The sequence below is a fragment of the Methylorubrum thiocyanatum genome, assembly GCA_014138645.1.
Classification (GTDB): domain Bacteria; phylum Pseudomonadota; class Alphaproteobacteria; order Rhizobiales; family Beijerinckiaceae; genus Methylobacterium; species Methylobacterium thiocyanatum.
The window spans coordinates 1-54644 of record JACJIB010000003.1 but is presented as its reverse complement, the minus strand read 5'-3'; the positions used below and the strand labels follow the sequence as shown (position 1 = coordinate 54644).

56 protein-coding genes, 1 other RNA gene and 1 riboswitch (1 of these 58 running past the window's edge) are annotated in these 54644 nt (G+C 69.0%); of the genes, 18 read left to right on the top strand and 39 right to left on the bottom strand.

Annotated features, from left to right (window positions below; all coding sequences use genetic code 11):
• The 9 genes from HNR51_RS07780 to HNR51_RS07740 all read right to left on the bottom strand — a co-directional run.
• Window positions 1-431, bottom strand: the 5' portion of a protein-coding gene (locus tag HNR51_RS07780; RefSeq protein WP_182554572.1) for a uracil-DNA glycosylase. Its footprint begins 196 nt before the window's first position; 431 of the gene's 627 nt are visible here — the first part of the coding sequence; it begins with the start codon at window positions 429-431; its stop codon lies beyond the left edge, outside the window.
• Window positions 415-1176: a PIG-L deacetylase family protein gene (locus tag HNR51_RS07775; RefSeq protein WP_182554571.1), complete on the bottom strand. Its 762-nt coding sequence runs from the start codon at window positions 1174-1176 to the stop codon at window positions 415-417. Before HNR51_RS07775 ends, HNR51_RS07780 begins: the two co-directional genes overlap by 17 nt.
• Window positions 1173-2411: a glycosyltransferase family 4 protein gene (locus tag HNR51_RS07770; protein ID WP_182554570.1), complete on the bottom strand. Its 1239-nt coding sequence runs from the start codon at window positions 2409-2411 to the stop codon at window positions 1173-1175. The genes HNR51_RS07775 and HNR51_RS07770 overlap by 4 nt, the downstream gene beginning before the upstream one ends.
• A gap of 25 nt (window positions 2412-2436) precedes the next feature.
• Complete coding sequence (locus HNR51_RS07765; RefSeq protein ID WP_182554569.1) at window positions 2437-3330, bottom strand: sugar phosphate isomerase/epimerase family protein; 894 nt, start codon at window positions 3328-3330, stop codon at window positions 2437-2439.
• Entirely contained in the window at window positions 3327-4946 is a 1620-nt protein-coding gene (locus HNR51_RS07760) for a YcaO-like family protein (protein ID WP_182554568.1), read from the bottom strand. Before HNR51_RS07760 ends, HNR51_RS07765 begins: the two co-directional genes overlap by 4 nt.
• 187 nt (window positions 4947-5133) lie before the next feature.
• Window positions 5134-6162, bottom strand: coding sequence for a Gfo/Idh/MocA family protein (locus tag HNR51_RS07755; RefSeq protein ID WP_182554567.1), 1029 nt, complete (start codon window positions 6160-6162; stop codon window positions 5134-5136).
• Window positions 6162-7343, bottom strand: coding sequence for a class I SAM-dependent methyltransferase (locus HNR51_RS07750; RefSeq protein WP_182554566.1), 1182 nt, complete (start codon window positions 7341-7343; stop codon window positions 6162-6164). The genes HNR51_RS07755 and HNR51_RS07750 overlap by 1 nt, the downstream gene beginning before the upstream one ends.
• A 31-nt stretch (window positions 7344-7374) precedes the next feature.
• Window positions 7375-8295 carry an HD domain-containing protein gene (locus tag HNR51_RS07745; protein ID WP_182554565.1) on the bottom strand — a complete coding sequence of 307 codons (921 nt, stop codon included), beginning with the start codon at window positions 8293-8295 and terminating at the stop codon, window positions 7375-7377.
• A gap of 12 nt (window positions 8296-8307) precedes the next feature.
• The gene (locus tag HNR51_RS07740; protein WP_012454678.1) at window positions 8308-9501 is read right to left on the bottom strand and encodes an inositol-3-phosphate synthase; all 1194 of its coding nucleotides are present in this window, start codon (window positions 9499-9501) and stop codon (window positions 8308-8310) included.
• A 315-nt stretch (window positions 9502-9816) separates the two neighbouring features.
• Between HNR51_RS07740 and HNR51_RS07735 the strand changes: the two genes are divergently transcribed.
• Window positions 9817-10932 carry a transglycosylase SLT domain-containing protein gene (locus tag HNR51_RS07735; protein ID WP_182554564.1) on the top strand — a complete coding sequence of 372 codons (1116 nt, stop codon included), beginning with the start codon at window positions 9817-9819 and terminating at the stop codon, window positions 10930-10932.
• 13 nt (window positions 10933-10945) lie between these two features.
• On the opposite strand, the gene dgcA is transcribed toward HNR51_RS07735, so the two are convergent.
• The 4 genes from dgcA to HNR51_RS07715 all read right to left on the bottom strand — a co-directional run bounded on the left by dgcA (window position 10946) and on the right by HNR51_RS07715 (window position 16820).
• Entirely contained in the window at window positions 10946-11926 is a 981-nt protein-coding gene (gene dgcA / locus HNR51_RS07730; protein WP_182554563.1) for an N-acetyl-D-Glu racemase DgcA, read from the bottom strand.
• A 13-nt stretch (window positions 11927-11939) separates the two neighbouring features.
• Entirely contained in the window at window positions 11940-12950 is a 1011-nt protein-coding gene (gene dgcN, locus HNR51_RS07725) for an N-acetyltransferase DgcN (RefSeq protein WP_182554562.1), read from the bottom strand.
• 287 nt (window positions 12951-13237) lie between these two features.
• Window positions 13238-15073 carry a dihydroxy-acid dehydratase gene (gene ilvD / locus HNR51_RS07720; protein WP_182554561.1) on the bottom strand — a complete coding sequence of 612 codons (1836 nt, stop codon included), beginning with the start codon at window positions 15071-15073 and terminating at the stop codon, window positions 13238-13240.
• 184 nt (window positions 15074-15257) lie between these two features.
• The gene (locus HNR51_RS07715; RefSeq protein WP_012454673.1) at window positions 15258-16820 is read right to left on the bottom strand and encodes a 2-isopropylmalate synthase; all 1563 of its coding nucleotides are present in this window, start codon (window positions 16818-16820) and stop codon (window positions 15258-15260) included.
• Window positions 16821-17233: 413 nt separating this feature from the next.
• Between HNR51_RS07715 and HNR51_RS07710 the strand changes: the two genes are divergently transcribed.
• Window positions 17234-17566 (top strand): hypothetical protein, encoded by a 333-nt coding sequence (locus HNR51_RS07710; protein WP_152277229.1) that lies wholly within the window; start codon window positions 17234-17236, stop codon window positions 17564-17566.
• Window positions 17567-17576: 10 nt separating this feature from the next.
• Here HNR51_RS07710 and HNR51_RS07705 read toward each other — a convergent pair whose 3' ends face one another.
• Genes HNR51_RS07705 through pdxY form a run of 3 tightly spaced genes read right to left on the bottom strand, consistent with a single transcriptional unit; the run spans window position 17577 to window position 20097 of the window.
• Complete coding sequence (locus HNR51_RS07705) at window positions 17577-18308, bottom strand: NUDIX hydrolase (protein WP_141951632.1); 732 nt, start codon at window positions 18306-18308, stop codon at window positions 17577-17579.
• Entirely contained in the window at window positions 18298-19227 is a 930-nt protein-coding gene (locus HNR51_RS07700; RefSeq protein WP_182554560.1) for a PhzF family phenazine biosynthesis protein, read from the bottom strand. Before HNR51_RS07700 ends, HNR51_RS07705 begins: the two co-directional genes overlap by 11 nt.
• A gap of 18 nt (window positions 19228-19245) precedes the next feature.
• Complete coding sequence (gene pdxY / locus HNR51_RS07695) at window positions 19246-20097, bottom strand: pyridoxal kinase PdxY (protein WP_141951630.1); 852 nt, start codon at window positions 20095-20097, stop codon at window positions 19246-19248.
• Window positions 20098-20212: 115 nt separating this feature from the next.
• On the opposite strand from pdxY, the gene HNR51_RS07690 reads away from it, so the two are divergent.
• From HNR51_RS07690 to HNR51_RS07680, 3 genes are all read left to right on the top strand, one after another.
• Window positions 20213-20734 (top strand): DedA family protein, encoded by a 522-nt coding sequence (locus HNR51_RS07690; protein ID WP_012454668.1) that lies wholly within the window; start codon window positions 20213-20215, stop codon window positions 20732-20734.
• 6 nt (window positions 20735-20740) lie between these two features.
• A complete protein-coding gene (locus HNR51_RS07685) occupies window positions 20741-21520 on the top strand; it encodes a cobalamin-binding protein (RefSeq protein WP_182554559.1) in 780 nt (259 codons plus the stop codon).
• A 112-nt stretch (window positions 21521-21632) separates the two neighbouring features.
• A complete protein-coding gene (locus HNR51_RS07680) occupies window positions 21633-22118 on the top strand; it encodes an MmcB family DNA repair protein (protein WP_141951628.1) in 486 nt (161 codons plus the stop codon).
• Here the strand turns inward: HNR51_RS07680 and HNR51_RS07675 are convergent.
• Genes HNR51_RS07675 through fumC form a run of 3 tightly spaced genes read right to left on the bottom strand, consistent with a single transcriptional unit; the run spans window position 22041 to window position 24016 of the window.
• Window positions 22041-22352 (bottom strand): ribbon-helix-helix domain-containing protein, encoded by a 312-nt coding sequence (locus tag HNR51_RS07675; protein ID WP_182554558.1) that lies wholly within the window; start codon window positions 22350-22352, stop codon window positions 22041-22043. The genes HNR51_RS07680 and HNR51_RS07675 overlap by 78 nt on opposite strands.
• Window positions 22349-22537, bottom strand: a complete 189-nt coding sequence (locus HNR51_RS07670; protein ID WP_012454664.1) for a DUF4169 family protein — start codon at window positions 22535-22537, stop codon at window positions 22349-22351. The genes HNR51_RS07675 and HNR51_RS07670 overlap by 4 nt, the downstream gene beginning before the upstream one ends.
• A gap of 60 nt (window positions 22538-22597) precedes the next feature.
• Window positions 22598-24016 (bottom strand): class II fumarate hydratase, encoded by a 1419-nt coding sequence (fumC, locus tag HNR51_RS07665; protein WP_182554557.1) that lies wholly within the window; start codon window positions 24014-24016, stop codon window positions 22598-22600.
• Between the two features lie 124 nt (window positions 24017-24140).
• Between fumC and HNR51_RS07660 the strand changes: the two genes are divergently transcribed.
• The gene (locus tag HNR51_RS07660; RefSeq protein ID WP_012454662.1) at window positions 24141-25544 is read left to right on the top strand and encodes a cytochrome P450; all 1404 of its coding nucleotides are present in this window, start codon (window positions 24141-24143) and stop codon (window positions 25542-25544) included.
• A gap of 46 nt (window positions 25545-25590) precedes the next feature.
• Here the strand turns inward: HNR51_RS07660 and HNR51_RS07655 are convergent, their stop codons facing one another.
• Both HNR51_RS07655 and ssrA read right to left on the bottom strand, forming a co-directional pair.
• A complete protein-coding gene (locus HNR51_RS07655; RefSeq protein ID WP_182554556.1) occupies window positions 25591-26253 on the bottom strand; it encodes an SspB family protein in 663 nt (220 codons plus the stop codon).
• 57 nt (window positions 26254-26310) lie between these two features.
• Window positions 26311-26687: a transfer-messenger RNA gene (gene ssrA / locus HNR51_RS07650) on the bottom strand.
• A gap of 42 nt (window positions 26688-26729) precedes the next feature.
• Between ssrA and HNR51_RS07645 the strand changes: the two genes are divergently transcribed.
• The 6 genes from HNR51_RS07645 to HNR51_RS07620 all read left to right on the top strand — a co-directional run bounded on the left by HNR51_RS07645 (window position 26730) and on the right by HNR51_RS07620 (window position 32969).
• Window positions 26730-27557: a CPBP family intramembrane glutamic endopeptidase gene (locus HNR51_RS07645; RefSeq protein ID WP_182554555.1), complete on the top strand. Its 828-nt coding sequence runs from the start codon at window positions 26730-26732 to the stop codon at window positions 27555-27557.
• 95 nt (window positions 27558-27652) lie between these two features.
• Entirely contained in the window at window positions 27653-28447 is a 795-nt protein-coding gene (locus HNR51_RS07640; protein WP_182554554.1) for a thymidylate synthase, read from the top strand.
• The gene (locus tag HNR51_RS07635) at window positions 28447-28947 is read left to right on the top strand and encodes a dihydrofolate reductase (RefSeq protein WP_182554553.1); all 501 of its coding nucleotides are present in this window, start codon (window positions 28447-28449) and stop codon (window positions 28945-28947) included. Before HNR51_RS07640 ends, HNR51_RS07635 begins: the two co-directional genes overlap by 1 nt.
• A gap of 278 nt (window positions 28948-29225) precedes the next feature.
• On the top strand, window positions 29226-30365 hold the full coding sequence (gene hflK, locus HNR51_RS07630; protein WP_012454657.1) for an FtsH protease activity modulator HflK: 1140 nt from the start codon (window positions 29226-29228) through the stop codon (window positions 30363-30365).
• Window positions 30362-31324 (top strand): protease modulator HflC, encoded by a 963-nt coding sequence (gene hflC / locus HNR51_RS07625; protein WP_012454656.1) that lies wholly within the window; start codon window positions 30362-30364, stop codon window positions 31322-31324. The genes hflK and hflC overlap by 4 nt, the downstream gene beginning before the upstream one ends.
• A gap of 109 nt (window positions 31325-31433) precedes the next feature.
• Window positions 31434-32969: a DegQ family serine endoprotease gene (locus tag HNR51_RS07620; RefSeq protein ID WP_182554552.1), complete on the top strand. Its 1536-nt coding sequence runs from the start codon at window positions 31434-31436 to the stop codon at window positions 32967-32969.
• A gap of 109 nt (window positions 32970-33078) precedes the next feature.
• On the opposite strand, the gene serB is transcribed toward HNR51_RS07620, so the two are convergent.
• Window positions 33079-33975: a phosphoserine phosphatase SerB gene (gene serB, locus HNR51_RS07615; RefSeq protein WP_182554551.1), complete on the bottom strand. Its 897-nt coding sequence runs from the start codon at window positions 33973-33975 to the stop codon at window positions 33079-33081.
• Between the two features lie 11 nt (window positions 33976-33986).
• Here serB and miaA point away from each other — a divergent pair, with 11 nt between their 5' ends.
• Window positions 33987-34940, top strand: a complete 954-nt coding sequence (miaA, locus tag HNR51_RS07610; protein ID WP_182554550.1) for a tRNA (adenosine(37)-N6)-dimethylallyltransferase MiaA — start codon at window positions 33987-33989, stop codon at window positions 34938-34940.
• Here the strand turns inward: miaA and HNR51_RS07605 are convergent.
• Window positions 34918-35784: an NAD(P)-dependent oxidoreductase gene (locus tag HNR51_RS07605; protein WP_012454652.1), complete on the bottom strand. Its 867-nt coding sequence runs from the start codon at window positions 35782-35784 to the stop codon at window positions 34918-34920. The genes miaA and HNR51_RS07605 overlap by 23 nt on opposite strands.
• 101 nt (window positions 35785-35885) lie before the next feature.
• Complete coding sequence (moaA, locus tag HNR51_RS07600) at window positions 35886-36920, bottom strand: GTP 3',8-cyclase MoaA (RefSeq protein WP_182554549.1); 1035 nt, start codon at window positions 36918-36920, stop codon at window positions 35886-35888.
• A 143-nt stretch (window positions 36921-37063) separates the two neighbouring features.
• Here moaA and HNR51_RS07595 point away from each other — a divergent pair, with 143 nt between their 5' ends.
• The gene (locus tag HNR51_RS07595; RefSeq protein WP_141951615.1) at window positions 37064-37492 is read left to right on the top strand and encodes a gamma-butyrobetaine hydroxylase family protein; all 429 of its coding nucleotides are present in this window, start codon (window positions 37064-37066) and stop codon (window positions 37490-37492) included.
• 55 nt (window positions 37493-37547) lie between these two features.
• On the opposite strand, the gene HNR51_RS07590 is transcribed toward HNR51_RS07595, so the two are convergent.
• Entirely contained in the window at window positions 37548-37706 is a 159-nt protein-coding gene (locus HNR51_RS07590; protein WP_182554548.1) for a hypothetical protein, read from the bottom strand.
• A gap of 66 nt (window positions 37707-37772) precedes the next feature.
• Entirely contained in the window at window positions 37773-38015 is a 243-nt protein-coding gene (locus tag HNR51_RS07585) for a DUF2171 domain-containing protein (RefSeq protein WP_012454649.1), read from the bottom strand.
• 164 nt (window positions 38016-38179) lie between these two features.
• Here HNR51_RS07585 and HNR51_RS07580 point away from each other — a divergent pair, with 164 nt between their 5' ends.
• Complete coding sequence (locus tag HNR51_RS07580; RefSeq protein ID WP_182554547.1) at window positions 38180-38317, top strand: hypothetical protein; 138 nt, start codon at window positions 38180-38182, stop codon at window positions 38315-38317.
• Window positions 38318-38400: 83 nt separating this feature from the next.
• Here HNR51_RS07580 and HNR51_RS07575 read toward each other — a convergent pair whose 3' ends face one another.
• The 4 genes from HNR51_RS07575 to nadA form a co-directional block, all read right to left on the bottom strand.
• On the bottom strand, window positions 38401-39075 hold the full coding sequence (locus HNR51_RS07575) for a L,D-transpeptidase (protein WP_141951614.1): 675 nt from the start codon (window positions 39073-39075) through the stop codon (window positions 38401-38403).
• Between the two features lie 274 nt (window positions 39076-39349).
• Complete coding sequence (nadC, locus tag HNR51_RS07570; RefSeq protein ID WP_182554546.1) at window positions 39350-40210, bottom strand: carboxylating nicotinate-nucleotide diphosphorylase; 861 nt, start codon at window positions 40208-40210, stop codon at window positions 39350-39352.
• Entirely contained in the window at window positions 40203-41732 is a 1530-nt protein-coding gene (locus tag HNR51_RS07565) for an L-aspartate oxidase (RefSeq protein WP_182554545.1), read from the bottom strand. Before HNR51_RS07565 ends, nadC begins: the two co-directional genes overlap by 8 nt.
• Window positions 41732-42775 (bottom strand): quinolinate synthase NadA, encoded by a 1044-nt coding sequence (gene nadA, locus HNR51_RS07560; protein WP_182554544.1) that lies wholly within the window; start codon window positions 42773-42775, stop codon window positions 41732-41734. The genes HNR51_RS07565 and nadA overlap by 1 nt, the downstream gene beginning before the upstream one ends.
• A gap of 408 nt (window positions 42776-43183) precedes the next feature.
• Here nadA and HNR51_RS07555 point away from each other — a divergent pair, with 408 nt between their 5' ends.
• Window positions 43184-44557: a methyl-accepting chemotaxis protein gene (locus HNR51_RS07555; RefSeq protein ID WP_182554543.1), complete on the top strand. Its 1374-nt coding sequence runs from the start codon at window positions 43184-43186 to the stop codon at window positions 44555-44557.
• 70 nt (window positions 44558-44627) lie between these two features.
• Here the strand turns inward: HNR51_RS07555 and HNR51_RS07550 are convergent, their stop codons facing one another.
• The 6 genes from HNR51_RS07550 to acnA form a co-directional block, all read right to left on the bottom strand.
• Window positions 44628-44936, bottom strand: coding sequence for a hypothetical protein (locus HNR51_RS07550; protein WP_182554542.1), 309 nt, complete (start codon window positions 44934-44936; stop codon window positions 44628-44630).
• Window positions 44936-45262 (bottom strand): EthD family reductase, encoded by a 327-nt coding sequence (locus HNR51_RS07545; RefSeq protein WP_012454641.1) that lies wholly within the window; start codon window positions 45260-45262, stop codon window positions 44936-44938. The genes HNR51_RS07550 and HNR51_RS07545 overlap by 1 nt, the downstream gene beginning before the upstream one ends.
• A gap of 84 nt (window positions 45263-45346) precedes the next feature.
• Window positions 45347-46678 (bottom strand): NAD(P)/FAD-dependent oxidoreductase, encoded by a 1332-nt coding sequence (locus HNR51_RS07540; RefSeq protein WP_012454640.1) that lies wholly within the window; start codon window positions 46676-46678, stop codon window positions 45347-45349.
• Window positions 46679-46837: 159 nt separating this feature from the next.
• Window positions 46838-47485: a maleylacetoacetate isomerase gene (gene maiA, locus HNR51_RS07535; protein WP_182554541.1), complete on the bottom strand. Its 648-nt coding sequence runs from the start codon at window positions 47483-47485 to the stop codon at window positions 46838-46840.
• A gap of 40 nt (window positions 47486-47525) precedes the next feature.
• Window positions 47526-47825, bottom strand: a complete 300-nt coding sequence (locus HNR51_RS07530) for an antibiotic biosynthesis monooxygenase family protein (RefSeq protein ID WP_012454638.1) — start codon at window positions 47823-47825, stop codon at window positions 47526-47528.
• A 194-nt stretch (window positions 47826-48019) separates the two neighbouring features.
• The gene (gene acnA, locus HNR51_RS07525) at window positions 48020-50719 is read right to left on the bottom strand and encodes an aconitate hydratase AcnA (protein WP_182554540.1); all 2700 of its coding nucleotides are present in this window, start codon (window positions 50717-50719) and stop codon (window positions 48020-48022) included.
• A gap of 742 nt (window positions 50720-51461) precedes the next feature.
• On the opposite strand from acnA, the gene ccmA reads away from it, so the two are divergent.
• Window positions 51462-52112, top strand: coding sequence for a heme ABC exporter ATP-binding protein CcmA (ccmA, locus tag HNR51_RS07520; RefSeq protein ID WP_152277207.1), 651 nt, complete (start codon window positions 51462-51464; stop codon window positions 52110-52112).
• Window positions 52109-52777, top strand: a complete 669-nt coding sequence (gene ccmB, locus HNR51_RS07515; RefSeq protein WP_012454635.1) for a heme exporter protein CcmB — start codon at window positions 52109-52111, stop codon at window positions 52775-52777. The genes ccmA and ccmB overlap by 4 nt, the downstream gene beginning before the upstream one ends.
• Window positions 52778-52817: 40 nt before the next feature.
• Here the strand turns inward: ccmB and HNR51_RS07510 are convergent, their stop codons facing one another.
• The 3 genes from HNR51_RS07510 to HNR51_RS26665 form a co-directional block, all read right to left on the bottom strand.
• Complete coding sequence (locus HNR51_RS07510) at window positions 52818-53078, bottom strand: hypothetical protein (RefSeq protein ID WP_012454634.1); 261 nt, start codon at window positions 53076-53078, stop codon at window positions 52818-52820.
• A 125-nt stretch (window positions 53079-53203) separates the two neighbouring features.
• Window positions 53204-53623, bottom strand: coding sequence for a hypothetical protein (locus tag HNR51_RS07505; RefSeq protein ID WP_141951606.1), 420 nt, complete (start codon window positions 53621-53623; stop codon window positions 53204-53206).
• 96 nt (window positions 53624-53719) lie between these two features.
• Window positions 53720-53860, bottom strand: a complete 141-nt coding sequence (locus tag HNR51_RS26665) for a hypothetical protein (RefSeq protein WP_182554999.1) — start codon at window positions 53858-53860, stop codon at window positions 53720-53722.
• Window positions 53861-54198: 338 nt separating this feature from the next.
• A riboswitch (cobalamin riboswitch) is annotated at window positions 54199-54398 on the top strand.
• The last annotated feature ends 246 nt before the right edge of the window (window positions 54399-54644 follow it).

Below are 54644 nucleotides of genomic sequence, written 5' to 3'. Positions count from 1 at the left end.
GGCAGGAGGGCGAGCAGAGGCGCGAAATAGGGTGCGGCGGCCGTGGCCTCCGAGCGGCGCGGCGCGCGATTGCGGGCGCCGGGCGCGTGGATCACCCAGGGCACCGCGTTCCAGATCAGGGTGTCCCGCCGCGCGATGCCGGCCTCGGCCAGGAATCGGAACAGGTTGGCGGCGGTGCCGGTGGCGTTGTCGCGGGAGACGAATCCGGTCCGGCCGATCGAGGGCCCCGGCGTCTCCAGGAGCAGAAGCAGGCGCGCCCCGACGCCGCCATCGAGGGGATCGGGATCGGGCACGTCGGCGCCACGCTCTCCGGCGATTCTCTGCGCGAGGGCGCGCAACGGTTTGACGTGGTCTGCGTCCGCCATCGCCCGACGCGCTTCGAGCAGGGCGGGATCGCGCAGGCTCTTCGGCGCGTCAGGCGAAACCGGCATCGCGCAGGTCGTGCGGGAGCCGGCCCTGGAGGCGGAAGCGCTCGACCCCGTCCTCGGCCGCAAGCCGGGCGTGCAGTCCCTCCCGTCCGCCGAACTGAAAACCGATCTGCGAGGCATAGGCCCCGCAGGCCTCGGCCTTGCGACGCTCCGCCTCCGCATCGAGGCGCACGACCTGTTCGGGGAGGGGCGCGAAGATCGCCCGCAGCGGCTCCTTCGGCTCGGCTGTGCGGACCGTATAGGGGAAGTCGCGCCACCACAGCACCGGCAGGGGCGCCTGCGCGCCGCGGAGGGCGCGGACCACCTGAATGTGATCGACGTGGCCGCCGACGGCCTGCGGCGCGAGGATCAGGTCGGGGCCGGTATCTGCCACCAGCCGCTCGAAGGCGTCGGCGAGGTTCGCGCCGATCCGGTCGTCGGCACGAAGCTCGGCGAACAGTTCGGGAGCGGACGCGTAGCCGCGATGCGGCGCCTCGCGGAACGGCAGGTGGACCGGCTCGTCGATGCCGAGCGCGACCGCCGCCGCCCGATCCTCCTCGCGGCGCAGGGCCATGTAGTCGATCTCGGGCGCCAAGCCCTTGTCGAGCTGGCATGCCAGGGCAAAGCCCCGCGGATCGGACACCGAGGCGGTGAAGATCGTCGCCATCACGACGCGCCAGCCCCGCGCGGCAAGCCGTGCCAGCGTGCCGCCGGCGGAGAAGGCCGCATCGTCGAGATGCGGCGAAACGGCGAGCGCGGTACGCGTCACAGCAGGTGCGGCTCCTTGCGGAAGCGACAATCCGGATCGAGAGGCAGCGTGTCCGGAATGTCCGTATGGGGGTGCTCGCGGGCGACCTGGGCGTATACGTCCATGATCTGCCGGCCGACTGCGGTCCAGGAATAGACCCGGCGGCACTCCTCGAGTCCCGCCTCCGCAAGACGCTGGCGCAGATCGCCATCCTCGATCACGCGCCGCAGGGCGTCGGCGAGGCCCCGCACATCGCCTGGATCGACAAGCAAGCCGTTCTCGCCGTCGCGCAGACAATCGGAGACGCCGACCGAATGGGTCGAGACCACCGCGTGTCCGGCCGCCATCGCTTCGAGGATCGTGTTCGAGAATCCTTCCGCGTAGGTCGGCGAGACGAACACGTCCGCCTCGCGATAGAGGTCGGGCACGGTGTCGTAATCGGCGTAACCGGTGAAGCGGACCTGCGCCGAGGTGAAGCCGATCTCGTCGGCCCGCGCGCGGGCGGCCTCGACATCCGGTCCGATGCCGGAGATCGCCGCATCGAACGGTACCCCGGCCTCCCAGAGGCGCTCCAGGGCGTCGAGGAAGTCGAGCACGCCTTTCCGGCGATCCACCCGGCCGTGATAGAGCAGCCGCACCGGCTCCTCGTCCTCCAGCTCGGCCCCGAAGCGTGGTCCGGGCGTGAAGCGCGCGGTATCGACCGCGCCCGGCACGATGGTGAAACGGGCAGGATCGGAGCCGAGCCGGTCGCAGACCTCCTTCACGAAGGATTGGCCGCCGATCAGCAGGGCATTGGCATGGGCCAGCACCTCGACCATCGCCCGCCGATGGGTCTCGCAGCAGGAACCGACCCAGTGGCCATCGCCGCCCTGGATCGAGACGACGGTCGGCACGCCGAGCCGCTTGCCGGCGAGCAGCACCGCCCAGCCCGTGGGGTAGCCGTACTGCGCGTGCAGCACGTCGAACGGCTTCCTGGCGTGCTCGGCGCCGATCGTCTCGACGATCTCGTCGATGTCGCGCTCGAAGTCGCCGTTCTCCTGCTCGCCACGCTGTTCGAGACCGATGACGTGGACGCCCGGCACCGGCGGCGGCGGGCCGCCGCCATAGACGCGCGTGCCGAACGCGTCGCCCCGGTACTGCGAGATCATCGTCACATCGTGGCCGGCGGCCGCGACCTCGCGCAGGAGGTTCTGCGCGTAGACGCTCATGCCGGAGATCGCCGGGAAGTAGCGGCGGCTGACGAAGCAGATTCTCATGGCAGGTCGCTGTGTCCGTCGCTTGTCATGGGTTCGGCATTCCCGGAACGGCGGTCTCGCGCGGCGCGGTGTCCGGCGCCGGCAGGCCGGGGCCCGGACGGCGGCAGGTGCGCAGGAATTCGAGGGCTTGGCCAACCATGACGTCGGCGCGGTGCGAATCCCGCGACAGCTCCACGCAGACGAGCTTTTGGAAGCCGACGGCGTCGAGTGCATCGAGCACGGTCGGCACATCCATGTCGCCCTCGCCAAAGGGAAGATGGATGTGCTCGCCGCGTTTCATATCCTCGATCGCCACGGTGCCGAGGCGCGGGGCGAATTCGTGGACGGCCTCGGCCGGGTCGCGCTCCCCCGTGACGAGGCAGTGCCCGGTATCGAGGGCGAGCGACAGGCCGGGGATGTCCAGACCGGCGAAGTCGTCCAGCGTCTCGATGAGCATGCCGGGCTCGGGTTCGAGCGCGGCCACGACGCCCTTTTCGGCGGCGAAGTCAGCCACTTCGCGCAGGCCCTCGATCAGCCAGCCGCGGGCCTCGCCATGGTCGACGCCCGCCTTCGGCACGCCGGCCCAGAACGACACCGCTTCCGAATTCAGGATGCGGCCGATCTCGATCGCCCGCTTCAGGAAGCCGACGCGCCGTGCGCGGCCCGCCGCGTCGGCCGTCACCAGGGTCGGCTCGTGCTTGGCAGTCGGATCGAGCAGGAAACGGGCGCCGGTCTCGATCACCGAGCCGAGTTCGAGCCGGTTCAGGATGCTGGCAATGCGATCGGCCTCGACAACCCAGTTCTCGGCGAAGGGATCGAGGTGGTGGATGTCGAGGGTCAGCGCGACGCCGTCATAGCCCGCATCCTTGATGAGGCGGATCGCGTCCTCGATGCGGTGGTTGGCGGTGCCGTTGGTGTTATAGGCGAAACGCAGGCTCATGCCGTCCTCCGCTCGGCCCGGCGGCCCTGGCGCTCGTAGCGGAACGGCGCGTGATGCGATTCCGGCTCACGGTAGAGCGGGTAATGCGAGCCGACGATTTCTTCCGCGAGCGCCACGTCGAAGAGGGGCTGGCCGCCGAAGCGCTCGATCGCCTCCGGCGTCAGGCGGACGGGCAGAAGAGTCTCGCTCGCCGTGCCGAAGCGGATCAGCGGATGCTCGCGCTCGATCAGCTTGCGCGTGTTGCGCTCGCCGATGCGGTAATAGCTCATGGTCTCCACCTCGAGCCCCGGCACGATCGCCTTGACCACGCCGATGCCACCGTCGGGCGGCGAGCAATCGACGTAGAGCACGTCGAAACCGGCCTCTTCCAACCGCTCGCGCGCGATACGGCCGCGGGCATGTCCGTCCGGTGCGGAGGTCGTCGGCAATTCCGAGAACGCCTTCGTGCTGCGCTCGGAATAGACCGTCTTGCTCAGAACCTCGCGCAGTTCGGCCGAGGACAGGTCGATCCAGGCCAGCATCGCCTGGAGCGCGCGGCTCTCTTCCAGATCGAGGCTCGGCAGCGCCTTCTGGATGAAGGATTCGACGTAGCCGGGCGGCGCCACGGTGTCCGCCAGCGCCAGCGGCCCGTGCCCGAAGGTTTTTCGCACCCGCGCGGCCTGGAATTCCAGCAGGGCCTTCCGAAGTGCCCGCTCGCGGTCGGGGTCGCAGGCCTCGCCGCAGGCCGAGAGGGCGATCGGCGCGGGCGTGCGCGCCGGATCCTCGTCGTAGCCGACGACGTAGAGGTTGGTGAGGCCGAACTGGTCGGTGGCGAATTTCGGCAGAGCCCGGATGCCGAGGCTTTCCAGCCGGTCGAGCATGCCGCAGGTCTCGGGACCGATCCCGTCGAGGTCGAGCATCACGCCCTGGTCGAGCGCGCGAAACAGCAGACCGTTGCCGTCGCGCTGGAGCAGTTCGAGCAAGCCGTGGCCGAGGGCGAAGGCGACGTCCGGGCCGGCGCCGAGGCCGTTGGTGATGAGGTTGGTGAACGGCTGGTAGCCCTGGCGCAGCTCAAAATAGTCGGTCGCGGCGATGTCTAGCGGCATCCAGACGGATTCGCCGGTGCGGGCGCGGATCGCCTTGGTCCAGTCGAGCGGCGTGTCGCGGCCCACGGGGGAGCCGGCCGGCAGACAGAGGGTGAGCGGATCGGCGACGGAGCCTGCGCCGTAGACCCGCACGAGATCGGCATAGGAGACGGAGGCCTGATTGTCGCCCTTGCGCGGCAGCAGGGCGACGGAGGGCATCAGGTTCTCGGCGATCTCGGCCACCGCGCCGATCAGCGCCTCGTCGTCGGTGGCGCCGTAGCCGATGCCGGAGGGCATGGCGCCGACATAGAACGGATCGTCGAGGAAGAGCGCGACGAACCAGACCGGGATACCGGTGCGGTCGAGCCCGGCGAGGTTGAAGCCGACGACGCGCCCTTCGGGCAGCACGTCGAGATAGGCCCGCACGGCCTCGGGCAGCCGCTCGGGCAGGCCCTCGATCCGCCGCGAGGCGCCGCGGCGGTACGGGCGCGGGGCTGCGAGGCTCGGGTGGTGGGCGCGGTCGTCCCGGTCGAGGGCGTCGGTCGCTGTCATCGTTACCCTGTTTGCGGCTCGCCGATATTCATCCAACTCGCGTCCTCATCCTGAGGTGCGAAGCGAAGCGGAGCCTCGAAGGATCTTCCAGTAACCGCGCGAGATCTGGAGGATCCTTCGAGGCCGCTCATGCGGCACCTCAGGATGAGGACTTTGATTGGATGAGCCGGTCTCCTCCCAAATTGCGTCAGGCCGCGTCGCGGCCGGCCGGTTTGCCCGCCGCCGCGTAGGCGCGGGCGATCAGGCGCATGGTGTGAAGGTCGCGCTCGGCGTCCCAGGCAACGCGGGCGGCGGGATCGCGCAGGGCACGGCCGAAGGCGCGCACCTGTTCGAGGAAGGGCGAGGCGGCCTTGTCGAATTCGATGTCTTCGCTTCGGCCGTTCGAACCGTCCGTAAAGGTGACGGTGCCGCCCGCGGTCTGGCCCATCGTGTCGGTCGCCGTCAGCATGCCCCTGGTGCCGACGACTTCGAGCCGGCGTCGCGGCAGCGCGTCGGGGCAGTTGTAGGCGACGTTGAGCTGAGCAAGCGCGCCCGAATTGGTGCGGCCGATCAGCAGCGCGCCGTCATCGACCGAGTAATCCTGCGCCCGCGCCTGGGTCAGGGCCGCGATCTCGGCGATGGGCTCGCCGAGCAGGAAATCGACGAGGTCGATGCCGTGAGGCGCGAGATCGATCAAGGCGCCGCCACCGGCCTGGGCCGGGTCGATGCGCCAGTTGTCCTGGCCCTGGAACGAGGTCCAGGCCCGGTCGAGCCAGCAGGCATAGACGATGCGCACCGCCGTCACCGTGCCGAGACGCCCGTCGCGGATGAGGTCGCGCATGGCGCGGTGGCCGGGATGGTGGCGCTGGTCGAAGGCGGTGCCGTAGAAGGCGCCGGTCTTGCGCACCGCCGCCGCCATCGCCTCGGCGTCGGACAGCGCGGCGGCCATCGGCTTCTCGCAGAGCACCGCCTTGCCGGCGGCACAGAGCGCCTCGACGGCGCCGCGATGCAGGTGGTTGGGAGTTGCGACATAGACCGCCTCGACCGCCGGCTCGGCGATCAGCCCCGCGAGGTCGGCATGCGCGCACGCGCCCTCGGCCTCGGCCGCAGCGCGCGAATCCGCCCCGGGATCGGCCACCGCGACGAGGCGGTGCCCCGCGGCGCGGATGCCGGGCGCCATGTAGTCGCGGGCGACCCAGCCATACCCGACGATGCCCCAGCCGACGCTTTCCGCCATCACCAACGCTCCGGCAGATCGACATATTCGCGGCGGCGCACCCGCGCCGCGTCGGGCGCATCGGGCTTGCCGGTCCAGTCGATGGCCTCCGGGCCCTCCGAGTGCAGCGGGTAGGTCGCCTGCGCGGCGTACTCGGCCTCGTAGCGCTCGGAGGGCCAGCGGATCGCGAAACCCCCGTCCTCGGGCGCGTAGAGCGGATTGAGATGAAGCCTCGCATCGGCCGGCGGCAGGGTGATGCCGTCGATGAGTGCACGCGGGGCCGGCCGCATGCCGGGCCCGGCCACCACGGAAAAGGCTTCGCAGCTCCGGAGGTCACGCGGCTCGCGCGGCTGCGGGGCGCGCGCTTCGACGAGGGCTCGGGTCAGCTCGGCGTCGTCGTAGACGAGCCCATCCGGGAACAGCTCCTCGATCTCGGCGGACGAGATCGCCTTTCCGGCCGAGAAGCCCGGCTGGCCGCTGTTGTGGATGTGGCTGAGGGCGAGCCAGCCCTCCTCCCCGGCCGTCTGACGCAGGCAGGCGAGGAGGCCGGGCTTGTCGTCGAGGAAGTAGAAGGCGTCGTTGCAGATCACGAGATCGACGGGCGCTTCCGGGATCGGCCAATGGGCCGAGGCGGCATCGAAGCAGACGAGCTGCGCCTTCCCGCCGACGACCCAGTGCCGGGCGACCCAGAGCTTGGCGAAGACCACATCCGCGCCCGCGACCTTCACACCACGCCGCTTCAGCTCGCGCAGGTAGTGGCCGATGCCGCAGGCGAGTTCAAACGCGCAGACAGGACTGTTCCAGTGCGCTTCCAGAAGGCTCAGGCCGGCGAGGAAGGTCGGGTCGGTCCAGCGATTGACGAAGTAGTCGCCGACGCGGCCCCAGCCGAGCCACTCCACCGCCTGCCGCAGGGTGGCGGTCTCGCGCTCCCGCACCAGACGGCGCAAGGCTTCGGGATCGGCCGGCGGGCCGTTCCACCAATCGTCCTGATCGGCCAGCAGGAGGACGAGAGCGTCCTCCACACGGCCGGCGTCGAGATGGTCGAGGGCGGCGGCGACGAGGCTGTCGCGGCCGGTGCGAAGGTAGGGAATGCCATCGACGACCGGCCAGCGCGCCCCGGTCTCGACGTCGCGCAGGGCATGCGCGCCGTCGGCCTTCAGCGGATGGCCGGTCTCCGGCGAGAGGAGATCGAAGGGGATCATGATCCTGAGGTCTGCCGGGCAGCGCGGGACGTCACGGGATGCGCATATCGGTCAGAACGCGATCCTGGAAAGCCTTGACCGGCCCGGCATGGACCAGTTCCATCTCGCCGAGCACGGTGTCCATCGTCAGCGTGGCCGCGCGGAGATGCTGGGCGATCTGAAGCACCCGGTCGATGGAATCGGCGGCGTGGAAGGCCCGGCCCTCGGCCGTCGCATCGTCCGGCAGGACGAGTCGGGCGGCGCGGACGGTCTCGCGCAACGGCGGCTCCAGCTCGTCCAGCGCCCATTCCGAGCATCGGCCGACGATCGGCCAGAGGTGATCGCCCAGAAGCATCTCGCCGGTGAAGCCGGCATCGGGCATCGCCGCATTGTGGAAGTGATGCGCCATCGCCGCCAGGAAGACCGTGGTCGGGTCCGCGCGGTAGAACGGGCTCAGCAGCACGCCGTAGACCGCCACGACGAGGCAGTGCTCGGCATGGTTCTCCGGCGGCTCCAGCAGGATGCGCGGCTTGCCGGGACAGGTCACGCCCGCCCGCGGCTGCTGTGCAAGGGCGCCGACGAAGGCCGGCACCGGCCCGGACGAGAGAGCGACGGGCTCGCGCAGACAGGCCCGCAGACGATCACGCAGACCGGCCTCGACCGGCCCGGAGACGGCATCGAGCCCGGCGACCAGAATGTCGGCGGCCTGAGCCTCATCGAGCCCGGCAGCAGCGAGAAACGCCGCGTCGAGATCGCAGAGCCGCGCGGCGGCAAGCGCCTTCGCCGTGATGTCGAAGGCGACCGTTTCCGGTGCGGCCCCACCGGTCAGTGTCGCCCACCCCTGCGCGAATAGGCGCTCGGCGATCGAGCCCGCGCGGCCGGCCGAGCGGACGCGCTTGAGATCGCCGAGTTCGACCAGCAGTTCCCGCAACGCGACGGGGGCTGCCGGTCCGGTTTCCGAAAAACCCGCCACGGGCGCGGGCCCTTACTGCTGCGCGCCCAGCCAGTCGAACAGCATCCGCTGCTGCTTGCCGAAATCGTGCTCCGGCCCGTGCCCGTTCTTCACCATCGGCGCCTTGAAGAAGGTGGAGAGCTGCTCCTGCACGCCGCCGTCGCCGCGGGACTTGGCAAGATCCAGCACGCGGGCGATCTCGATGACGAGTGGCGCGGCGAGGATCGAGTCCTTGCAGAGGAAGTTCACCTTGATCTGCATCCGCTGGCCCATGAAGCCGGTGACGTCGATGTTGTCCCAGGCTTCCTTGTCGTCGCCGCGCGGGCGGTAATAGTGGATGTGGACCAAGTGATCCTCGACCGGGTAGCCGAGGATCGAATCGAGCACCGTGCCCTTTGTGTTGAGCTTCGACTGCAGCGAGTTCGGGTCGTTCAGGGCGAGGCCGTCACGGTTGCCGAGGATGTTGGTCGAGAACCAGCCGTCCACGTGGAGCTGGCGCGCCTTCAGCGCGGGGGCCAGCACCGTCTTCATCATGGTCTGCCCGGTTTTGCCGTCCTTGCCGGCCACCGGCACGTTGAGTTCGCGGGCCAATTCCATCAGGGCCGGCACGTCGGCGGCGATCGAGGGCGTGAAGTTGGCGTAGGGCACGCCGCTCTTGATGGCCGCGTAGGCGTAGAGCATCGCGGGCGAGATCGACTCGTCGCTCGAATCCAGCCCCTTCTCGAAGGCTTCGGCCGAGTTCAGCACCGGTTCGGCGAGGTCGGGCCAGCGCTCGGTCGAGGCGAGGTTGATCACCACCACGTCGTCGAGATTGCTCTCCTTGCGGAAGCGGTTGAGGTCGTTGGCGATGACCGAGACAGTCTCGCGATGATCCTTGGCGACGATGCGGTTGGCGCCGTCGATGTTCTTGCAGAACTTGGCCGAGCCGACCGCCGGCCAGGGCGTGATGCCCTTGAGCGCCTGGGCGCCGTTCTCGATGTCCTCGCGGGTCAGAACGCCGTGCCCGGTGGCGGCGGAGGCGAGGTCGTCGCCGTTCAGATCCCAGCCGCCGAAAACGAGATCCTTGTAGTCAGCCAGTCCGGCGACCGAAACGCCGGCGAGGGGCAGGCCATCCAGACGGTTCGAACCGGATTTGATGGTTTCGATGCCGGCGATGGCCGTCGTCGCGACGGCGCCGCCCATGCCAACGAACGCCACTCCGACGCGTCGACCGGTCTGAATGCCCATGGGAACTCGACTTTCTGTTGTGGTGGCGCTGACGCCTTAGGATGAGCCCTAACTGACCGCCGCGCGGCCCATGACAACTGTGACTGATCTAGAGCGTTCCAGGCCCTCGCCTGCCATCTTTGCCGCAGGCAGTTCGGCGCCGGCCCAGCACCGAACGGTTAATATATCGTAAATTCAATGGCTTAATGCCCCATTAACGGGAACACGTTTGGATCACGAGGTGGTCCCATTGTGGTCACACCCGGCGGCGAAACCTCCGCCGGTCAAAACGAAGCCCGGCACAAAAGAACGCCGAGGCATCAACAAGGAAGACCGATGGGGGTTTACCCGGAGCCGGCGCACCGCGCCGACGACGTGAGCCGACTCGTGCCGTGCGGGTCGAATGCCAGCACCGAAGCCGCATCGCGGCAGAAGCGTGCGCGTTCGCCGTTCGTGCGCGGTGTCGCAGCCGTCACCGCCAGCGTGACCCTGCTGCTGGCCGCGCCGTTTCCCGTGTCCGCCTATGAGAACACGCAAGCCGGGCTATCGATCCCGGCCATGGTGCGTGCCGATCTCCGTCCCGCCGGGGCCGAGGCGGAATGGGGCGGCATCGCGCTGCTCGGCCAGGATGGCGGACTGACCGCCTCGATCGACCGCATGCAGACCGCATTCGCGCTTCCGCGCCAGGACGAGGACGAAACCCTGCGCTTCGGCGAGATGAGCGTGCCGCGCGCGCTAGTGGAAACGATCCTGAAGGCCTCCGAGGTGACCGGCGTCGATCCCGTCTACATGATGGCGCTCGCCGACAAGGAATCGAGTTTCGACACCGGGGTGAAGTCGTCCGCCTCCTCGGCGCAGGGGCTATTCCAGTTCGTTACCGGCACCTGGCTCGAGATGATCCGGCAGTACGGTGCCAAGCACGGGCTCGCGGCTGAGGCCGCCGCCGTGAAGGGCCACGGCTCGAGCATCACCATCGCCGATGCGGCCGTGCGCAAGCGCGTGCTCGACCTGCGCAACGATGCCTACGTCTCAGGCCTGATGGCGGGCGAGCTGATCAAGCGCGACCGCAGCCGGATCGAGGCCCGGATCGGCCGCGAACTGAAGACCACCGAACTCTACCTCGCGCATTTCCTCGGCACGGCGAGCGCCGGCAAGTTCCTCACGCTCAGCGCCGAGGATCCGGACAAGGTGGCCAAGGCCGCCTTCGGGCGCGCCGCCCGGGCCAACCGCGCCATCTTCACCGCGAAGGACGGGGGCAAACGCCGCAGCCTCACGGTGGCGGAAGTCCACGAGAAGCTCGATGGCATGATCGACCGGCGCCTAAGCCAGTATCAGGCCATCGCCGACCTCGCCGCGCAGCAGGCCGAGGAGCCCGCCGAGCCGATCCTCGACGCCCGTCTGCGCCTCAACGAATCCGTCGCCCCGTCGCTGGCGCTGCACACGGTGCAGTAAGCCTTAGCCGGGATCAGCCCCACAGGTCGGGCAGCGGCGGATAGACCGTACTGCCCTCGTAGCGCAGCCCCGGCTCCCGGTCCCGGGCGAGCAGCAGCGGCCCGTCGAGATCGACGTAAGCCGCGTGATGCGCGAGCAGCATCGCGGGCGCCATGGCGAGCGACGAGCCGACCATGCAGCCGACCATGATCTCGAAGCCGCGTGCCCGCGCCTCATGGGCGAGCTTCAGCGCCTCGGTCAGGCCGCCGGCCTTGTCGAGCTTGATGTTGATCGCGTCGTAGCGCTTGGCCAGGGCGTCGAGTCCGGCGCGGTCGTGCAGGCTCTCGTCGGCGCAGATCGGGATGGTGCGGTCGATCTCGGCCAGGAGGCCGTCGTCGCCCGCCGGCAGCGGCTGCTCGATCAGGCCGACGTTCGCCGCCGCGCAGGCCGCCAGATTCTGCTCGATCGTTTCCGCCCGCCACGCCTCGTTGGCATCGACGATGAGGCGAGAGTCCGGCGCGCCGCGGCGCACAGCCGCGATCCGTTCGGGATCGCCCTCGCCGCCGAGCTTCACCTTCAAGAGCGGCCGATGCGCTGCGTTGCGGGCCGCCTCCTCCATCGCCTCGGGATCGCCGAGGCTCAGGGTATAGGCGGTGGTGACCGGCCCCGGCGCCGAAAGGCCGGCCAGCTCGTGAGCCGGCCTGCCGGTGCGCTTCGCCTCGAAATCCCATAGGGCGCAATCGAGGGCGTTGCGGGCAGCACCCGGCTTCATCCGGTCGGCGAGGTCGAAGCGGCTTCCGCCCCCGGCGATCCATCCCGTCTGCTCCTCTAGGGCGGCGGCGACGCTCTCCACACTTTCTCCGTAGCGGGCATAGGGCACGCACTCCCCCCTGCCCCGCACACCACCCTCCTCAAGGGTGGCGACGACGACGACCGCCTCGGTGCGGCTTCCCCGGGAGATCGTGAAGGCCCCGGCGATGGGGAAACGCTCGACGGCAACGGTCAGACGCGGCATCGGCTCTCCTCCCTCAGGCCGGGAACTCGGCGGCGATGCGGTCGACGATGGCCTCGACCCCGAATCGCACGGGATCGGTGGCGGGCAGACCATAGGCGGTCTCGGCCTCGCGCAGGACCGTGCGGGCCTCCGCCTCGCTCAGCGCCTGCGTGTTCACGGCGATGCCGACCGGGCGGATCTTCGGATTCGTGAGCGCGCCGCAGCGAACCGTCAGGTCGATGACCTCCTGGATCGAGGGCAGACCGGCTTCCACTCCGCGCATGCGGCTGCGGGTCGGCTCGTGGCAGACGACGAAGGCGTCGGCCTGTGCCCCGTGCAGCAGACCGAGGCTGACGCCAGCGAAGGAGGGGTGGAACAGCGAGCCTTGACCCTCGATCAGATCCCAGTGATTCGGTTCGGCGGCCGGCGCGACCCATTCGACGGCGCCGGAAATGAAATCGGCCACCACCGCATCGATGGCGACACCCCGGCCGGAGATGAACACGCCGGTTTGGCCGGTGGCGCGGAAATCCGCGTCGAAGCCGCGCTCGCGCATGCCGCGCTCCAGGGCCAGCGCGGTGTACTTCTTGCCGACCGAGCAATCGGTGCCGACGGTGAGCAGGCGGCGTCCGGGGCGCTTCGTCCCCTTGCCGGTGGGGAAGGTCTCGGTGGTGTGGCGAACGTCATGGAGGGCGCGGCCGTTGCGCTCGGCGGCCTCGGCGATGGCGCGGATCGAGCCGAGGCGCACGTGCAATCCGCTCGCCACGTCGAGCCCGGCATTCAGGGCCGCGACGATCTCCTTGACCCAGTGCTCGGGCAGCACGCCGCCGGCATTGACGACGCCGACGACCATCGTCTTGCAGCCCTTGGCGACGGCCTCTTCCAGGGTCAGATCGGGAATGCCGAGATCGGCCGCGCAACCCTCCATCCGGAGCTGGCCGACGCACCATTCCGGCCGCCAGTCATTGATGCCGTAGGCGGTCTTGGCGGCGAGCCGGTCTGGCACGTCGCCGAGGAACATCAGGTAGGGGGTGGCGATCTGCATGGGTCCGACGTCTCTCCCATCCGGAGCGAAGCTCCGCCTGAGAACGCGTCTATGCGTGATCCGTGCCCGATGCGCGAGGGGCCGCATATCCCATCGCTGACGGGGCAACCGGGCTCCTCAGGCTGAGGCGCCGAGCGTCCGCTCGGCCGCGAAGGACGCTGCGCCGGTCCCGCCATCGCGTCGAGCGACGCGGCGGAGCCTGGATCAGCCGCGCGCCGTGCTTCGGGACCCGCTGTGCGGGCACCTCCGCATGAGGATCGCTGCCTGGTCCAGGGCCTGTTCCCTTCCTACTCTTCGATCCGCCGCACGGCGCCCTTGGCGGCGCTGGTGGCGAGCATGGCGTAGGCGCGCAGCGCCGTGCTGACCTTGCGCTTTCGGGGCTCGGCCGGGCGCCAACCCTCGGCGTCGCGGGCGGCTCGGCGCTGAGCCAGCACCGCCTCGTCCACGGCGAGGTGGATGCGCCGGTTCGGGATGTCGATCTCGATGGGATCGCCCTGCTCCACGAGGCCGATCAGGCCGCCCTCGGCGGCTTCAGGGGAGACGTGGCCGATGGAGAGGCCCGAGGAGCCGCCTGAGAAGCGGCCGTCGGTGACCAGCGCGCAGGCTTTGCCGAGGCCCTTCGATTTCAGGTAGCTCGTCGGATAGAGCATCTCCTGCATGCCGGGGCCGCCGCGCGGGCCCTCGTAGCGGATCAGCACGACCTCGCCCGCCTTGACCCGGCCGTTGAGGATGCCGTCCACCGCCGCGTCCTGGCTCTCGAACACGTGGGCGGTGCCGGTGAAGGTCAGGATCGAGGAATCGACGCCCGCGGTCTTCACGATGCAGCCGTCCTCGGCGAGGTTGCCGTAGAGGACGGCCAGGCCGCCGTCCTTCGAGTAGGCATGCTCGGCATCGCGGATGACGCCCGCCTCGCGGTCGAGATCGAGCTCGTCCCAGCGCGAGGCCTGGCTGAAGGCGATTTGGGTCGGCACGCCGCCCGGCGCGGCGCGGAAGAACTCCTGCACCGACGGGCTCTGGGTCCGCTTCACGTCCCAGCGATCGAGCGCCGCGCCGAGCGTGCCCGAGCCGACATTGCCGACGGAGCGATCGATGAGACCGGCGCGGTCGAGCTCCCCCAGGATGCCCATGATGCCGCCGGCCCGGTGCACGTCCTCCATGTGGATGTTCGCGACCGCCGGAGCGACCTTGCACAGCACCGGGACGCGACGCGAGAGCCGGTCGATATCGGCCATGGTGAAGGGCACCTCGCCCTCATGCGCGGCGGCAAGCAGATGCAGTACCGTGTTGGTCGAGCCGCCCATGGCGATGTCGAGGGTCATCGCGTTCTCGAAGGCGGCCATGGAGGCGATCGCGCGGGGCAGGACGCTGGCATCGTCCTGCTCGTAGTGGCGACGGGCCAGATCGACGATGAGGTGACCGGCCTCGACGAACAGGCGCTTGCGGTCGGCATGCGTCGCCAGCGTCGAGCCGTTGCCGGGCAGCGACAGGCCGAGCGCCTCGGTGAGGCAGTTCATGGAATTGGCGGTGAACATGCCCGAGCACGAGCCGCAGGTCGGACAGGCCGAGCGCTCGATCACCGCGACGTCCTCGTCGGAGACCCGGTCGTCGGCCGCCGCCACCATGGCGTCGACGAGGTCGAACTTGCGGGTGACGCCGTTCATCACGACCTTGCCGGCCTCCATCGGGCCGCCGGAGACGAAGACCGCCGGGATGTTGAGGCGCAGGGCCGCCATCAGCATGCCGGGGGTGATCTTGTCGCAATTCGAGATGCAGACCATGGCATCGGCGCAATGCGCGTTGACCATGTACTCGACGGAATCGGCGATCAGTTCGCGCGACGGGAGCGAGTAGAGCATCCCGTCATGACCCATGGCGATGCCGTCATCGACCGCGATGGTGTTGAACTCCTTGGCGACGCCGCCCGCCTGCTCGATCTCGCGGGCGACGAGCTGACCCAGATCCTTCAGGTGAACGTGGCCCGGCACGAACTGCGTGAACGAGTTCACCACCGCGATGATCGGCTTGCCGAAATCCGAATCCTTCATGCCGGTGGCGCGCCACAAGCCGCGGGCGCCGGCCATGTTGCGGCCGTGGGTGGTGGTGCGGGAGCGATAGGCGGGCATTTCTTGGACTTTTCGAATCCGACCGGCCGTTCGACCGGTCATCCAAAACACGCCCTCATCCTGAGGTGCGGAGCGAAGCGGAGCCTCGAAGGAGGCTTCCAGAGATCGCGCGCCTTCTGGAGCCCTCCTTCGAGGCCGCTTCGCGGCACCTCAGGATGAGGGGATCGGGTGGGACGAGCGACGGCTAAACCACCGCCGCGTGCTGCGCATGCAGCCGCACGGAGGCCGCCGAGAGCTTGTTCAAGGCCGACAGATAGGCCTTGGCCGAGGCCACCAGCGTGTCCGGGTCGGCGCCGCGGGCCGTCACCGAGCGCTCGCCGGCCTTGAGGCGGACCGAGACCTCCGCCTGGGCGTCGGTCCCCTCGGTCACGGCGTGGACCTGATAGAGTTCGAGCACCGCGTCATGCGGCACGATCTCGTGGATGGCGTTGAACACCGCGTCCACGGGACCGTTGCCGTCCGCCTCCTCGGTGAAGGTGCGGCCGTCCATCTCGATCTTCATCGTCGCGCGCTGCGGCCCGCGGGTGCCGGCGATCACCGAGAGCGAGAGCAGCTTGATGCGGTCGTGGGCGGTGGCGAGCTTCTCGTCCACCAGCGCCTCGATATCCTCGTCGTAGACGTGCTTCTTGCGGTCGGCCAGATCCTTGAAGCGCTCGAACACGTCCTGGAACTGGTTGTCGGACAGTGAGATGCCGAGTTCGGCCAGCTTCGACTTGAACGCGGCGCGCCCGGAATGCTTGCCCATCACCAGCGAGGTCTTGGAGAGCCCGACCGAGGCCGGGGTCATGATCTCGTAGGTCTCGGAATGCTTGAGCATGCCGTCCTGATGGATGCCGCTCTCGTGGGCGAAGGCGTTCCGGCCGACGATGGCCTTGTTGTACTGCACGGGGAAGTTCGCCGCATGGCTGACGAGCTTCGAGGCGCGGGTCAGCATCGTCGTGTCGATGCCGGTGTCGTAGGGCATCACGTCGGCGCGGGTGCGGATCGCCATGACGATCTCTTCGAGCGCGGCGTTGCCGGCCCGCTCGCCGATACCGTTGACCGTGCACTCGATCTGCCGGGCGCCGCCCTCGAGACCTGCGAGCGAGTTCGCCACCGCGAGCCCGAGATCGTTGTGGCAGTGGACCGAGAAGATCGCCTTGTCCGAGTTCGGTACGCGCTCGCGCACTTGGCGGAACATCGCGCCGTATTCCTGCGGCGTGGCGTAGCCCACCGTGTCGGGCAGGTTGATGGTGGTCGCGCCCGAGCGAATCGCGGCCTCGACGCAACGGCAGAGATAGTCGATGTCGGTGCGGGTCGCGTCCATGGCCGACCATTCCACGTCTTCGACGAGGTCGCGGGCCTGGGTCACGGTCTTCAGGATGATCTCGATCACCTCGTCCTGCGTCTTGCGCATCTGGTGGGCGAGGTGGATCGCCGAGGTCGAGACGAAGGTGTGGATGCGACCGGCTTTCGCATGACGCACCGCCTCGCCCGCGCGGGCGATGTCGGCGGGGATGGCGCGGGCCAAGCCGGCGATGGTCGCGCGCTTGGTGCGCCGGGCGATCTCGGAGACGGCCTCGAAATCGCCGTTGGAGGCGATGGGGAAGCCCGCCTCGATGATGTCGACGCCCATGGCGTCGAGCAGCTCGGCTACCGCCAGCTTCTCGTCGAGGGTCATGGTGGCGCCGGGGCATTGCTCGCCGTCGCGCAGCGTCGTGTCGAAGATGACGACGCGGTCCTTCGCGCTCTCAGTGGTGTTCGCCATGGGTCTTCGTTCCTCGCAGCCGGCGCGCTCGACTCCTCGGGAGCGGCGCCGGAAAACCTGTCTTCCGGTGGACGAGCGGCACCCCCTGAGAGCCCAGGCGGTCGCGCCCGGACGGCCCTCAGGGGCGGCTAAGAAGCAGGCCTACGAGAATGAGCGCGCAGGACGACGCGGCCGCGGAGGCGGCGCCGTCGTTCGTCTGCACGGAGCGGCCAGGGGCCACGCTCGATTCTCCTCAGAGGCTGACACGCCGGCAAACCGCCTGCGACCAGGGTGGCGTTCTGTACCGATTGGCGGGGATCGTGACAAGCGCGGGGCAGCCCTGCGATTGACCGTTTCATCGAACCCGGCGCACAACCCTGCGGCCAAGCTTGGCTGCACCGAACTTACCCCTCTCATGATCGGAGAGACCTGTCGTGCCCGCGCCGCTTTTCCGAGCCGTCCTGATCGCCGCCCTCGGCTGCACCCTGAGCGCTTGCCAGTCGAGCGCGCCGCCCCCGGTGGCGACTGTGCCGGCCGCGCCCGCTGCGGCGGTTGCGCCCCTGCCGACCGGCACCGGCTGCGGTCCGAGCGTCGCGCGCACCCAGGCCATCGTCGCGACCGACGTGAAGACGGGCGACCTCTCCGCACCGGTCGGCGCGCGCTTCGGTGCCGATCTCTCCAAAGCCGAGGCCGCCTGTGCCGCCGGTCGCGAGGGTGAGGCGATGAACCTGCTCGCGGCGGCCAAGGCCCGTTACGGTTACCGTTGAGGTCCGCCCCTCACGCCGGGAAGACGCTCGCGAGATAGGCCTGGACGTATCCCGGCATCCGGGCAGCGTCGATATCGGCCCGGGAACGGACGATGACGCTACGGGCGAGCTCCGGCTCGTCCTCATGCCCGCGATGGGCTTCGATGCGAGCTTTCAGGGTCTCGGCGTCGGCGTCGAAGCGCACAGGGCGCAGGAAGGCGAGCTGGCCGTCGCCGCGCAGGAGCACCCATTCCTCCTCCGCTCCCTCGGGCAGGGTCAGGCCGGTTTCCTCCAGGAACTCACGCTCCGCGCTGCCGGCGAGATCGATCGTGCCGTCCCCCCGCAGGTCACCCGGATCGGGGGTACCGCAGGGGAAGTAGATCTGGCCGGCATTGGCGGTGTGGGCGCCCATCACGCCGAGCAGCACCGCCCCGTCGCGGCTATGCGGGACGATCGCCGCGAAGGCGTTGGCGACCAGCGCGTCGGGTACGCCCGCGTCGCGGAAGGCGATGAAGCGGGAGTAGCGCACCTCGAACAGGCTCGCCTCGCAGGCATCCTCCGCGATCGCGCATCCGCTGGCGAGATAGACCGGACCGTCGAACAGGCCCGGCGTCTTCGCCTTGCGCCGCTCCCAGTTGCGGTCGATCGCCTCCGCATTGTCGCACGCCCAGGCCCAGTCGTGCTCGACGCGCCGGGCCGCGACGCGCCGGAGCGGCGTGATGCTGAAGCCGGGTGCGGCCTGCGCCGCGATCTCAACCGACACGCAGCACGCCCTCGCTCACCACCACCGCCTGTCCGCCGATCTCGACGGAACGCAGCATGCCCTCATCGATGACGAGTTGGAGGTCGATCGTGCTCGGCCGGCCCATGGCGGCGCCCTGGCGGATCACCACGTCGTGGGTGCCCTCCCCCAGCGGCTCGAACTGCATCAGCACGCCGGCGAAGGCCGCAGCGGCGCTGCCCGTCGCTGGGTCTTCGGCGACCCCGAGATGCGGCGCGAACATCCGTGCCTGATAGCGATGCCCGAGCCCCTCCGGGTCGAGGGCGTAGAGATAGAGCGCATCGGCCTGCGCCTGCGGGAAAAGGCGCTCGAACCGGGCGGCATCGAGCCGGGCCCGCGTCAGCGCCTCGGTGGAAGACAGCGGCACGAAGGTGAAGAAGGGCCCGGCGCCGTGGCGGCTCGGCTGATGGCGGTTGAAGCCGATGTCGCCCGGCTTCAATCCGAGGGCTCCGGCAAGCGCATCGTTCGCGCGAGCGTCGCCGAGATAGGTCGGCAGGACCGGCAGCTTGAAACGGGCGCGGGCGCTGCGACCGTCCTCGGCCGCCTCGACGACGCAGGAGACGATGCCGATCCCCTCCTCCAGCCCGAAGGCGGCGGCATCGGCCAGACCGACCGCCTGCCGCTCGGCCCGATCGCGCAGGGCGAGAAGCACGGCGGTGCCGACCGTCGGGTGGCCGGCGAAGGGAAGTTCGCGCGCGGGCGTGAAGATGCGCAGGCGCGCCCGGTGGCGCGGCTCCTCCGGCGGCAGGACGAAGACCGTCTCCGAGAGGTTGAACTCGCGGGCGATGGCCTGCATCGCCGCATCAGTGAGCCCCTCGGCATCGAGCACCACCGCGAGCGGGTTTCCGGCGAGCGGCGTGTCGGTGAACACGTCGAGGGTGGCGAAGCGGCGTTCCAGCATCACGGCTCCTTTACAGCGTCAGACGCTCTCGACCGGGAAAGCCGCGCTCGGCGCGACGAACTCGTCCTGGGCGGCGACGGTCAGCAGCTCCTCCGAGCCGGCCTCGGCGGTCCGCCGCAGCAGTCCGTGAATCGAGGCCGCCGCCATGCCGAGCGCCAGGGCCGCCGAGCGTGTGCGCAGGTAATGCACGAGATAGAGCGCGGCGACCGCATCGCCCGCCCCCGAGACCGCTTTCAGGTCGAGCCGGGGCGTGCGCACACGCCAGAACGCGCCGCCCTCGGCGGCCATCATGTCGATCGCGTCCGGAGGCGTCTCGGCGGTGGTCAGCGAGGTGACGAGCAGGACGCGCGGCCCCAGCGCCTGCACCGAGGCGACCGCGCGCTTGGCCGCCTCCAGCGTGTCGCTCGGCGTGTCCGAGATCAGGTCGAGTTCGAACTGGTTCGGGGTCAGGATGTCGGCGGCCGGCACCGCCTGCGCCCGCATGAAGTCGGCGATGCCGGGGCGGACATAGACGCCGGAATAGGTGTCGCCGATGACCGGATCGCAGCAATAGAGCGCCTCGCGGTTAGCCGCCCGCACAGCGGCGACCGCCCGCAGGATCGCGGTGCCGATATCGGCCGAACCCATATAGCCGGAGAGCACGGCATCGCAGTCCTTCAACGCGCCGCGCTCGGCCACGCCCTGCACCACCTCCTCCACCGCCGGTCCGTCGAAGACGCGCCCGCGCCACTCGCCGTAGCCGGTGTGGTTGGAGAACTGCACCGTGTGGACCGGCCAGACCTCGACGCCGAGCCGCTGCATCGGGAACACGGCGGAGGAATTGCCCACATGGCCATAGGCGACGTGCGACTGGATCGACAGAACCTTCATGCTGCTCCGGTATCCGCTTGCGTGCCGTGATAGCGCGGCTGACGGCCGCGCGCATCCGATCGATGCGGCGACGCGTTACGGCTCAGCCCGACACGACCCGACTACCGGAGTGAGTATGGATTTCGACGCCGCCCGCCAGTCCATCCTCACGTTCATCGAGACCTATAAGGCATGGGCGCCGGTGGTGACGGGGGTGATCGCCTTCTGCGAATCCCTCGCCGTCCTGTCGCTGCTGGTGCCGGCCACCGCGATCCTGCTCGGCATCGGCGCGCTGATCGGCAGCAGCGACCTGCCGTTCTGGCCGCTGGTGATCGGGGCCGGCATCGGCGCCGGGCTCGGAGACTGGGTCTCCTACGAAGTGGGGTTCTACTACAAGGACGGCATCAAGCGGCTCTGGCCGATGAGCCGACATCCGGAGATGACGACAAAGGCGGAAGGCTTCCTGCGGCGTTGGGGAGCCGGGGCCATCCTCATCGGCCGCTTCATCGGGCCGGCGCGGGCGGTGGTGCCGCTGGTCGCCGGGAGCTTCGGCCTGCGCCGCATCCCGTTCCAGCTCGCGAACTGGAGTTCGGCCTTCGTCTGGGCTTTCGTGCTGCTCGCCCCCGGCGCCGGGCTGCTGACATGGCTGCACTATTGAGGGCCCATGCGCCGCTTTCCGCCCGAACGCATCGTCTGCCTCACCGAGGAGACCGTCGAGACGCTCTACCTGCTGGGCGAGGATCGGCGCATCGTCGGTGTCTCGGGCTACGCCGTCCGACCGCCGCAGGTGCGCCGGGAGAAGCCGCGGGTCTCGGCGTTCACCAGCGCGGATCTGCCCAAGATCCTTGCTCTCGCACCCGACCTCGTCCTCGCCTTCTCCGATCTACAGGCGGAGATCGTCGCCAGCCTCGCCCGGGCCGGCGTGGCGGTCCACCTGTTCAACCAGCGCGATGTCGCCGGCTGCCTGGCGATGATCCGCACCCTGGGCGCCCTGGTCGGTGCCGCCGAGCGGGCCGAGGCCCTGGCCCGCTCCTACGAGGATCGCCTTTCGCAGGCGGAGGCCGAGAGCGCGGGCAAGCCGCGGCTCAAGGTCTATTTCGAGGAATGGGACGAGCCGATGATCTCGGGCATCGGCTGGGTCTCCGACCTGATCGGCCATGCCGGCGGGGACGACGTCTTTCCGCTTCTCAGCCGCGCGCAGGCGGCCAAGGACCGGATCGTGACCGCGGAACAGGTGATCGCGGCGGCGCCCGACGTCATCCTCGCCTCGTGGTGCGGCAAGCGCGTCAACGTCGAGCGCATCCGTGCCCGCCCCGGCTGGTCTGCGATCCCGGCGGTGGCGCAGGGGCGCATCCACGAGATCAAATCGCCGCTGATCCTGCAACCGGGCCCGGCGGCACTGACGGATGGCTTCGCGGCGATCCGGGCGGCTCTCGCAGGGTGACTTTCGCGGGGTGACTCGCGCGCTGTGACAAAGCGGCCGGTGACACCGGCGTGATCCCGCTGGCAGGATGCGCCGACTCGATTCGGCCGCATCCGCAAGCCACCAGCCCGGTATGTCCACAGCCCTCGCCCACATCGTCCTGCCGCCCGACCGCCGCCAATCGCCCACCGCGCTGAACATCCAGCGCGGCGTTCGGCGGTTGCTCGCCGAGATGGGCTGTGTGAGTCTGCCGGAATTCTCCCTCGCCAACGGGCGCCGGGCCGACGTGATCGCGCTCTGCGGGGCGGGGCGGCTCACCATCGTCGAGATCAAGTCGAGCGTCGCCGACTTCCGCGCCGATCGGAAATGGCCGGATTACCGCGACTATTGCGACCGCTTCTTCTTTGCGATCCCCGAGACGGTGCCGGAGACGCTGATCCCGGAGGAATGCGGCCTCATCGTCGCCGATTCCTACGGTGCGGCGATCCTGCGCGAACCGCCGGACCATCCGCTCAGCCCGGCCCGGCGCAAGGCGGTGACCCTACGCTTCGCCCATTCCGCCGCCGGGCTCCTGCACGCCCTGGCCGATCCCGGCGCCATCCGCGAGGGTGCCCTCTGAGGGCCCGGAGGCGCCGCGACAGGCGCCGAGCACGAACACCCGGATCGCCGAGGAGAGATTGCGCTCCCCGCGCGCAGAATCGATGGCGCCGATCAGGGCCTGGACCGACTGTCCGCGCGCTCGCGCGATCTCCTGCAGCGCGCTCCAGAACTCCGCCTCCAGCGAGACGCTGGTGCGGTGGCCCGCGATCATGACCGAACGCTTGGCGTTCTCCCGCAGAGGGCCCAGCGTCATTCCTTGTCGGGATCGGTCAGGCGGTGGCCTTCGTGCCGGGCCTGTTCCAGGGCCTTGCGCGTCTCGGCAAGCGTCTTCGCCTTCTTCGGACGGCCGAACAGGATTCGGTTCTCGGCGGCCTTGGTCTCTTTCGCCGCCTTCTCACGGGCCTTGCGCACTTGGCGCAGATTGATGATCTCGGCCACCGCGTCAGCCCTCCGATCGGCCCGGCGCGGCGGGTCCGCGCCGGGAAACGATTCTAGCGCTTATTCCGCGCTCGGCGCCAGCATGGTTTCGGGCCGCACCACGCGCTCGAACTCCTCCGCCGTGACGTAGCCGAGCCGCAGCGCCTCCTCCTTCAAGGTGGTGCCGTTCTTGTGGGCGGTCTTGGCGATCTCGGCGGCCTTGTCGTAGCCGATCGAGGGCGCGAGCGCCGTCACCAGCATCAGCGAGCGGTTCAGCAGATCGTTGATCCGGTCGGTGTTGGCCTTGATGCCGACGACGCAGTTGTCGGTGAAGCTGACCGAAGCATCGGCCAGGATCCGTACCGATTGCAGCACCGCGTTGGCGATCACCGGCTTGAACACGTTCAGTTCGAAATGGCCCTGGGAGCCGGCGAAGCTCACCGTGGTGCCGTTGCCGATCACCTGGGCGCAGACCATCGTCAGCGCCTCGGACTGGGTCGGGTTGACCTTGCCCGGCATGATCGAGGAGCCGGGCTCGTTCTCCGGCAGCGACAACTCGCCGAGACCCGAGCGCGGGCCGGAGCCGAGCAGGCGGACGTCGTTGGCGATCTTGAACAGGCCCGAGGCCAAAGCCGTGAGCGCGCCCTGGAGAAAGACGAGGGCGTCGTGGGTGGCGAGCGCCTCGAACTTGTTCTCGGCGGAGGTGAAGGGCAGCCCGGTCAGCTCCGCGACCTTGGCCGCGAACTTGTCCGCGAATTCGGGATGCGCGTTGAGGCCGGTGCCGACCGCGGTGCCGCCCTGCGCCAGCGCCAGCACGCCGGGCAGAGCCGCCGCGACGCGGGCGCCGCCGAGCGCCACCTGGGCCGCGTAGCCCGAGAACTCCTGGCCGAGGGAGACCGGGGTCGCGTCCTGCAAGTGCGTGCGGCCGATCTTGACGATGCTCTCGAATTCCTTCGCCTTGGCGTCGAGCGCCGCGTGCAGGTGCGACAGCGCCGGCAGCAGCCGCTCCTGCACCTCGCGGGCGACGGCGATGTGCATGGCGGTGGGGAAGGTGTCGTTCGAGGACTGGCCGCGGTTGCAATGGTCGTTGGGGTGGACCGGCGACTTGCCGCCACGCTTGCCCCCGAGCTGCTCGTTAGCGAGGCTGGCGATCACCTCGTTGGCGTTCATGTTGGACTGCGTGCCCGAGCCCGTCTGCCAGACCACCAGCGGGAACTCGTCGTCGTGCTGGCCGGCGACGACCTCGGCCGCCGACGCGGCGATGGCGTCGGCGATCGTCGGATCGAGGGCGCCGAGATCCTTGTTCACCAGGGCGGCGGCCTGCTTGACGATGCCGAGGGCGTGCACGAGCGGCGCCGGCTGACGCTCGGTGCCGATCTTGAAGTTCTGGATCGAGCGCTGGGTCTGGGCGCCCCAGTAACGGTGGGCGGGCACCTCAATCGGGCCGAAGGTATCGGACTCGGTGCGCGTCTCGACGGTGGGGTTCTCGTGCGGCGACATCGTGGCCTCTTCGTTGGCTCGGATGCGGCCCTACTTAACGAAGCACGATGCCGAGCGCGATGCCGGCCCGAAACGGGCGATGACGCATTGCACACTCCGTCACCGCCGAGGTTGATCGCCCTAGATGCTCGATACGCTGCCCCTCGCGGCTCCCGTCACCAACGCCCCGCTCTTCCGCCCGAAGGTGCCGCCGCCGCTGACGCGGCCGCTCGGCCTGTTCGCCTTCCTGAAGGCGGTGCGCGCCAACCCCATCGCGACCTGGATGGACGCGCATTTCGAAGAATTCATCGTCGCGGGCGAGACGGCGATGGGGCGCGTCACCGTCGTTAGCGATCCGGCCGTGGTGCGCTACCTGCTGGTGGAGCGCGCCGCCAACTATCGCAAGGACGACCTGCAGAAGCGGGTACTGGCGCCGGGCCTCGGCGACGGCCTGCTCACCGCCGAGGGCGACGAATGGCGCCTGCAGCGGCGCACGCTCGCGCCGATCTTCTCGGCACGCCACGTCGCCGGCTTCGTCGCGCAGATGGATGCCGCCGGGGCGCGGCTCGGCCGGCGGCTGGCGCGGCGCGACGGCGCCACAGTCGATGTCGCCCTGGAGATGACCCGCGCCACCCTCGACGTGCTGGAGCGGACGATCTTCACGCAAGGTTTGCCCGGCGATCCCGACGCCCTCGGGCGCGCCATCACCCGGCTGCTCGAATCGATCGGACCGATCGATCCCCTCGACGTGTTCGGCTTTCCCGCCTTCGTGCCGCGTCTCGGCCGGCTGCGGGCACGGCCCGCTCTGCGCTTCTTCGCCGAGGTGGTGGATACGCTCCTCGATCAGCGCAAGGCGGCGCTCGCCCGCGGCGAGGCCCCCCACGACCTGATGACCCTGCTGCTGGCCGCCCAGGATCCGGAGACCGGCCGCGGCCTCTCCGACCTGGAGGTGAAGGCTAACATCGTCACCTTCATCGCCGCCGGCCACGAGACCACGGCCAATGCCCTGACCTGGGCGCTCTACTGCCTGTCGCAGGACGAGGCCGCACGCGACCGGGTCGAGGCGGAGGTCGATGCGGCCGCGGGACCGGACGGCGCGCTACGCCTCGACCGGCTGCCCTTCACCAAGGCGGTGATGGAGGAGACGATGCGGCTCTTCCCGCCGGTGCCGTTCCTGAGCCGGCAAGCTCTACGCGAGGACCGGATCGGGCGGGTGAAGATCCCGCGCAACTCGACGGTCATCATCGCACCCTGGGTGATGCACCGGCACCGCAAGCTGTGGGACGAGCCCGATGCCTTCATGCCCGAGCGCTTCTTCGGCGCGGCCAGGGACTCGATCGAGCGCTTCGCCTACCTTCCGTTCGGGGCCGGACCGCGGATCTGCATCGGCCAGAGCTTTTCCGTGCAGGAGGCGACCTTGGTGCTCGCCCACGTGGCGCGGGCGGTGCGGCTCACCCTGCCGGCGGATCATCCGCCGGTGACGCCGCTCCACCGGGTGACGCTGCGGCCGAAGGACGGCTTGCGGATGCTGGCGCAGCGCCGCGTCTGAGGCGGGCGACCGCTCCACCGGATCGGAGCGCGTCGCGCAGAAAAGATCAGTTCTTCTTCCGGAAGGCGTCGAGGCTCACGACCTCGGCGGTGCCGTCCCGGTCGGTCTTCTCGGCCGCTTCCGGCTTCGCCTCGGCGCCGTCCTCGGACTTGTTGTCCGACTTCGCATCCGCCTTGGCCTTGCCGGCGGCCGGCAGCGCCGGAACGATCTTCGGGCCGCCCTGCCCGCTCTGCACCGTGGCGAGGCCGGTTCCCTTCGGCTTGATCTCAGCCGGCTCGGAAGCCGCCCCGCGCGGACCGGGCTTGATCGGCGCGCTCGGCTGCGTCTCTTCCGTCTGCTCGCCCTCGGCGCCTTCGTTGAGATCGAATTTGAGGCCGAACTGCACGGAGGGGTCGAAGAAGCCCGACAGCGCGTCGAACGGGATCAGAAGCCGCTCGGGCACGCCGGAGAAGGACAGGCCGACCTCGAAGCTGTGCTCGGTGACGCCAAGATCCCAGAACTGGTGCTGCAGGACGATCGTCATGTCCTGCGGGTATTTTTCGCGCAGGCGCTGCGACATGCGCACGCCCGGCGCTTCGGTGCGGAACGAGATGTAGAAGTGGTGCTCGCCGGAAAGCCCCTCACGGGCGGCATCGGTCAGCACCTTGCGCACGACGCCGCGCAGGGCGTCCTGAACCAGGAGATCGTAACGGATCAGATCTTCGGCCATCGGCGCTCGCTTCACCGGTCACGGCCGGGATTGGGCTGCGCCGGGTCGTGGAAATTGAGTGGAGGTTTCTGTTGCCAGGTACCTCCGAACCCCGCCTATGCGGTGCTACCCGCTAGGACTTTAGGTCGGTTTTTGGCACCGCTTACGCGGCGACAGCCACCGGAGCAAAGTTGTCGTTGGCAACTATTGCAAAGGCCCGATAACGGCGGAACCATGCCGAGCGAAAGCTCTACCTTTACGCCCTCGTCGATCCTATTTCGCCCCCGCCGGAACCCAGCACCTTCGGCCGTGCGGCCATCGGTCCTGGGTTCGGGTGGAGGCGCCGGGTACCGCCCCCGGGTCCGATAGGTTTATTGCGAAGAACGTTTATCGCCATAGCCGGCCTTGCGACCGGCAAGGCGAATATAGAGAGGCCGACGGCGGTTTTGAAGAGCGATCCGCGCTCAGACCCGCTCTGCGTTGCGAGCGTGGCCGATATGCCGCCCGTCGCCGCCGATGCACGCCCGCCGAGGCTGCCCCATACCCGAATCTCGGCGGGGTTTTTCTGGCTTGGCCGGGTGCTGCTGCTCATCGCCGTCCCGCTCTCCATCCTGCTCCTGGCGAGCGGGCTTGCTCTCGTCATCGTCCGTGTCGGCGGCGACCTGCGGCTCGGGATCGATCCCCTCACGAGCGCCGCGGCGCGCCCGCGGCTTCCGCTCGCCGAGATCGCCGGGCGCGGCGTCGTGATGGATGCCCTGCGGCAGGTTCTGATGGCGCTGCTTGTGATCGGGCTTGCGGCCTGGGCCGGCGGCGGAGACTGGCGCCGGCGGCTCGGACTGACCCGTCCGGCCGAACCACGGGCGCCGATGCGGCGGCTCTGGCTGCTGCTGCCGCTCTGGCCGCTGATCCACATCGCCTGGGTGACGACCACCGCAGCGGCGCTCCACATGAATTTCGGCAACGGGGTCCGCCTCTCGCCCTTTCTCGGCCCCGCGACGCTCTGGCTGTGGTTCGCCTTCGTGGTGCTGCTGGCACCGGTCGCGGAGGAATTGCTGCTGCGGGGCGAGACCTTCGCCCGTGCGAGCGCCTTTCTCGGCCCGGCAGGGACGATCGTGGCGACCGCCCTCCTGTTCTGCCTCGCCCACATGTCCATCGATCCCGGTGCGAAGGGTGCGCTCGCACGGCCGCTGACCCTGCTGCCGCTCGCTATCACGCTTGGTTGGCTGCGCTGGCGCACCGGCCGGCTCTGGCCCTGCATTCTGCTCCATGGGTGGAGCAATTTCTGTCTGCTCGCCTACCAGCTCGGCCCGAGCCTCCTCCGGTAGGAGCCGAGCCCGCGTAACCAAGACGGCGGGAAAGGCGGGACGGCGGCGCGCCCCGACTCGACATCGGCCCGCACGCCCGCCAGACCTGAAGGGCCATGCGCGCGTATCACGATCTGCTCACCCGCATCCTGTCCGAGGGCGTCCGCAAGGAGGACCGCACCGGCACGGGCACGCTCTCGGTGTTCGGCCACCAGATGCGGTTCGATCTGTCGGAGGGTTTCCCTCTGGTGACGACGAAGCAGCTTCACCTGCGCTCGATCGTCCACGAACTCCTGTGGTTCCTCAAGGGCGACACCAACGTCGCTTATCTGAGAGAGAACGGCGTCACGATCTGGGACGAATGGGCCGACGCCAACGGTGATCTCGGCCCGGTCTATGGCCGCCAATGGCGCTCCTGGGCCAAACCCGATGGCGGCACCGTCGACCAGATCGCCTGGGTTCTCGACGAGATCGCCCGCAACCCGGATTCGCGCCGCCTCATCGTCTCGGCCTGGAACCCGGCCGATCTCGACCGCATGGCGCTCGCTCCCTGCCACTGCCTGTTCCAGTTCTACGTGGCCGAGGGCCGGCTCTCCTGCCAGCTCTATCAGCGCTCGGCCGACGCCTTCCTCGGCGTACCGTTCAACATCGCGAGCTACGCCCTGCTCACCGCGATGATGGCGCAGGTGACGGGGCTCAAGGCCGGCGATTTCGTCCACACCTTCGGCGACGCGCATCTCTACGCCAACCACTTGGATCAGGCCCGCCTTCAGCTCTCCCGCGCGCCGCGCCCCCTGCCCCGGCTGCGGCTGAATCCGGAGGTGCGCTCCCTGTTCGACTTCCGCTTCGAGGACATCGTGATCGAAGGCTACGAACCGCATCCCGCCATCAAGGCGCCGGTGGCCGTCTGATGGGGCAACCGCGCGTCTCCCTGATCGCGGCCGTCGCCCGCAACGGCGTGATCGGCCGCGACAACGATCTCGTCTGGCGGATCTCCAGCGACCTGAAGCGCTTCAAGGCCCTCACCATGGGCAAGCCGATCCTCATGGGCCGCAAGACCTGGGACTCGATCGGCCGCCCGCTGCCCGGCCGCCGCAGCCTCGTCCTCACCCGCGACCGCGCCCTGACCCTTTCGGACGTGACCGTCGTGCACGACTGGGACGAGGCGCTCGCCGCGGCCGGAGGTGACGAGTTGATGGTGGTGGGTGGCGCCGAGATCTACCGGCTCGCCCTGCCCCATGCCGACCGGCTGCACCTCACCGAGGTCGATGCGGCGCCGGAGGGCGACGTGCATTTCCCGCCCTTCGACCGCACCGCCTTCCGGGAGACGCTGCGCGAGGCGCATGGACCCGGCGAGCGCGACGAATTCGCCTTCCAATTCGTCGATCTGGAGCGGTTGGAGGGTCGTTGAGCGGCCGTCAGGCGCTTTGGCCGCAGGGCGGACGAAGTTTCTGGGTCGGAACGGACGTTGCGGTTGACGCGGTGCGGACCCACCTGCCAGCCTTGACAGGACCGCGCGGCGCCACTCAGGTGCGCAGCGTCCATGCGGCACCGCAAACGCGTTCTGGCGCTTGGGGAAACCGGTTTTTCCGGCCTCACGGCCGGTGGGCCGACCGAGGTCAGAGCGGGTTTAGGGCGAGGGTCTTCCGCATCCGCGGGGGCCGGCTTCAGCAGGAGTTCACGTCGAGAATGCCTTGGAGCAATCAGAGCGGCGGCGGAGGCGGCCCCTGGGGCCGTCCCGGCGGCGGCAATGGCGGCGGCCCCTGGGGTGGCGGGGGCGGCGGCAAGACGCCCCCCGATCTCGAGGATCTGCTCCGGCGCGGCCAGGATCGACTCCGCGGCGTGATGCCGGGCGGAGGCTTCGGCGGCGGCAAGGGGATCCTCGTGGCGGCGGGCCTCGTGCTCGGCGCGTGGCTGCTGACCGGCTTCTACATCGTGAAGCCCAACGAGGTCGGCATCAACACGATCTTCGGGCGCTACACCGGCCAGTCCGGCGAGGGCCTGCGCTACAACTTCCCCTACCCGATCGGCTCGGTGCAGAAGCCCAATGTCGGCATCGTGAACTCGATTCCGATCGGCTACATCAACGCCGGCAACACCACCCGCCAGCGCGACGTGCCGGAAGAGAGCCTGATGCTCACCGGCGACGAGAATATCGTCGATATCGATTTCGAGGTGCAGTGGCGCGTCAATCCGCTGAAGGCGGAGGACTACGTCTTCAACCTCGCCAACCCGGACGGGACGATCAAGGCCATCGCCGAGAGTGCGATGCGCGAGGTCATCGGCCGCCGCAACATCCAGGCGATCCTGACCAACGAGCAATCGAGCATCGCCCAGGAGGTCAAGGAGATCGTCCAGGGTGCCCTCGACGAGTACGGCGCGGGCGTGCGGATCGAGGTCGTGCAGCTCACCAGCGTCACCCCTCCGCCTGAAGTGCGGCCCGCCTTCATCGACGTGAACGCGGCGCAGCAATACGCCCAGCAGGTGCGCAACGAGGCCGAGACCTACGCCAGCCGCGTGGTGCCCGAGGCCCGAGGCAATGCGAGCAAGGTCGTCCAGGCGGCCGAGGCCTACCGTTCGCAGGCCACCTCCGAGGCGACCGGTCAGGCCTCCCGCTTCCGGCAGGTCTACGATTCCTACAAGGTCGCGCCCGACGTGATCCGCGAGCGGATCTTCCTCGAGACGATGGAGAAGGTGCTCGGCTCCGTGAACAAGGTCATCATCGACCAGAACGGCGGCGTGGCCGGCGCCAACAGCGCGGGCGTGCTGCCGGTGCTGCCACTGATGGAGAACGGGCGGACGCAGACGAGCGGAGCGACGGGCCGATGAACAATCCAGCGATTCGGACAGGCCTGATCGTCATCGCGGCCGCGGTCGCGATCGGGCTCTACGCCTCGGTCTTCACCGTCGGGCAGATGCAGCAGGCGCTGGTGCTCCAGCTCGGCCGCGTGCGCGACGTGCTGAACCCGGTGGGGCAGAACAAGCCTGGCCTCTACTTCAAGGTGCCGTTCACCGACAGCGTCGTGCTGTTCGACAAGCGCGTGCTCGACCTCGACCTGCCGGTGCAGACCCTGCTGACCGCCGACCGGCAGAACCTGGAAGTGGACGCCTTCGTCCGCTACCGCATCGTCGATGCGCTGAAGTTCTATCAGTCGGTCGGCACGACCGCGCTGGCGAACCAGCGCCTGGCGAGCTTCACCAACTCGGCGCTGCGCAACGTCCTGGCCCGCACCAGCCGCGACGCCATCGTGCGGACCGAGCGCGCGGACCTGATGAACACGATCCAGGAGGACGTGAACAAGCAGGCCAAGGGGCTCGGCATCGAGATCGTCGATCTGCGCATGACCCGCGTCGACCTTCCCGCCAAGAACAGCCAGGCGGTCTACGATCGCATGACGTCGGAGCGGAAGAAGGAGGCCACCGACATCCGCGCCAACGGCGACCAGGCGGCGACGCTGATCCGTGCCAAGGCCGACCGCGACGTCGTCGTGATCCTGGCCGAGGCCAACCAGCAGCAGGAAGAGCTGCGCGGTCAGGGCGATGCCGACAGAAACCGCATCCTGGCGGAAGCCTTCGGGCAGGATGCCGACTTCTTCGCCTTTTACCGGTCGATGCAGGCCTACGAGCAGGCGCTGAAGGGTCAGGACACGCGGCTCGTGGTGAGCCCGAACTCGGACTTCTTCCGCTACTTCAACGATCCGCAGGGTCGTCGCCCGCAGGGTGCCCGCAACGGTGCCGCCCAGCCGACGGCATCGGGTGCCGACGCCACCACCGGCGCCGTACGCTGAGCCTGCGGCCGATAGGACCATCCCGGCCGGCGCCCTTGATCGAGGGTGCCGGCCGCCGAATTTATAAGCCGGCCTGAAACAGGCACGCTCGGAGCTTGAGGGAACGTCCATGAGAGTCGCCGCGAACGCCGTCCGGGGCCGAACGCCGTCGTTTGCCCGGCGCGCCTCATCGGCCCTGGCCGCCGCGGTACTGGGCGTCACCGTCACGGTGACGGCCCTGCCGATGCCGGCCTTCGCCCGGGGTCCGGAATCGCTTGCCGACCTTGCCGAGAAGGTGACGGATGCGGTGGTGAACATCTCGGCTTCGACCACGGTCGAGGCCAGCAATCGCGGTGGCCGCAACCTGCCGCAGCTGCCTCAGGGCACGCCGTTCGAGGATCTGTTCGAGGAATTCTTCAAGCGGCGCGGCCAGGGCGCGCCGAAGGGCGACGAGGACAGCCCGCGCGGTCCCACGCGCAAGTCGAACTCGCTGGGCTCCGGCTTCATCATCGACGCCTCGGGCATCGTCGTGACGAACAACCACGTCATCGGCGACGCCAACGACATCCAGGTGATCCTGCACGACGGCACCAAGCTGAAGGCGGAGATCATCGGCAAGGATTCGAAGATCGACCTCGCCCTGCTCCGGGTGAAGCCCACTGCCGATCGCCCGCTCAAGGCGGTGCCGTTCGGCGATTCCGACAAGATGCGCCCGGGCGACTGGGTGATGGCGATCGGTAACCCGTTCGGCCTCGGCGGCTCGGTCTCCGCCGGCATCGTCTCGGCGCGCGGCCGCAACATCGAATCCGGCCCCTACGACAACTACATCCAGACGGATGCGGCCATCAACAAGGGCAATTCCGGCGGCCCGCTGTTCAACATGGACGGCGAGGTGATCGGCATCAACACCGCGATCCTCTCGCCCTCGGGCGGCTCCGTCGGCATCGGCTTTGCGGTGCCGTCGGGCACGGCCAGCCAAGTCGTCGATCAGCTTCGGCAGTTCGGCGAGGTTCGCCGCGGCTGGCTCGGCGTGCGTATCCAGAACGTCGACGAGGCCACCGCAGAGGCGCTCGGCCTCAAGGGCGGCGCCAAGGGTGCGCTGGTGGCCGGCGTCGACGAGAAGGGCCCCGCCAAGACCGCCGGGCTCGAGGTCGGCGACGTCATCGTCAAGTTCAACGGCGTCCCGGTAAAGTCGTCGAGCGAACTGCCGCGCATCGTCGCCGCGACCCCGGTGGGCAAGACCGTGGACGTTCAGATCGTGCGCAAGGGCGAGGAGCAGACGAAGTCCGTCCTGCTCGGCCGCCTCGAGGACGGCGAGAAGACCCAGGTCGCCAACGTCAAGCAGCCGGAAGCGGAATCGGTCAATCGCCAGATCCTCGGCCTCAACCTCTCCGGTCTCAACGACGAGGCGCGCCGCCGCTTCGGCATCAAAGAGAGCGTGAAGAGCGGCGTGGTCGTCACCAAGGTCGATCCGAACTCGACCGCCGCCGACAAGCGCATCCAGCCCGGCGAGGTCATCGTCGAGGTCGGCCAGGAGGCGGTCGCGAACCCGGCCGACGTGACGAAGCGCGTCGAGGCGCTCAAGAAGGAAGGCCGCAAGTCGGTGCTGCTGCTGGTCGCCAGCGCCAGCGGCGACGTGCGCTTCGTGGCAATCGGGCTGGACTAGCGCGATCGCTCACGGCTCGCCCCTATAAGCTGTCGTTCCCCTCTCCCCGATGCGGGGAGAGGGTGTTTGTGTCGGATCGTGCTGACCACGGCGAAACGCCGTGGCGGACTCAGACCGCGAACTCCGCCGCCGCGAATCCTTGCAGGTAGAGCAGCGCGGTCAGGTCGCCGTGCTCGATCCGAACGCGAGCGGCCTCGGCCACTTTCGGTTTCGCCCGGAAGGCGACGCCGAGGCCGGCCTCTCCGAGCATCGGCAGGTCGTTCGCGCCATCGCCCACCGCGAGCGTCTCCGATGGGCTCAGACTCCACCGCGCCCGCAATTCGAGCAGGCTCGCCCGTTTGGCCTCGGCGCCGACGATGGGTTCGACCACTTGCCCCGTGAGGTGGCCCTCGGCCACATCAAGGCGGTTGGCGCGGGTCTCGTCGAAGCCGAGCGTCGCCCCGATCGGGCCGGTGAACAGGGTGAAGCCACCGGAGACGAGGCAGGTGAAAGCGCCGTGCGCCCGCATGGTCGCGACGAGGGCGTGCCCGCCGGGCGTCAGGCGGATCACGTCGCGGATCAACCCGTCGATCACGCCGACCGAGAGGCCCTTCAGTAGGCCGACCCGCTCCCGCAGCGCCGGTTCGAACGCGATCTCGCCGCGCATGGCCCGCTCGGTGATCGCGGCGACCTGATCCTTGATGCCGACGACGTCGGCGAGTTCGTCGATGCATTCCTGCTCGATCATGGTGGAGTCCATGTCGGCCAGGAACAGCCGCTTGCGGCGGTGCTGATCGTGGGGAAGCACGGCAACGTCGATGGGCTCGTCTCCGAGCGCGGCGCGTAGGGCCTCGGTCAGCGCCGGCGCCTCTTCGGGGGCACCCGGCACCAAGAGTTCCGCCGCAACCTCGCCGTGCAGGATGCGCGGCTGATGCTCCGTCCGCGTCACCCGCCGCGCTTCCGCGAGCACCGCGTCGGTGATGGCGGGCTGGGCCGGGTTTGCTATCAGCGTCGCAACGAGGGTCATGGAGAGCAGCCGTGCGCAGTTCGGACGGGCAGGAAGCAGGGCGCCCGGCCGCCATCCTCATTGCAGGGCCCACCGCCTCGGGCAAGTCGGCACTCGGCCTGCGGATCGCCCGCGCCTTCGGCGGCACCGTGATCAACACCGACTCGATGCAGGTCTATGCCGACCTGCGCGTGCTCTCGGCCCGGCCCACCGCCGATGAGGAGGCCGAAGCCCCTCATCGGCTCTACGGCAGCGTGGACGGCGCGGTAAATTTTTCGGTCGGTCATTTCCAGCGGCAGGCGGCGGCGATCCTTTCGGAGATGCCGCCGCATCAACTGCCGGTCTTCGTCGGCGGGACGGGCCTGTATTTCCGCAGCCTCGAGGACGGCATCTCCGATCTGCCCGAAGTGCCGGAGCCGATCCGGCAACAGATCCGGGCGGAGGCGGAAGGCCGGCCGACCGAGGCGCTTCACGCCACACTGACGCTGCGCGATCCCGAGACGGCCCAACGCCTGCGGCCGTCGGATCGGATGCGGGTGATGCGGGCGCTCGAAATCTTCGCGGCAACCGGCCGCTCGATCGGCTCGTTCCAAGAGACGCGGCTGCCGGGCCCGCTTGCCGGACGTCCGCTCCTGAAGGTCTTCCTCTCGCCCGAGCGCGAAACCCTGCGCCGCCGCATCGACGCGCGCTTCGTGACCATGATGGAGAACGGCGCCCTCGACGAAGTCGCCGCGCTGCGCGACCGGCGCCTTGATCCGCTGCTGCCGGTGATGCGCGCCCACGGGGTGCCGGGGCTGATCGCCCATCTCGACGGGACGCTCTCCCGCGAGGAAGCGGTTCAGCGCGGCCAGGGCGACACCCGCCGCTACGCCAAGCGCCAATTCACGTGGTTCCGCCACCAGATGGGCGCAGAGTGGCACTGGACCACGCCGGAGGCGGCGTGGTCGCTGGCCGAAGCCCTGCTCAGCGCTCCAGTCGGGCGATGAGGGAGGAGGTGTCCCAGCGCTTGCCGCCCATGGCCTCGACCTCGGCGTAGAACTGATCGACCAGGGCCGTGACCGGCAGGCGGGCGCCATTGCGGCGGGATTCGGCGAGGAGGATGCCGAGATCCTTGCGCATCCACTCCACCGCGAAGCCGAAATCGAACTTGTCGGCGTTCATGGTGCGTCCGCGATTCTCCATCTGCCAGGAACCGGCCGCGCCCTTCGAGATCACGTCGAGCACGGCCTCGACGTCGAGGCCCGCGCGCTTGCCGAAATGGATCGCTTCGGACAGGCCCTGAACCAGCCCGGCGATGGCGATCTGATTGACCATCTTGGTGAGCTGGCCCGAGCCCGACGGCCCGAGCAGGCGGCAGGATCGGGCGTAGGCCATGATGACGGGTTCGGCCTCCGCGTAGGTGGCCTCCTCACCGCCGCACATCACCGTGAGAACACCGTTCTCCGCGCCAGCCTGACCGCCGGAGACCGGCGCATCGATGAAGCGGAGGCCGGCCGCATCGGCGGCGGCCGACAATTCGCGCGCGACTTCGGCGGAGGCAGTGGTGTGATCGACGAAGATCGCGCCCTTCTCCATGCCGGCAAAAGCCCCGTCGTCGCCGAGCACCACGGAGCGCAGGTCGTCGTCGTTGCCGACGCAAGCGAAGACGATGGCGCAGCCTGCCGCCGCCTCCCGGGGCGTCGCGGCGGACCGGCCGCCATTGGCCGCGACCCAGGCCTCCGCCTTGGCGCCGGTGCGGTTGAAGACGGTGACGTCGTGACCCTTCTTCGCGAGGTGGCCCGCCATCGGCGAGCCCATCACGCCGAGGCCCAGGAACGCGACTTTCGCCATGGTTGGTCTCCGAAATGCATTCAATTCGGAGCGGGTCTACGGGCGAGTCCAGGGACCGTCAAACGCCGAACCAATGTCTTCGGCAACCTGCGCTCGATCGCTCAGCCGCCGGTCACGCTCATATGCCGCGGCACGGCCGCCGGGCGGGCGCGCTCGATGACGAAGTCATGGCCCTTGGGCTTACGGGAAATCGCCTCGACCACGGCCTGCGTCACCAGGGCGTCGTCCGGCGAGGCGCGCAGGGCGGCGCGCAGATCCGCCGCATCCTCCTGTCCGAGGCACATATAGAGCTTGCCGGTGCAGGTCAGACGCACGCGGTTGCAGCTCTCGCAGAAATTATGCGTCAGCGGGGTGATGAACCCGAGCCGTCCGCCGGTCTCCTCGACGCGCACGTAGCGGGCCGGGCCGCCGGTTCGGTCGGGCAGCGGGGTCAGGGTGTAGCGCTGCTCCAGACGCTCGCGGGCGACCGAGAGCGGCAGGAACTGGTCGGTGCGGTCGCCCTCGATTTCGCCGAGCGGCATCACCTCGATCAGCGTCATGTCCATGCCGAGGCCATGAGCCCAGGCGATCATGTCGGCGATCTCATCCTCATTGACGCCCTTCAGCGCCACGGCGTTGATCTTGACCTTGATGCCGGCGGACCGGGCCGCCTCAATCCCGGCCAGGACGACCGAAAGGTCACCGCGCCGGGTGATCGCCCTGAACTTCTCCGCGTCGAGCGTGTCGAGGGAGACGTTAATGCGGCGCACGCCCAGATCGGCCAGTTCGGGGGCGAAGCGGGCGAGTTGGGACCCGTTGGTCGTCAATGTGAGTTCGTCGAGGGCGCCGCTCTTCAGGTGGCGCGAGAGCCGCCGGAAGAGGTGCATGATATCGCGCCGCACCAGGGGCTCGCCGCCGGTGATCCGCAGCTTGCGCACGCCGCGATCGATGAAGACGCCGCAGAGGCGGTCGAGCTCTTCGAGCGTCAGCAGGTCGCGCTTGGGCAGGAACTGCATGTCCTCGGCCATGCAGTAGGCGCAGCGGAAGTCGCAGCGATCCGTCACCGAGATGCGCAGGTAGGTGATCGCCCGCTGGAACGGGTCGATCAGCGGCGCGGGCCGCAGCGCCGCGGGAGCGTTGTCGGCGGGACCCCACATGCGCGCCTCTGAACTCGACTCGTTCCGGGATTGGGCCGTTTTGTCGGCTGACAGATCCAACATCGCCATCCATATGAGGGCGGTGGCATTTTCCGGCAAGCGCATCAGCGCAACGCCGGCATGAGAGCTTGAGACGCACGATCATGAGCGAGCGCTGGCCCACCGAGATCCGCCTGTCCGGCGACAAGCGCATCCTGACCGTCGCTTTCGACGGAGGCGGTCGCTTCGAACTGCCTGCCGAATACTTACGCGTCTCAAGTCCGTCCGCGGAGGTTCAAGGCCATTCTCCGGCCGAACGCAAGGTGCTGGGCGGCAAGCGCGATGTTGCGATTCTGTCGGTGGAGCCGGTCGGCAACTATGCCGTGAAGCTGTTCTTCGACGACATGCACGATACCGGCATCTTCGGGTGGGACTATCTGTTCGATCTCGGCCGCGAGTATCGCAACCGCTGGTCGACCTATCTTCGCGAGCTGGAGGAACGCGGCCTCTCCCGGGACCGCACCGCCTCGGCGCCGGCCAAGGCCAGCCATGGCGGCGGTGGCTGCGGGAGCGGAAGCTGCGGCTGTCACTGAGGTCGCCGGACGAGTCCCGGCGCGGGCCGCTTTCGCGAGCGGCCCGCGGACAGTGTCAGCTCGGCTGCTCCTCGACCTCGTCGAGATCCTCGTCGGGAATGGCGTCCGGACGCGGAGCCGGCGGATCGCCGGCCGGGGATTGGGGTGCGGGTGGCGGATCGCCGACCGGCTTCGGCTCGGCCTCCGATTGCGGCCGATCAGTCTGTGCAGTCACGCGAATCTCCGTTGAATGCGTCGTCGGGTTCAAAGGACAAGGGCTCGGCCTGGCGAAAGGCCGACATCAGGCTGCGCCCGACGTGCTCCACTCCTTCTTCACCTCGTCGGCGCTTCGATCGAGGCGGACCTGATCGCCCTCGACCGAGATGACGAGGTCGAGCGGGATGTAATGGTGAAGTCCGCCCGCGTCGGAATCGCTCTTCGTGAGCTTGATCTCGCCCTTCCCGACGTGATCGACAGTTCCGACATGGCCGCCGTCCGAACCGACGACGGTGGCGTGCTCGCGAATCTGGCTGACATCGACCATGGCTGTCTCCCTAATGAGGCTGGCCAACGGGCGTCGCGGATCGATGTTCCTTTGCGGCACTCCGCCGACAGGTCGCTCGATCCCCGGGCTTTGCCTGCGACCGCGCGGCATTGAACCATGCATTCGCCTCGCCGTTGCCCTGCGACATCAACAGGAGGCAGCGCGTGTCAGCCACGAATTCTCAGCACCGCATCGGCCAGGACGTGGATTCCGTCGATCAGCTCAGCAGCGTCGTCATACTCGGGCTTGCCATCGCGGGCGGCATTGCTGCGGTGGTGCTCGACCTTCTCCTGATCGGCTGACGCGCCCCCGAATCGGACCGCGCACAAAAGAAAAGGGCCGGCATCGCTGCCGGCCCTTTCTCATGACGTCTCCGGATGAGCGATCAGCGCTGAACGACGACCCGGGCGCCGACCTTCACGCGGCTGTAGAGATCCGTCACGTCTTCATTGGTCATGCGGATGCAGCCGGAGGAGACGGCGGTGCCGATCGTCTCCGGCTCGTTGGAGCCGTGGATGCGGTAGATCGTGTTGCCGAGATACATGGCGCGGGCGCCGAGCGGGTTCTCGATGCCGCCCTTCATGTAGCGCGGCAGGTCGGGGCGGCGGCGCAGCATTTCGGCTGGCGGGCGCCAATCCGGCCATTCGCGCTTCATCGTCACCGTCTGCATGCCGCCCCAGGTGAAGCCCGGGCGGCCGACGCCGACGCCGTAGCGCAGGGCTTCGCCATTCGGCTGGATCAGGTAGAGGCGCCGCTCCGCGGTGGAGACGACGATGGTGCCCGGTGCGTAGGGGCCGGCATAGGGCACCGTCTCGCGCGGAATCGCGGTCATCTGCGGCACGGTCGAGGCCAGCGGATCGGCCGCGGACGGCGCGCCGGGGATATCCGCCGGCAGGGCCGCGTTGGCGGTCGGCACGGTGTTCTGCGGGCGCACGCGCACCGTCAGGACATCGGTCAGCGGCTGGCGGGTGAGCGGGTCGATCTCATAGGCAGCGGCGGGGCTTGCGAGCGCGAACGTCGCGCAGGCAAGCCCGCCCAGGGCAACGACGAAACGGCGCATCAAGGGCCTCTCGGGGCAGGCGAAGAACAGGGAACGCGGTCGAACGAACCGCCGCACGATGCCGTGCGGACCCTCGCCAAGGCGTAAACGCTCGCCGTCCAAAGCCAAGCTTGATTTGCAGTGCGGTATCGCTTCCGCCATCCTCGTGACCGTGTGGCCACACTGTGGCAGCTTGGCCTTACGCGCAAGGATTAGGGCGGCCGCCGGAACCTTCAGGGGCCGGCTCCGATCTCCGAGACCCGATGTGCGGAAGCGGCCCGGACGCGACCGGCCGCTACGCCGCGTCGAGCCCGAGATCAATGATCGCCGAGCTATGGGTGATCCAGCCGACCGAGATCAGGTCGACTCCCGAGGCAGCGACCGCGCCCACCGTCTCCCGGTTGATCCGGCCCGAGGCCTCGGTGACCGCGCGTCCATCGACCATGGCCACGGCCTGCCGCAGGGTGTCGGGGCTCATGTTGTCGAGGAGCACCGCATCGGCGCCGACCGACAGCGCCTGTTCGAGCTGGGCCAGGGTGTCGACCTCGACCTCGATCTTCACGAGGTGACCGGTCCGCGCCCGCGCCCGCTCGATCGCCGGGATGATGCCGCCGGCGACCGCAACGTGGTTGTCCTTGATCAGCACCGCGTCGTCGAGACCGAAGCGGTGATTCGAGCCGCCACCGGCGCGCACGGCATGCTTCTCCAGCGCCCTCAGGCCCGGCGTGGTCTTGCGGGTGCAGACGATCCGCGCCTTGCCGTGGGGGCGCGCCGCCTCGACCAGGGAGGCCGTGGCCGTCGCAACGCCGCTCAGGCGGCAGAGCAGGTTGAGGGCAACGCGCTCCGCGGTCAGCACGGCGCGGGCCGGGCCTGAAAGGCGGATCACCGTATCGCCCGGCACGACCCGGGCGCCGTCGCCACGCTCGACCGTGACGGACAGGCTCGGATCGATCAGTTCGAAGGCGATGGCGGCAGCGTCGGTTCCGGCGATCACCCCGTCTTGGCGGGAGGCGATGACCGCCTCCATGCGCTCGCCCGCCGGGATGATGGCGTCGGTGGTGATGTCGCCGGCCCGGCCGAGATCTTCGAGGAGCGCCGCCCGCACCACCGGCTCCACGAGGAGGCGCGGCAGCGGCAGCAGGACATCGTCAGGCATCGGTGAGTTCCTGCAGCGCGCGGGGAGCATCGGCCAGGGCGGGCGTGACCACGGCATGGCGGGCCGGACGGGGATCGGGATAGTCGCTGCGCCAGTGGGCACCGCGGCTCTCGCGCCGGTCGAGGGCGGCCCGGGCGATCATCAAGCCGGTGGCGGCCGCGTCGCTGCCCTGAGCGGCAAGGTCGGCGAGTTCGGCGACGGCCTGCGTCAGGCCCGCATCGTCCCGCACCACGCCGACCCCGCGTTCCATAATGCTACGAACCTTGCCGAGCGCCGCCGCGTCCGAAGATCGGATTTCGGGCAGCCGCACCGGGTGATCGGCGCTGGCAGGGGCCGGAGCGTCGCCGATCGACTCGGCGATGCGAGGCGCGAAGGCGAGCGCTTCGAGGAGCGAGTTGCTGGCGAGGCGGTTCGCGCCGTGCAGACCGGTCGAGGCGACTTCGCCGCAGGCCCAGAGGCCGGGCACGGTGCTGCGGCCGGCCTCGTCCACGAAGATCCCGCCCATGTGGTAGTGCGCGGCAGGGCGGACCGGGATCGGCAGGATCGCCGGATCGATGCCGGCCTCGGCGCAGAGCGCGGCGACGGTGGGGAAGCGTTGCGGCATCCGGGCGCCAAGGCTGCCGCGGGTGTCGAGATAGACCGTGCGCCCCCGGCTCAAGGCCTGGAAGATGCCGCGGGCCACGACGTCGCGCGGAGCGAGGTCGCCGCCCTCGATCCCCGCCATCACGGGAGCACCGAACTCGTCGATCAGCCGTGCGCCCTCGCCGCGGAGGGCCTCGGTCGCCAGCGGCATCGGATCGCGGCCGGCGGCGATGGCAGTGGGGTGGAACTGTACGAACTCAAGGTCGCGCAGGGCGGCGCCGGCCCGCGCCGCCGCGAGAAGGCCGCGGCCGAGGGCGCCGCGCGGGTTGGTGGTCGAGGCGTAGAGCGCGCCGATGCCGCCCGTCGCTAGAACCACGGCCCGGGCGGGCAGGCGGAACGCCGCGCCGTCGCGCTCGCACACCACGCCGCGCACCCGGCCCTCGGCATCCTGCATCAGGCCGTGCAGCCCGGCGACGAGGATCTCGATCGAGGGCGTTGCCTGGACCACGCGCACCAGCGCGTCGAGAACGGTTCGGCCGGTCGAATCGCCCCGCGCCCGCACGATGCGGCGGCGGCTGTGGGCGGCCTCCAGGCCGAGCGCCAGCGCGCCATCGGCCTCGCGGTCGAAGCCGGTCCCGAGGGCGACGAGCCAGTCGATCAGGCCCGGCCCGGCCTCGGCCACCCGAAGGGCGACATCGGGTTCGGTGAGGCCGGCGCCCGCGGCCCGGGTATCGGCCGCGTGGAGGGCGGGCGCGTCATCGGCGCCCATCGCGGCGGCGATGCCGCCCTGGGCCCAACCCGTGGCGGTGCCGGCCCCGAGAGGTGCCGCCGTGATGAGGGTGACGGGGCGCGGCGCCAGGCGCAGGGCCGTGGCGAGCCCGGCCACTCCGGCGCCGACCACGATCACGCGGTCGGCGGGGCTGCGGGCGAGGACGCTCATCAGGCGGCCTGCCGCGCTGAGACGGTCTGGGTCGGCTTGACCGCGAGCATCCGCTCGACGGCGAGGCGCGCCCGCTCGGCCAGTCCCTCCTCGACGGTGATCTCGTGCGTCATCGTCTCCAGAGCCTGCCGGATGTTGCGCAAGGAGATCCGCTTCATGTGCGGGCAGAGATTGCAGGGCTTGATGAACTCGATGTCGGGATTGGCCACCGCGATGTTGTCGGCCATCGAGCACTCGGTCACGAGCACCACCTGGGAGGGGCGCTTCTCGGTGACGTAGTTCATCATCATCGCCGTGGAGCCGGAGAAATCCGACGCCTCGACCACCTCCGGCGGGCATTCCGGGTGGGCGATCACGGTGATGCCGGGATAGCTGTCGCGTACCTCGGCGATGTCGGCCGGGGTGAAACGCTCGTGCACCTCGCAGTGCCCGGCCCAGGTCAGCAGCTCGACTTCCGGCACCTGCTGCTGGACGTTGCGGGCCAGGAACTCGTCCGGGATCATCAGCACCCGCGGCACGCCGAGGGCGCGCACAACATCGGCGGCGTTGCCTGAGGTGCAGCACACGTCCGACTCGGCCTTCACGGCCGCCGAGGTGTTGACGTAGGTCACGACGGGCACGCCCGGATACTTGGCGCGCAGTGCCCGCACGTCGGCCGCGGTGATCGAATCGGCGAGCGAGCAGCCCGCGGCCATATCGGGCATCAGCACGGTCTTGCGCGGGTTCAGGAGCTTGGCGGTCTCGGCCATGAAGTGGACGCCGGCCAGCACAATGACGTCCGCATCGACCCGTGCCGCCTCGCGCGCCAGAGCGAGGCTGTCGCCGACGATGTCCGCCACGGTGTGGAAGATCTCCGGCGCCTGATAATTATGCGCCAGAACCACCGCGTTGCGCTCGCGTTTCAGGCGCAGGATCGCCTCCACGTCGGGAGCGAGCGCCGGCCACTCGATGGCAGGCACGTGACGGCTCACGCGCTCGTAGAGGTCGGGCAGCGGAAAGGCCCGTCCGGCCGGCTCGCGAAGGGCGGATCCTGCCTCGGACATCGCGGTCTCCTTTATGCTCAAAGTGAGCATTGTGCCGCCTAACTTAGGGGCCGCGATCTGCCTTGTCCAGATATGCTGAGACTGAGCATAACGATTTTGCGACGCAAACTTTTGCTGCGTTCGCACAGTCTGAACGCCTTGGCAGCGCCCGGCTCAAATTTTCGAGAGAGTGGATGACGATCTGCTACGTTATCCCGGTCACAGCTGTGTAACCTAAAATGCGCCTATGGCGCCTTCTCAATGCGACGTTAACCGCTACGGGGCGATGATCTATCGCGCCACTAAAGAGAGATCTGTGTCAGGTGGTTTTGCAATCGGTCGTTGTGTGATCGGCTTCCGACAAAACTGTCCCGGATAGGCCTCTCGACAATAAACCGGCGTGGGAAACATTGGGGGCTTTCTGAAACCATGCTGCCTCTCAGGCTCCGTCTCAGCGCCGGCGCTCCGACGCCGGTCTCATCCACTCTGCCGGAGACCGGTGCGTCCGACGAAGCGCGCTTGATCGGCGCACTCAAACGATTGGCGGATCGGACCGGCCTCGACCACGCCTCGGCGACGGAAAGTGCCGTTGATGCGGCTCTGAGCGATCTCGAGCGGTCGCAGCGCAAGGATTTGCGCGCGGAGCGGGCAAACCTCGCCGCGGTCACCAAGGAAGCCTCGGAAGCGGCGATCAATATCGGCTGGACGACCTACGACGTCGGCGAGGTCGCGCAATCGACGCAGACCATCGCGAGCGCCATCGAGGAAATGGTCGCCTCCATCGCCGAGGTTGCGGAGACCTCCGAGGCGGCCGGCGCGAGTGCCGCCGAGGCGCGGGAGTCGATGACCGCCTGCATGTCCGATGTCGGCAACGCCCGCTCGGCCATGGATGCGATTCGCGACCGCACGCACCAGATCGACGAGCGCCTCCAGCTCCTGCAGAACGCCATCGCCGAGATCGGCAGCATGGCCGGCACCATCGCCACGATTTCCAGCCAGACCAACCTGCTGGCGCTCAACGCCACCATCGAGGCGGCGCGTGCCGGCGAGGCGGGCCGCGGCTTCTCCGTGGTGGCCGCGGAAGTCAAATCGCTCTCAGGTCAGACCGCCCGGTCGACCGAGCAGATCCGCACCTGGCTCAATACGCTTCAGGGCGAGATGAGCCAGATCGCCCGTGCCGTCGAGGAGAGCCGCGGAGCGGTCTCCACCGGCAGCACCGTGGTCGACAGCCTCGGAGCCCGAGTCGAGAGCGCAGCCGGGCGGATCGCCCGCACGAGCGAGATGAACGCTTCGCTCGCGGCGGCCATCACGCAGCAGAGCAGCGCGACGGCGGAGATCTCGAGCAGCGTCCAGAGCATCGCCACCAAGGCGTCGAAGACCCGAACCGAGATCGAGAGCATCACCAAGCGCCTGGTGAAGGCCGAGACACTGGCACAGACGGCCTTGGCGGATTCGAACGGGCTCGACCTCTACGAACTGGTGCGCCTGCCGGCCGATCTCGGTCTGTGGAAGCGCGGGCTCGCGACGATCCTGCTCGGTGCCGCCGCCGCCGATTCGGCCGCCGCGATCCTGCGCGGCCGAGCCGCCCGGAAAGCGGTGGAAGCGATCGCGTCCGATCCTGCACGCCGGTCGGCGGCGGAAGCGTTCCTGAAGGCCGAGGCCACGGCGCACGAAGAGGCCGAGCGCATGGTCAAGGCGATCGCTCAGACCAATTGGGATGTCGGCACGCCGGCCTATCAAGCCGCCAGCGCGGCGATGAAGGAGATGATCGCCGCCGCCGCCCGGATCGTCGAGGCGGCCTGAGCCGCCGCAGCATCGTCAGGTCAGATCGGGGCCGCCCTGCCGGTGAGGCAGGTGCGGCCCCGGCCGCGATTCAGGCGGCCGCGTCATCATCGAGCGTCGGATCGCCGGTCCAGGCCGTGGCGAAGGCGGCCAGATGGCGCGCATCGGAGAAAGCGAGCACCGTCACGGTGCGCTCCGCCGGCGCCGCACCCGGATAGGGCGCGAGCAACACCGTCTCCTGTGAGAGGCGGGCGTCGGGCGCCTGGGCATCGAGCCACGCCCGCGCCTCCGGCGTCAGCGTCGCCGGATCGGCGAGCGCCCGCGAATCGGAGCGCAGCACGATGATCGTCGTGCCGAGCGCCGGATTGGCCTCCTGAATCTGCTTGATGATGTCGATCATCAGCCTCTCACTTCCGACGCCGCGAAGTCGCTGAGCTGCACCGCCGGTTGCGTATCGGTGAAGTTCGGGATGTCCCCGAAGATTTCCGGCCCGTCCGCCGTCGCCGCGGCCTTGAACGCATCCGCCGATTCGAAACGCAGATGCGCCACGACCTGATAGGGCGGCGCCCCGCCATCCGGCGTACCGACACCCTTCACCACCGTGTAATCGTGGAGTCCCTTCGAGGTCCAGCGCTTGCTGACCAGCGGCATGTGCTTGTTGAGATAGTAGTCCATGTCGAAGCGGGTGCCGGCGCCGCTCGGATACATCACGCTGACGAGGATCATGGCGTCTCCTTACGCCGGCTCCTTCTTCGGGCCGGCGGACCGGAACATGACGCACCCGGCCGCCGGATCAAGCCGGACCCTTCGTCAGTGCAGTTTGACCCGCGGCTCGGTGCGACGGGTGAGCGCCCGGGCCAGGGCATCGAGGCTCGTCTTCCACCAGCCGTTCACCGCCGTCTCGTGCATCTTGTAGAGCGAGCGGTACATCAGCCGGGCGAAGAGGCCGGCGATGAACATGTTCTTCCCCTGGATGAAGCCCATCAGGTTGCCGACCGCGGTGTACTCGCCGAGCGAGACCAGCGAGCCGAAGTCGCGATACTTGAACGGCTTCAGCGGTTTACCAGCGAGGCGATTGGCCATCTGCCCATAGAGGTGCGAGGCCTGCTGGTGGGCGGCCTGGGCCCGCGGCGGGATCGGCGTCTGCGAGCCCTCCTCCACGAGATAGGCGCAGTCCCCCATGGCGAAGACGTCCGGGTCGCGGGAGGTCTGCAGCGTCGCCGTCACGACGAGCTGGTTGTTGCGGGTGCTTTCCAACCCGCCGAGATCCTTGAGAAAGGCCGGCCCCTTCACGCCCGCGGCCCAGACCACGAGTTCGGAGGGAATGAAGCCGCCATCGGCGAGCTGAACGCCGTCGGCCCGCACCTCGGTGACGCGGGCCTGCACCCGCACCTCGACGCCGATCTTGGCGAGTTGCCCCATCACCTCGACCGCGAGCCGCTGCGGCACCGCCGGCAGGATGCGGTCGGCCGCCTCGATCAGGGTGATCTTGAGATCCTTGGCCGGATCGATGCGGTCGAGGCCGGTGCGGGCGACCTCGCGGGTGGTGCGATGCAACTCTGCCGCCAACTCGGTGCCGGTCGCCCCCGCGCCGATCACGGCGACGTGGAGCTGACCGGGGCGCACCGGCCCCTCCTGGGTGTGGGCGCGCAGCATGCCGTTGACGAGCCGCTGATGGAAGCGCAGCGCCTGCTCCTTGGTGTCGAGGGCGATGGCGTGCTCGGCCACACCCGGCGTGCCAAAATCGTTGGTGGTGGAGCCCACCGCCATGATCAGCGTGTCGTAGGGGATGTCGCGCACGGGGGTGACCTCGCGCCCCTCGCTGTCGCGGCTGGCGGCGAGACGGATCACCCGCTTCTCACGATCGAGACCGGTCATCTCGCCGATCCGGTAGCGGAAGTGATTGGCGTGGGCGTGGTGCAGGTAATCGACCGCGTGGTGGCCGACATCGAGCGAGCCGGCGGCGACCTCGTGCAGAAGCGGCTTCCAGATATGGGTGCGCGCCCGGTCCACCAGCGTGACATGCGCCTTGCCGCGCTTGCCGTACTTGTTGCCGAGCTTGGTCACCAGCTCCAGCCCGGCGGCCCCTCCTCCCACGACGACGATCTTGTGCTGATCCGTGACCGATTCGCTCGGAACCATCCTCGCCCCACTCGCCTCGCGGCCCGCTTCTGCCAGCGGCCCTTCAGTTTGGAATGATCTTACATCAGTAACCGTGCAAGCACCCACACGTTCGCAACGTGCCTGCGACGCAAATCCTGCATTACTGACCGGGCGTTTTCATAAAAAAATTTTTTTGCCTTACGAAGCAGGGGCGCCGGGCTGCCGAAGGGGATGGGCACGGGCGACCGCATCGAGCGCGAGCAGTTCCTCGGCGATCCGCTTCACCGTCGGGTAGGGGGCGGTCTCGATGTCGAAGATCCCGGTGCCGACCCACAGGCTGATGAGGCACAGATCGGCGTGGCTCACCGCGTCGCCCTGGCAGAACCGGCCGGTGCCCGGCTCGGTGGAGAGGCGGGTCTCCAGGGTCTTGAGGCCGGTGGTGAAGGCGTTGCGCAGGAACTCCAGCATCCGCTCCCGCGGCAGGCCGTAATGTTCCATGAGGAAGGTGCGCACCCGCGGCACGTAGAGGGGGTGGGTGTCGCAGGCGACGACCTGAGCGAGCGAGCGGGCCCGTGCCCGCGCCCGCGGCTCCTCGGGGAGCAGCGAGACGCCGGGACGGGTCTCCTCGAGATAATCGAGGATCGCCAGGGACTGCGTCAGCGGCGGCCCGTCGCCGTCGAACAGGGCCGGCACCGCGCCTTGCGGATTGATCTTGAGAAAGTCGGGCTTGTGCTGATCGCCGGCGTCGAGATCGAGGAACACCTCTTCGTAGGCGATGCCCTTGAGATTGAGGGCGATGCGCACACGGAAAGCCGCCGCCGAGCGCCAGTTGCCGTACATCTTCACGAGACCGTCTCCCCTTCGTGGTCCGGCCCTTGGCGGCCGTTCAGAACGCCTGAAGCGTCAGTTCGGTGTGCTCCACCTGGGGCGGGGCCTCGAAGTACGGAGAGACCATCGCCCGGTAGTCCTTCCAGGCCTGCGAGCCAGTGAAGTCCTGGGTGTGCGCCTCCAGCGTATCCCACTCGATCAGCAGGCGGTAGCGCTGCGGCTTCTCGACGGAGCGCCGCACGGCGAAGCTGCGGCAGCCGGCGGCGGCGCGGAAGATCTCGGCGGCCTTGGCGATGGCGGCCTCGAACTCGGCTTCCGTGCCGGGCTTCAGATCGATCTGCGCGATTTCGAGGATCATGGAGGTCGCTTCCCAGGATGCCCGCCGCGTCGACCGGGCGGAGTGTTCGGGAGAGCGGCGATAGCCGATGTGCCGACGAGACGTCGAGTCGCGGCGGCTGCCGCGTCGTTCCTCATCACGAGGAGCGGCCCGCTGAATGAAAAAGCCCCTCCCTTGCGGGAGAGGCTTTCAACTTGCGCGAGCGAGGGCGGCGATTACGCCGCCAGGGACCGCAGCACGTAGGGCAGGATGCCGCCGTTGCGGAAGTATTCCAGCTCGTCGAGGGTATCGATCCGGCAGGTCAGCGGCACCTCCCGCTTCGAGCCGTCGGCGGAGGCGATCTCCGCGATCAGGGTCTGACGCGGCTTCAGCTCGCCGGCCAGCCCCTTGATCGTCACCGTCTCGTCGCCCTTGAGGCCGAGCGATTGCCAGGATTCCTCGCCCTGGAAGACCAGCGGGACCACGCCCATGCCGACGAGGTTCGAGCGGTGGATGCGCTCGAAGCTCTCGGCGATCACGGCGCGCACGCCGAGCAGCTTGGTGCCCTTGGCCGCCCAATCGCGGGACGATCCGGTGCCGTACTCCTTGCCGGCGAATACGACGAGCGGCGTTCCCTCCGCCGCGTATCGCTGCGCGGCGTCGTAGATGTACATCCGCTCGCCGTCCGGCTGATGCAGCGTCCAGCCGCCCTCGACGACGTTGCCGGCCTCATCCCGCACCATCTGGTTCTTGATGCGGATGTTGGCGAACGTGCCCCGCATCATGACTTCGTGGTTGCCGCGGCGCGTGCCGTACTGATTGAAGTCCTGCACCCGCACCTGATGCTCCTGCAGGTACTCACCGGCGGGCGAGGCCGCACGGATGTTCCCGGCGGGCGAGATGTGGTCCGTCGTGATCGAATCGAGGAACAGGCCGAGGATGCGCGCGCCCTCGATGTCGGTGATCGGGTCTGGCGTCTTGGTCATGCCCTCGAAATAGGGCGGGTTCTGCACGTAGGTGGAGCCGGCATCCCAGGCGAAGGTCTCGGCCTCGGTGACTTCGACGCCCTTCCAGTTGGCGTCGCCGCTGAACACATCGGCATAGCGGCTCTTGAACAGCTCCGAGGTGATGTTCTCCTCGATGAAGCGGTTCACCTCCTCCGAGGTCGGCCAGATGTCCTTCAGATAGACCGGCTGGCCGTCCGAACCCTGCCCCAGCGGCTCCTTGGTGATGTCGATCTGGAGCGAGCCGGCGAGCGCGTAGGCGACCACCAGCGGCGGCGAGGCGAGGTAGTTCGCCCGCACATCCGGGTTCACGCGGCCCTCGAAGTTGCGGTTGCCCGAGAGCACCGCCGCCGCGACCACGTCGTTGTCATTGATCGCCTTCGAGATCGGGGCCGGAAGCGGGCCCGAATTGCCGATGCAGGTGGTGCAGCCGAAGCCGACGAGGTTGAAGCCGAGCGCGTCGAGGCTCGTCTGCAGGCCGGACTTCTCGAGATACTCACCGACGACCTGCGATCCGGGGGCCAGCGAGGTCTTCACCCACGGCTTCGAAGTCAGGCCCTTGGCAACCGCGTTGCGGGCGAGCAGGCCGGCGCCGATCATCACGCTCGGGTTCGAGGTGTTGGTGCAGGAGGTGATCGCGGCGATCACCACATCGCCGTGGCCGATGTCGAAGTTCGTGCCCTCGACGGGGAAGCGGCTGGCGATGTCGGCCGCCTTCTTGAACTCCTTCTCCATGGCGTCGGCGAAGCCGGCCTTGGCAGCGTCGAGCAGAACCCGGTCCTGCGGGCGCTTCGGGCCGGCGAGCGACGGGCGCACGGTGCCCATGTCGAGTTCGAGCGTATCGGTGAAGACCGGATCGGGCGTCTGCGCGTCGCGCCACATGCCCTGCGCCTTGGCGTAGGCTTCGACCAGGGCGATACGGTCGTCCTGACGGCCGGTGACCTTCAGGAAGTCGATGGTCTTCTGGTCGATGGGGAAGAAGCCGCAGGTGGCGCCGTATTCGGGCGCCATGTTGGAGATCGTGGCGCGGTCGGCGACCGGCATGTCCTCGAGGCCCGGGCCGTAGAACTCCACGAACTTGCCGACGACGCCCTTCTTGCGCAGCATCTGCGTGACGGTGAGCACGAGGTCGGTCGCGGTGGTGCCTTCCGGCAGCTTGCCGGACAGCTTGAAGCCGATCACCTCGGGAATCAGCATCGACAGGGGCTGGCCGAGCATGGCCGCCTCCGCCTCGATGCCGCCGACGCCCCAGCCGAGGACGGCCAGACCATTGACCATGGTGGTGTGCGAGTCGGTGCCGACGAGCGAGTCGGGATAGGCGATCTCGGCGCCGTCCTCGTTCCTCGTCCAGACCGTCTGCGACAGGTATTCGAGGTTCACCTGGTGGCAGATGCCGGTACCCGGGGGCACGACGGAGAAGTTGCGGAAGGCCGACTGGCCCCATTTGAGGAAGGTGTAGCGTTCGCCGTTGCGCGCGTATTCGAGCGCGACGTTGTCGCCGAGCGCCTTCGGGGTGCCGAATTCGTCCACGATCACCGAGTGATCGATGACGAGATCGACCGGGACCAGAGGATTGATCTTCTGCGGGTCGCCACCGAGCGAGGCCATGGCGTCGCGCATTGCCGCGAGATCGACCACGGCGGGCACGCCAGTGAAGTCCTGCATCAGCACGCGGGAGGGGCGGAAGGCGATTTCGGTCTCGGCCTTGCCCTTGTTGCCGAGCCACGCGACGGCGGCCTCGATGTCGCCCTTGCGGACGGAGCGGTCGTCCTCGAAGCGAAGAAGGTTCTCGAGAATCACCTTCATCGAGAAGGGCAGCGCGGCCGCATCGGCCAAGCCGTTCTTCTGAGCCTCGGGGATCGAGAAATAGGTGTAGGTCTTGCCACCTGCCTCAAGCGTCTGGCGAGCCTTGAAACTGTCGAGCGATGCCACGGCGAGTCGGGTCCTGAGCTGGCGTTAGCGAACACGGAGCAGGCATAACCTGCGCCACGAGAGGTGTTCGGCCGGATGCGCTCCAAGGAGCGCGCGCCGCCCCGGGGGTGCCCGGGTAGCGAGTGCGTTCGACGGAGCCCCGGGCGCCGGGGCCCTCGCGGAAAACACTCAGGATGGTGCGCGAGGGGCGGTTTGGACGCCCTTGAATGATCGCGCGGCGCAGCCTGCGCCGGTCTATAGAACGTTTCGAAATTGGCCGCTACTGGCCCGATGACACAGGCGCGCGAGTGACATTCCGTCACTAGGCGGCGCGCAAAGGTGTGGGCCAGTGTTCCGTCCAGAGGCCGCGCTCAGTCCTCGTCGGCGCTGGTTCGGCGCAGGTGTAGCAGCGGCGCTCCGCTGCCCGGAACGGGTCGAGCCGGTCCGGAATCGGGCGGCCAAGCCGGGCCTTCGACGGCGCGCGTCCTTCCAATGCAGTGGGACCCCGAGCTGCCTCCTCTCCGGTCGGGCGGGGCGGAGCCTGCAGAGCCGGATCGGCGTCGATGATCGGCGATCGTGGCTCAAGGCTGAATCCTCCCGCCCTCAATCGAAGCGAGGCCGGCCCGCACGGTTCGCGCCGTGCCGGACGATGGGCTATAGGCCGCGCGAGGCCGTCGATCCCTCGCGACGAGGGGAAGATCCACCGGCCGTCCCTGGGGTGACGACGAGACGTGCGGACTTTTCCCTCATCGAAGGCCGAACCGTGCGGTTGATCGTCGAGAACCTCGCCTGCCGCCGTTCCGGGCGGCGGATCTTTTCCGGCTTGTCCTTCACCCTCGAACCGGGCGAGGGACTGATGGTTACCGGGCGCAACGGCGCGGGCAAGTCGAGCCTGCTGACGATGCTCGCCGGACGCCTCAAGCCCGATGCCGGTACGATCCGGGCCGAGGGCATCGGCGAGGCGACCCTGCCGGAATGCCTTCACGTGATCGGACATCGCGACGGGCTGAAATCGGCGCTGACCGCCACCGAGAACCTGGAATTCGCCCGCGATCTCCTCGGCCATCCGGCGGCCTCGCCGCAGGCCGCCCTGGATGCGATGGGTCTGCCGCACGTGGCGCGGCTGCCCGTCGGCTACCTGTCGGCGGGGCAGCGGCGGCGGGTAGCGCTGGCGCGGCTCCTGGTCTGCCGCCGTCCGCTCTGGCTCCTCGACGAACCGACCGCCGCGCTCGACCTCGCCTCGCAGGGGGTGCTGGCCGGCCTGATGGGGCGCCACCGGGCCGAAGGCGGCCTCGTGATTGCCGCAACGCACCAAGCGCTCGGCCTGGAGGATGCCCGCGAGCTGCGCATCGCTGCCGCCGCGGTCGACGACAGGTGCGAGGAGGACACGTTCGAGACGGAGAACTGGCTGTGATCCGCGCCTTCTCCGCCTTGCTCGCCCGCGATCTGAAGCTCGCCGCCCGGGTCGGCGGCTCGGGCGCGCTGTCGCTCGTCTTCTTCCTGATGATCGTGGTGCTCGTGCCCTTCGCGCTCGGGCCCGACCTGAATCTGCTATCGCGGATCGGCCCCGCCATCCTCTGGCTCTCGGCGGTGCTCGCCACCTTGATCGGCCTCGACCGGCTGTTTCAATCCGACGAGGAGGACGGCTCGCTCGACCTGATGACGGGCGCCGCCGTACCGCTGGAAGTGGTCGTGCTGGCCAAGGTGCTGGCCTCCTGGCTCACGACCGGCCTGCCCCTCGCCCTTGCTTCGCCGCTGTTCGGCCTGCTGGTCGCGCTCTCCCCGAAAGCCATGGCAGCCACGGCGCTGACGCTCGCCCTCGGCACGCCGGCGCTGGCCTTCGTCGGTGCGGTCGGTGCGGCACTGACCGCCACGATCCGCCGTGGCGGTCTGATCCTGGCGATCGTCGTGCTGCCGCTGATGATCCCGACCCTGATCTTCGGCGTCTCGGCGGCAGAGGCCGCGCTCGGCGGTACGGTGCCGTTCACGACCCCCTTGACGGTGCTGGCAGCCCTGAGCCTCATCGCGGCGGTGACAGGCACCCTGGCCGCCGCCGCCGCGCTCCGCTGGTCGGAGTGAACCGAAGGCGGAGAGAGGGGAAAACGCCGTTCGGCCGATCCTACTTGTCGCAGCCGATGCAGATTCCGGTATCGATCTTGTCGTCCTTCTTCTCCATGGCCGTCTCGCGATCGATGCTGCTCGGATCGCGCCGCTCGCCGCCTCCGGCGGGCGGCATCGTCCGGCCGACGGACGAGGTATTCGGCGCGTAGATCGTGGAAGCCGGATCACCGCCGGTTCCGGTCTGTGCGGGCCCCTGGGCAAAGGCGGGGGCGGCGAAGACGGCCGTCAGGGCCGCAGCGGAGATAAGACGTGCGATCATTGGTTGACTCCCTTGGAGTTGCAACGCGCTAGCCTCTCCCCGGTTCAGGCTCCAGGGCGGTTGCGGCACGTCCGCCCCTTGCCACCGGCATGACCGTACGAGGGCCGTTCGGCGGGCTGCAACGCTCAGTCAGGCCAGCAGATCGTCGCCTCGCGCAAGCCCATCAACTGCGCCTCGCCGAGACCGAACGAGCGGGAGGCATCGAACACCTCACCCGACACGCTCACCTCGCAATCCTCTCCGAGACCGCCACCGGCGCACATGGCCAGGGCACGCGTGCGACCCCGCGTCTCCGCCGCAGCGACCCGGATCAAGAGCTTGCCGGCCGCGCGGACCGTTCCGTCCGCGTCCTGCGGCGACAGGCCGATACAGGTGATCTCGTCCTCGTTGGCGTAGACGAGATGGCAGTGATCGAGGGTGACGCGCTCACCGATATGGTGACGGGCGGCTCCGGCGAAGGCGACGACATCCGCCGGTGCGTCGAGCGCCCCGGCCCCGGACGGAACTGCCAGCCCGGTCAACACCAGCACGCATCCGATGCGCATCGCCCTTCCCCTTCGAACGCTCCCGTCCCAACCGATTTCGCAATTTTCGGGCCGGACGGGATCAGGGAATCGGGAGCCCCCTGGAAGGCGGTCGCGTCAGTGGGTCTGGCCCGTCGCCGGGGCGTGGGTGTTCTGGTTGTCGGTCGGGCCGGTGCGGGTGAAGGCGAAGACGACGACGGCCGCCATGATCAGCAGCACGACGGGGAAGGCGTACATCCAGCGGGGCATCTCAGGCATCCATGGTGGGGAATCCGGACGACCGGAACCCGCAAGCGGCCGATTGGCTCCACCGGGCCAAGCCAACATATGCGAGCCGCGCATGGCCGTTCCGACACGCGGTCCGTTGTATTGTGCAGTGCAACGTGACAAATAGCGGTCATACGGGATCGCGATGGCGTCGCGGCCCCGTAGCCCTTCTTGGGCGTTTCCTCCCTAGACTTCGGGCCGCTCCAATCGGGGCGGCCTTTTTTCTTGCCGCCTCGTGGGGTCGCCCGCCGCGCGCACCCGGCTCCGGGGCCGATGTAATATTGTTGCACAAACATCGACGGAGCGATTGACCGCGGTACCGCTCTGCTCCTAGCTTGGCCGTTGACGGTTCCCGCAAGGGATCAAAAGGGAACGCGGTGAGGGGTCCATGCGCCCAATCCCGCGGCTGCCCCCGCAACTGTGAGCGGAGAGCCCTCCATCACCACGTCACTGGGCACGCCTCGCCTGGGAAGACGATGGAGGACGACGACCCGCGAGCCAGGAGACCTGCCGTCATCCGTGGTCACACGCGAGCCATGCCGGACGGGGGATTCCAGCAGGTGTCGAGACGCTGACGGCCCTCGGCCGGACGCGATTCGGCCTCGTTCGCGGTGACGTGCCACCGCTGTGCTCGAGGCTTGCCCGTCCCATGTCACCGATTTACCGCCACGTCTGCGGCTGGTCCCTGCTGTCCGTCGCGGCCGCCCTTCCTCTCGCGATGCCCGGCCCGGCCCAGGCTCAGGAAGCTCCCACGCGGCTCGACGAGATCGCCGTG

Bases quoted from the DNA above. Each gene is read 5' to 3' on its own strand.
- fumC (WP_182554557.1), bottom strand. From the start codon at position 24,016: ATGTCGCCGCACGAGAACCCCACCGTCGAGACGCGCACCGAGTCCGAT.
- HNR51_RS26665 (WP_182554999.1), bottom strand. From the start codon at position 53,860: ATGCCTGAGATGCCCCGCTGGATGTACGCCTTCCCCGTCGTGCTGCTG.
- HNR51_RS07755 (WP_182554567.1), bottom strand. From the start codon at position 6,162: ATGGCGGAAAGCGTCGGCTGGGGCATCGTCGGGTATGGCTGGGTCGCC.
- HNR51_RS07640 (WP_182554554.1), top strand. From the start codon at position 27,653: ATGCGCGCGTATCACGATCTGCTCACCCGCATCCTGTCCGAGGGCGTC.
- HNR51_RS07505 (WP_141951606.1), bottom strand. From the start codon at position 53,623: ATGCGCATCGGATGCGTGCTGGTGTTGACCGGGCTGGCAGTTCCGTCC.
- HNR51_RS07765 (WP_182554569.1), bottom strand. From the start codon at position 3,330: ATGAGCCTGCGTTTCGCCTATAACACCAACGGCACCGCCAACCACCGC.
- HNR51_RS07620 (WP_182554552.1), top strand. From the start codon at position 31,434: ATGAGAGTCGCCGCGAACGCCGTCCGGGGCCGAACGCCGTCGTTTGCC.
- HNR51_RS07735 (WP_182554564.1), top strand. From the start codon at position 9,817: ATGGGGGTTTACCCGGAGCCGGCGCACCGCGCCGACGACGTGAGCCGA.
- HNR51_RS07565 (WP_182554545.1), bottom strand. From the start codon at position 41,732: ATGAGCGTCCTCGCCCGCAGCCCCGCCGACCGCGTGATCGTGGTCGGC.
- hflK (WP_012454657.1), top strand. From the start codon at position 29,226: ATGCCTTGGAGCAATCAGAGCGGCGGCGGAGGCGGCCCCTGGGGCCGT.
- HNR51_RS07750 (WP_182554566.1), bottom strand. From the start codon at position 7,343: ATGATCCCCTTCGATCTCCTCTCGCCGGAGACCGGCCATCCGCTGAAG.
- HNR51_RS07595 (WP_141951615.1), top strand. From the start codon at position 37,064: ATGAGCGAGCGCTGGCCCACCGAGATCCGCCTGTCCGGCGACAAGCGC.
- dgcA (WP_182554563.1), bottom strand. From the start codon at position 11,926: ATGCCGCGTCTGACCGTTGCCGTCGAGCGTTTCCCCATCGCCGGGGCC.
- HNR51_RS07740 (WP_012454678.1), bottom strand. From the start codon at position 9,501: ATGGGCATTCAGACCGGTCGACGCGTCGGAGTGGCGTTCGTTGGCATG.
- HNR51_RS07700 (WP_182554560.1), bottom strand. From the start codon at position 19,227: ATGCTGGAACGCCGCTTCGCCACCCTCGACGTGTTCACCGACACGCCG.
- HNR51_RS07540 (WP_012454640.1), bottom strand. From the start codon at position 46,678: ATGGTTCCGAGCGAATCGGTCACGGATCAGCACAAGATCGTCGTCGTG.
- HNR51_RS07770 (WP_182554570.1), bottom strand. From the start codon at position 2,411: ATGAGAATCTGCTTCGTCAGCCGCCGCTACTTCCCGGCGATCTCCGGC.
- HNR51_RS07645 (WP_182554555.1), top strand. From the start codon at position 26,730: ATGCCGCCCGTCGCCGCCGATGCACGCCCGCCGAGGCTGCCCCATACC.
- HNR51_RS07530 (WP_012454638.1), bottom strand. From the start codon at position 47,825: ATGATCCTCGAAATCGCGCAGATCGATCTGAAGCCCGGCACGGAAGCC.
- HNR51_RS07555 (WP_182554543.1), top strand. From the start codon at position 43,184: ATGCTGCCTCTCAGGCTCCGTCTCAGCGCCGGCGCTCCGACGCCGGTC.
- moaA (WP_182554549.1), bottom strand. From the start codon at position 36,920: ATGTGGGGTCCCGCCGACAACGCTCCCGCGGCGCTGCGGCCCGCGCCG.
- HNR51_RS07585 (WP_012454649.1), bottom strand. From the start codon at position 38,015: ATGGTCGATGTCAGCCAGATTCGCGAGCACGCCACCGTCGTCGGTTCG.
- HNR51_RS07680 (WP_141951628.1), top strand. From the start codon at position 21,633: ATGTCCACAGCCCTCGCCCACATCGTCCTGCCGCCCGACCGCCGCCAA.
- nadC (WP_182554546.1), bottom strand. From the start codon at position 40,210: ATGCCTGACGATGTCCTGCTGCCGCTGCCGCGCCTCCTCGTGGAGCCG.
- serB (WP_182554551.1), bottom strand. From the start codon at position 33,975: ATGACCCTCGTTGCGACGCTGATAGCAAACCCGGCCCAGCCCGCCATC.
- HNR51_RS07575 (WP_141951614.1), bottom strand. From the start codon at position 39,075: ATGCGCCGTTTCGTCGTTGCCCTGGGCGGGCTTGCCTGCGCGACGTTC.
- nadA (WP_182554544.1), bottom strand. From the start codon at position 42,775: ATGTCCGAGGCAGGATCCGCCCTTCGCGAGCCGGCCGGACGGGCCTTT.
- ilvD (WP_182554561.1), bottom strand. From the start codon at position 15,073: ATGCCCGCCTATCGCTCCCGCACCACCACCCACGGCCGCAACATGGCC.
- HNR51_RS07660 (WP_012454662.1), top strand. From the start codon at position 24,141: ATGCTCGATACGCTGCCCCTCGCGGCTCCCGTCACCAACGCCCCGCTC.
- pdxY (WP_141951630.1), bottom strand. From the start codon at position 20,097: ATGAAGGTTCTGTCGATCCAGTCGCACGTCGCCTATGGCCATGTGGGC.
- HNR51_RS07760 (WP_182554568.1), bottom strand. From the start codon at position 4,946: ATGACAGCGACCGACGCCCTCGACCGGGACGACCGCGCCCACCACCCG.
- HNR51_RS07510 (WP_012454634.1), bottom strand. From the start codon at position 53,078: ATGATCGCACGTCTTATCTCCGCTGCGGCCCTGACGGCCGTCTTCGCC.
- HNR51_RS07635 (WP_182554553.1), top strand. From the start codon at position 28,447: ATGGGGCAACCGCGCGTCTCCCTGATCGCGGCCGTCGCCCGCAACGGC.
- hflC (WP_012454656.1), top strand. From the start codon at position 30,362: ATGAACAATCCAGCGATTCGGACAGGCCTGATCGTCATCGCGGCCGCG.
- HNR51_RS07685 (WP_182554559.1), top strand. From the start codon at position 20,741: ATGCGCCGCTTTCCGCCCGAACGCATCGTCTGCCTCACCGAGGAGACC.
- HNR51_RS07545 (WP_012454641.1), bottom strand. From the start codon at position 45,262: ATGATCCTCGTCAGCGTGATGTATCCGAGCGGCGCCGGCACCCGCTTC.
- HNR51_RS07715 (WP_012454673.1), bottom strand. From the start codon at position 16,820: ATGGCGAACACCACTGAGAGCGCGAAGGACCGCGTCGTCATCTTCGAC.
- HNR51_RS07605 (WP_012454652.1), bottom strand. From the start codon at position 35,784: ATGGCGAAAGTCGCGTTCCTGGGCCTCGGCGTGATGGGCTCGCCGATG.
- HNR51_RS07690 (WP_012454668.1), top strand. From the start codon at position 20,213: ATGGATTTCGACGCCGCCCGCCAGTCCATCCTCACGTTCATCGAGACC.
- dgcN (WP_182554562.1), bottom strand. From the start codon at position 12,950: ATGCAGATCGCCACCCCCTACCTGATGTTCCTCGGCGACGTGCCAGAC.
- HNR51_RS07550 (WP_182554542.1), bottom strand. From the start codon at position 44,936: ATGATCGACATCATCAAGCAGATTCAGGAGGCCAATCCGGCGCTCGGC.
- HNR51_RS07675 (WP_182554558.1), bottom strand. From the start codon at position 22,352: ATGACGCTGGGCCCTCTGCGGGAGAACGCCAAGCGTTCGGTCATGATC.
- HNR51_RS07655 (WP_182554556.1), bottom strand. From the start codon at position 26,253: ATGGCCGAAGATCTGATCCGTTACGATCTCCTGGTTCAGGACGCCCTG.